Origin of the sequence: Leuconostoc palmae (assembly GCF_019656075.1) — a bacterium.
GTDB lineage: Bacteria > Bacillota > Bacilli > Lactobacillales > Lactobacillaceae > Leuconostoc > Leuconostoc palmae.
In genome coordinates this window covers 1-57,671 of the sequence record NZ_BPKZ01000002.1, presented here as the reverse complement: position 1 = coordinate 57,671, position 57,671 = coordinate 1, and the positions used below count along the sequence as shown (strand labels likewise).

At 34.8% G+C, this 57,671-nt stretch carries 58 protein-coding genes, 1 tRNA gene, 1 pseudogene and 1 other annotated feature (1 of these 61 running past the window's edge); of the genes and pseudogenes, 6 read left to right on the top strand and 54 right to left on the bottom strand.

Going from position 1 to position 57,671, the window contains the following annotated elements; all coding sequences use genetic code 11:
• The 7 genes from K5Q12_RS01765 to xerC all read right to left on the bottom strand — a co-directional run.
• Window positions 1-917: the 5' end (the start) of a helix-hairpin-helix domain-containing protein gene (locus tag K5Q12_RS01765; protein ID WP_220742024.1), read on the bottom strand. Its footprint begins 1,279 nt before the window's first position; 917 of the gene's 2,196 nt are visible here — the first part of the coding sequence; the start codon lies at window positions 915-917; its stop codon lies beyond the left edge, outside the window.
• A 164-nt stretch (window positions 918-1,081) separates the two neighbouring features.
• Window positions 1,082-1,681: a non-canonical purine NTP pyrophosphatase gene (locus K5Q12_RS01760; RefSeq protein WP_220742023.1), complete on the bottom strand. Its 600-nt coding sequence runs from the start codon at window positions 1,679-1,681 to the stop codon at window positions 1,082-1,084.
• Window positions 1,682-1,720: 39 nt separating this feature from the next.
• Window positions 1,721-2,182, bottom strand: a complete 462-nt coding sequence (locus K5Q12_RS07130) for a glutamate ligase domain-containing protein (protein ID WP_246570443.1) — start codon at window positions 2,180-2,182, stop codon at window positions 1,721-1,723.
• 403 nt (window positions 2,183-2,585) lie between these two features.
• On the bottom strand, window positions 2,586-2,837 hold the full coding sequence (locus K5Q12_RS07125) for a hypothetical protein (protein ID WP_246570441.1): 252 nt from the start codon (window positions 2,835-2,837) through the stop codon (window positions 2,586-2,588).
• 49 nt (window positions 2,838-2,886) lie between these two features.
• Window positions 2,887-3,597, bottom strand: coding sequence for a nicotinamide mononucleotide transporter family protein (locus tag K5Q12_RS01750; protein WP_220742022.1), 711 nt, complete (start codon window positions 3,595-3,597; stop codon window positions 2,887-2,889).
• 230 nt (window positions 3,598-3,827) lie between these two features.
• Window positions 3,828-4,706, bottom strand: coding sequence for an aldose 1-epimerase family protein (locus K5Q12_RS01745; protein WP_220742021.1), 879 nt, complete (start codon window positions 4,704-4,706; stop codon window positions 3,828-3,830).
• A gap of 60 nt (window positions 4,707-4,766) precedes the next feature.
• Complete coding sequence (xerC, locus tag K5Q12_RS01740; RefSeq protein WP_220742020.1) at window positions 4,767-5,672, bottom strand: tyrosine recombinase XerC; 906 nt, start codon at window positions 5,670-5,672, stop codon at window positions 4,767-4,769.
• A gap of 148 nt (window positions 5,673-5,820) precedes the next feature.
• Between xerC and K5Q12_RS01735 the strand changes: the two genes are divergently transcribed.
• Complete coding sequence (locus K5Q12_RS01735) at window positions 5,821-6,273, top strand: hypothetical protein (protein WP_220742019.1); 453 nt, start codon at window positions 5,821-5,823, stop codon at window positions 6,271-6,273.
• 31 nt (window positions 6,274-6,304) lie between these two features.
• On the opposite strand, the gene K5Q12_RS01730 is transcribed toward K5Q12_RS01735, so the two are convergent.
• The 17 genes from K5Q12_RS01730 to K5Q12_RS01650 form a co-directional block, all read right to left on the bottom strand.
• On the bottom strand, window positions 6,305-7,648 hold the full coding sequence (locus tag K5Q12_RS01730; RefSeq protein ID WP_220742018.1) for a PFL family protein: 1,344 nt from the start codon (window positions 7,646-7,648) through the stop codon (window positions 6,305-6,307).
• Between the two features lie 45 nt (window positions 7,649-7,693).
• The gene (locus tag K5Q12_RS01725; protein WP_220742017.1) at window positions 7,694-7,966 is read right to left on the bottom strand and encodes an ACT domain-containing protein; all 273 of its coding nucleotides are present in this window, start codon (window positions 7,964-7,966) and stop codon (window positions 7,694-7,696) included.
• 37 nt (window positions 7,967-8,003) lie between these two features.
• Window positions 8,004-9,164 carry a hydroxymethylglutaryl-CoA synthase gene (locus K5Q12_RS01720; RefSeq protein WP_220742016.1) on the bottom strand — a complete coding sequence of 387 codons (1,161 nt, stop codon included), beginning with the start codon at window positions 9,162-9,164 and terminating at the stop codon, window positions 8,004-8,006.
• 55 nt (window positions 9,165-9,219) lie between these two features.
• Window positions 9,220-10,842 carry an ABC-F family ATP-binding cassette domain-containing protein gene (locus K5Q12_RS01715; RefSeq protein WP_220742015.1) on the bottom strand — a complete coding sequence of 541 codons (1,623 nt, stop codon included), beginning with the start codon at window positions 10,840-10,842 and terminating at the stop codon, window positions 9,220-9,222.
• 148 nt (window positions 10,843-10,990) lie between these two features.
• Window positions 10,991-11,416, bottom strand: coding sequence for a hypothetical protein (locus tag K5Q12_RS01710; protein ID WP_220742014.1), 426 nt, complete (start codon window positions 11,414-11,416; stop codon window positions 10,991-10,993).
• A 44-nt stretch (window positions 11,417-11,460) separates the two neighbouring features.
• Complete coding sequence (locus tag K5Q12_RS01705; RefSeq protein WP_220742013.1) at window positions 11,461-12,195, bottom strand: RsmE family RNA methyltransferase; 735 nt, start codon at window positions 12,193-12,195, stop codon at window positions 11,461-11,463.
• Window positions 12,195-13,076: a 50S ribosomal protein L11 methyltransferase gene (gene prmA / locus K5Q12_RS01700; RefSeq protein ID WP_220742012.1), complete on the bottom strand. Its 882-nt coding sequence runs from the start codon at window positions 13,074-13,076 to the stop codon at window positions 12,195-12,197. Before prmA ends, K5Q12_RS01705 begins: the two co-directional genes overlap by 1 nt.
• Window positions 13,077-13,078: 2 nt before the next feature.
• Window positions 13,079-14,146, bottom strand: a complete 1,068-nt coding sequence (locus K5Q12_RS01695; RefSeq protein ID WP_220742011.1) for a zinc-binding alcohol dehydrogenase family protein — start codon at window positions 14,144-14,146, stop codon at window positions 13,079-13,081.
• 30 nt (window positions 14,147-14,176) lie between these two features.
• Window positions 14,177-16,030: a translation elongation factor 4 gene (lepA, locus tag K5Q12_RS01690; RefSeq protein ID WP_220742010.1), complete on the bottom strand. Its 1,854-nt coding sequence runs from the start codon at window positions 16,028-16,030 to the stop codon at window positions 14,177-14,179.
• Window positions 16,031-16,161: 131 nt separating this feature from the next.
• Window positions 16,162-18,222, bottom strand: coding sequence for a glycine--tRNA ligase subunit beta (glyS, locus tag K5Q12_RS01685; protein WP_220742009.1), 2,061 nt, complete (start codon window positions 18,220-18,222; stop codon window positions 16,162-16,164).
• Between the two features lie 2 nt (window positions 18,223-18,224).
• Window positions 18,225-19,169, bottom strand: coding sequence for a glycine--tRNA ligase subunit alpha (gene glyQ / locus K5Q12_RS01680; RefSeq protein ID WP_220742008.1), 945 nt, complete (start codon window positions 19,167-19,169; stop codon window positions 18,225-18,227).
• A 327-nt stretch (window positions 19,170-19,496) separates the two neighbouring features.
• Window positions 19,497-20,042, bottom strand: coding sequence for a ribosome recycling factor (gene frr / locus K5Q12_RS01675; RefSeq protein WP_220742007.1), 546 nt, complete (start codon window positions 20,040-20,042; stop codon window positions 19,497-19,499).
• A complete protein-coding gene (gene pyrH, locus K5Q12_RS01670) occupies window positions 20,042-20,767 on the bottom strand; it encodes a UMP kinase (RefSeq protein ID WP_220742006.1) in 726 nt (241 codons plus the stop codon). Before pyrH ends, frr begins: the two co-directional genes overlap by 1 nt.
• 89 nt (window positions 20,768-20,856) lie before the next feature.
• Window positions 20,857-21,732 (bottom strand): translation elongation factor Ts, encoded by an 876-nt coding sequence (tsf, locus tag K5Q12_RS01665; protein WP_220742005.1) that lies wholly within the window; start codon window positions 21,730-21,732, stop codon window positions 20,857-20,859.
• Window positions 21,733-21,861: 129 nt separating this feature from the next.
• Window positions 21,862-22,638: a 30S ribosomal protein S2 gene (gene rpsB / locus K5Q12_RS01660; protein WP_220742004.1), complete on the bottom strand. Its 777-nt coding sequence runs from the start codon at window positions 22,636-22,638 to the stop codon at window positions 21,862-21,864.
• Window positions 22,639-22,781: 143 nt separating this feature from the next.
• Window positions 22,782-23,069, bottom strand: coding sequence for a GIY-YIG nuclease family protein (locus K5Q12_RS01655; protein WP_220742003.1), 288 nt, complete (start codon window positions 23,067-23,069; stop codon window positions 22,782-22,784).
• The gene (locus tag K5Q12_RS01650) at window positions 23,063-23,821 is read right to left on the bottom strand and encodes a tRNA1(Val) (adenine(37)-N6)-methyltransferase (protein ID WP_220742002.1); all 759 of its coding nucleotides are present in this window, start codon (window positions 23,819-23,821) and stop codon (window positions 23,063-23,065) included. The genes K5Q12_RS01655 and K5Q12_RS01650 overlap by 7 nt, the downstream gene beginning before the upstream one ends.
• 59 nt (window positions 23,822-23,880) lie before the next feature.
• On the opposite strand from K5Q12_RS01650, the gene K5Q12_RS01645 reads away from it, so the two are divergent.
• Window positions 23,881-24,516, top strand: coding sequence for a lysophospholipid acyltransferase family protein (locus K5Q12_RS01645; RefSeq protein ID WP_220742001.1), 636 nt, complete (start codon window positions 23,881-23,883; stop codon window positions 24,514-24,516).
• Between the two features lie 10 nt (window positions 24,517-24,526).
• Here K5Q12_RS01645 and K5Q12_RS01640 read toward each other — a convergent pair whose 3' ends face one another.
• Entirely contained in the window at window positions 24,527-24,760 is a 234-nt protein-coding gene (locus tag K5Q12_RS01640; protein WP_220742000.1) for a YneF family protein, read from the bottom strand.
• Between the two features lie 192 nt (window positions 24,761-24,952).
• Here K5Q12_RS01640 and lexA point away from each other — a divergent pair, with 192 nt between their 5' ends.
• A complete protein-coding gene (gene lexA / locus K5Q12_RS01635) occupies window positions 24,953-25,588 on the top strand; it encodes a transcriptional repressor LexA (protein ID WP_220741999.1) in 636 nt (211 codons plus the stop codon).
• 31 nt (window positions 25,589-25,619) lie between these two features.
• On the opposite strand, the gene pyrE is transcribed toward lexA, so the two are convergent.
• The 20 genes from pyrE to K5Q12_RS01535 all read right to left on the bottom strand — a co-directional run bounded on the left by pyrE (window position 25,620) and on the right by K5Q12_RS01535 (window position 48,302).
• Window positions 25,620-26,252, bottom strand: a complete 633-nt coding sequence (pyrE, locus tag K5Q12_RS01630; RefSeq protein ID WP_220741998.1) for an orotate phosphoribosyltransferase — start codon at window positions 26,250-26,252, stop codon at window positions 25,620-25,622.
• Window positions 26,249-26,956: an orotidine-5'-phosphate decarboxylase gene (gene pyrF / locus K5Q12_RS01625; RefSeq protein WP_220741997.1), complete on the bottom strand. Its 708-nt coding sequence runs from the start codon at window positions 26,954-26,956 to the stop codon at window positions 26,249-26,251. The genes pyrE and pyrF overlap by 4 nt, the downstream gene beginning before the upstream one ends.
• 27 nt (window positions 26,957-26,983) lie before the next feature.
• A complete protein-coding gene (locus K5Q12_RS01620) occupies window positions 26,984-27,901 on the bottom strand; it encodes a dihydroorotate dehydrogenase (RefSeq protein ID WP_220741996.1) in 918 nt (305 codons plus the stop codon).
• A gap of 52 nt (window positions 27,902-27,953) precedes the next feature.
• A complete protein-coding gene (gene carB, locus K5Q12_RS01615; RefSeq protein ID WP_220741995.1) occupies window positions 27,954-31,133 on the bottom strand; it encodes a carbamoyl-phosphate synthase large subunit in 3,180 nt (1,059 codons plus the stop codon).
• Window positions 31,126-32,214, bottom strand: coding sequence for a carbamoyl phosphate synthase small subunit (locus K5Q12_RS01610; RefSeq protein WP_220741994.1), 1,089 nt, complete (start codon window positions 32,212-32,214; stop codon window positions 31,126-31,128). Before K5Q12_RS01610 ends, carB begins: the two co-directional genes overlap by 8 nt.
• Before the next feature lie 30 nt (window positions 32,215-32,244).
• On the bottom strand, window positions 32,245-33,522 hold the full coding sequence (gene pyrC / locus K5Q12_RS01605; protein ID WP_220741993.1) for a dihydroorotase: 1,278 nt from the start codon (window positions 33,520-33,522) through the stop codon (window positions 32,245-32,247).
• Between the two features lies 1 nt (window position 33,523).
• A complete protein-coding gene (locus K5Q12_RS01600) occupies window positions 33,524-34,423 on the bottom strand; it encodes an aspartate carbamoyltransferase catalytic subunit (protein ID WP_220741992.1) in 900 nt (299 codons plus the stop codon).
• A 191-nt stretch (window positions 34,424-34,614) separates the two neighbouring features.
• Window positions 34,615-35,247, bottom strand: coding sequence for a signal peptidase I (gene lepB / locus K5Q12_RS01595; RefSeq protein WP_220741991.1), 633 nt, complete (start codon window positions 35,245-35,247; stop codon window positions 34,615-34,617).
• A gap of 39 nt (window positions 35,248-35,286) precedes the next feature.
• On the bottom strand, window positions 35,287-35,640 hold the full coding sequence (locus tag K5Q12_RS01590) for a YlbF family regulator (RefSeq protein ID WP_220741990.1): 354 nt from the start codon (window positions 35,638-35,640) through the stop codon (window positions 35,287-35,289).
• A gap of 42 nt (window positions 35,641-35,682) precedes the next feature.
• A complete protein-coding gene (locus K5Q12_RS01585; RefSeq protein ID WP_220741989.1) occupies window positions 35,683-37,758 on the bottom strand; it encodes a PBP1A family penicillin-binding protein in 2,076 nt (691 codons plus the stop codon).
• 3 nt (window positions 37,759-37,761) lie between these two features.
• Entirely contained in the window at window positions 37,762-38,232 is a 471-nt protein-coding gene (locus tag K5Q12_RS01580; protein ID WP_220741988.1) for an arginine repressor, read from the bottom strand.
• A 49-nt stretch (window positions 38,233-38,281) separates the two neighbouring features.
• Window positions 38,282-39,979, bottom strand: coding sequence for an arginine--tRNA ligase (argS, locus tag K5Q12_RS01575; RefSeq protein ID WP_220741987.1), 1,698 nt, complete (start codon window positions 39,977-39,979; stop codon window positions 38,282-38,284).
• 221 nt (window positions 39,980-40,200) lie between these two features.
• Window positions 40,201-40,470: a hypothetical protein gene (locus tag K5Q12_RS01570; RefSeq protein ID WP_220741986.1), complete on the bottom strand. Its 270-nt coding sequence runs from the start codon at window positions 40,468-40,470 to the stop codon at window positions 40,201-40,203.
• A 91-nt stretch (window positions 40,471-40,561) separates the two neighbouring features.
• Complete coding sequence (coaBC, locus tag K5Q12_RS01565) at window positions 40,562-41,764, bottom strand: bifunctional phosphopantothenoylcysteine decarboxylase/phosphopantothenate--cysteine ligase CoaBC (RefSeq protein ID WP_220741985.1); 1,203 nt, start codon at window positions 41,762-41,764, stop codon at window positions 40,562-40,564.
• Window positions 41,765-41,823: 59 nt separating this feature from the next.
• Window positions 41,824-42,642 carry an SPFH domain-containing protein gene (locus K5Q12_RS01560; protein WP_220741984.1) on the bottom strand — a complete coding sequence of 273 codons (819 nt, stop codon included), beginning with the start codon at window positions 42,640-42,642 and terminating at the stop codon, window positions 41,824-41,826.
• A gap of 23 nt (window positions 42,643-42,665) precedes the next feature.
• Window positions 42,666-43,019, bottom strand: coding sequence for a toxin-antitoxin system HicB family antitoxin (locus K5Q12_RS01555; protein ID WP_220741983.1), 354 nt, complete (start codon window positions 43,017-43,019; stop codon window positions 42,666-42,668).
• A 92-nt stretch (window positions 43,020-43,111) separates the two neighbouring features.
• The gene (gene murE, locus K5Q12_RS01550) at window positions 43,112-44,605 is read right to left on the bottom strand and encodes a UDP-N-acetylmuramyl-tripeptide synthetase (RefSeq protein ID WP_220741982.1); all 1,494 of its coding nucleotides are present in this window, start codon (window positions 44,603-44,605) and stop codon (window positions 43,112-43,114) included.
• A gap of 79 nt (window positions 44,606-44,684) precedes the next feature.
• A complete protein-coding gene (locus tag K5Q12_RS01545) occupies window positions 44,685-45,785 on the bottom strand; it encodes a tRNA dihydrouridine synthase (RefSeq protein WP_220741981.1) in 1,101 nt (366 codons plus the stop codon).
• An 84-nt stretch (window positions 45,786-45,869) separates the two neighbouring features.
• On the bottom strand, window positions 45,870-47,186 hold the full coding sequence (locus K5Q12_RS01540) for a bifunctional folylpolyglutamate synthase/dihydrofolate synthase (RefSeq protein ID WP_220741980.1): 1,317 nt from the start codon (window positions 47,184-47,186) through the stop codon (window positions 45,870-45,872).
• 174 nt (window positions 47,187-47,360) lie between these two features.
• Window positions 47,361-48,302 carry an NAD(P)-dependent oxidoreductase gene (locus K5Q12_RS01535; protein WP_220741979.1) on the bottom strand — a complete coding sequence of 314 codons (942 nt, stop codon included), beginning with the start codon at window positions 48,300-48,302 and terminating at the stop codon, window positions 47,361-47,363.
• A 454-nt stretch (window positions 48,303-48,756) separates the two neighbouring features.
• Here K5Q12_RS01535 and K5Q12_RS01530 point away from each other — a divergent pair, with 454 nt between their 5' ends.
• Both K5Q12_RS01530 and K5Q12_RS01525 read left to right on the top strand, forming a co-directional pair.
• A complete protein-coding gene (locus K5Q12_RS01530; RefSeq protein ID WP_373306131.1) occupies window positions 48,757-49,845 on the top strand; it encodes a PTS sugar transporter subunit IIC in 1,089 nt (362 codons plus the stop codon).
• A 57-nt stretch (window positions 49,846-49,902) separates the two neighbouring features.
• On the top strand, window positions 49,903-50,943 hold the full coding sequence (locus K5Q12_RS01525) for a branched-chain amino acid aminotransferase (protein WP_220741977.1): 1,041 nt from the start codon (window positions 49,903-49,905) through the stop codon (window positions 50,941-50,943).
• Window positions 50,944-50,983: 40 nt separating this feature from the next.
• Here K5Q12_RS01525 and K5Q12_RS01520 read toward each other — a convergent pair whose 3' ends face one another.
• The 9 genes and pseudogenes from K5Q12_RS01520 to K5Q12_RS01480 form a co-directional block, all read right to left on the bottom strand.
• Entirely contained in the window at window positions 50,984-51,499 is a 516-nt protein-coding gene (locus K5Q12_RS01520; RefSeq protein ID WP_220741976.1) for a YutD family protein, read from the bottom strand.
• 20 nt (window positions 51,500-51,519) lie between these two features.
• Window positions 51,520-52,863 carry a bifunctional metallophosphatase/5'-nucleotidase gene (locus K5Q12_RS01515; RefSeq protein ID WP_220741975.1) on the bottom strand — a complete coding sequence of 448 codons (1,344 nt, stop codon included), beginning with the start codon at window positions 52,861-52,863 and terminating at the stop codon, window positions 51,520-51,522.
• Window positions 52,864-52,880: 17 nt separating this feature from the next.
• Window positions 52,881-53,498, bottom strand: a pseudogene (locus K5Q12_RS01510) (metallophosphoesterase family protein).
• A 47-nt stretch (window positions 53,499-53,545) separates the two neighbouring features.
• On the bottom strand, window positions 53,546-54,004 hold the full coding sequence (locus K5Q12_RS01505; RefSeq protein ID WP_220741974.1) for a hypothetical protein: 459 nt from the start codon (window positions 54,002-54,004) through the stop codon (window positions 53,546-53,548).
• 3 nt (window positions 54,005-54,007) lie between these two features.
• Window positions 54,008-55,102 carry an aminopeptidase P family protein gene (locus tag K5Q12_RS01500; RefSeq protein ID WP_220741973.1) on the bottom strand — a complete coding sequence of 365 codons (1,095 nt, stop codon included), beginning with the start codon at window positions 55,100-55,102 and terminating at the stop codon, window positions 54,008-54,010.
• Window positions 55,103-55,220: 118 nt separating this feature from the next.
• Window positions 55,221-55,535 carry a 50S ribosomal protein L27 gene (gene rpmA / locus K5Q12_RS01495; protein ID WP_281418930.1) on the bottom strand — a complete coding sequence of 105 codons (315 nt, stop codon included), beginning with the start codon at window positions 55,533-55,535 and terminating at the stop codon, window positions 55,221-55,223.
• 27 nt (window positions 55,536-55,562) lie between these two features.
• Window positions 55,563-55,862, bottom strand: a complete 300-nt coding sequence (gene rplU / locus K5Q12_RS01490) for a 50S ribosomal protein L21 (RefSeq protein ID WP_220741971.1) — start codon at window positions 55,860-55,862, stop codon at window positions 55,563-55,565.
• Window positions 55,863-55,873: 11 nt separating this feature from the next.
• Window positions 55,874-55,957 (bottom strand) — a sequence feature (ribosomal protein L21 leader region).
• Between the two features lie 53 nt (window positions 55,958-56,010).
• On the bottom strand, window positions 56,011-56,589 hold the full coding sequence (locus K5Q12_RS01485) for a TetR/AcrR family transcriptional regulator (RefSeq protein ID WP_220741970.1): 579 nt from the start codon (window positions 56,587-56,589) through the stop codon (window positions 56,011-56,013).
• 32 nt (window positions 56,590-56,621) lie between these two features.
• A complete protein-coding gene (locus K5Q12_RS01480) occupies window positions 56,622-57,140 on the bottom strand; it encodes a molecular chaperone (RefSeq protein ID WP_220741969.1) in 519 nt (172 codons plus the stop codon).
• Between the two features lie 114 nt (window positions 57,141-57,254).
• Between K5Q12_RS01480 and K5Q12_RS01475 the strand changes: the two genes are divergently transcribed.
• Window positions 57,255-57,328 (top strand) — tRNA-Arg (locus K5Q12_RS01475).
• Window positions 57,329-57,671 lie beyond the last annotated feature (343 nt).

The window sequence follows — 57,671 nt, the reverse complement described above, 5'->3', positions numbered from 1 at the left end:
TGAGCAGATTCCGTTAAACGTTGTCTAATTTCTCTCTCAATAGCGGGTCTTATGAACCTCTTATATGATTCTTTGATTGCTAACTTCAATAGGTCAAACCCTTCACCATATGCTTCTCTACCAGCTAGTTCCTGCGATTGTATAAAATGATAAATTCGTGACTCTGGAAACTCTATTTTGATAGATAAGATATCATCTTTTTCACCACGATTAAGCGCTAAAATTCTATGTTTATTATTCTGTAAGCTTTTAATTGTCTCTTGGTACCCATAATATTGGGCGTAAACGCCATTCGTGTCTTTTTCTTGACCATTCTTCTTAATTGATGAAACTAAAATACCATCTTTAAGCATTCTAGTTCTTAACCATTGCCGATAAATTGCCTTTTCGCCTATGAACTCAGCTAAAATTTCTATTACGCCTTTAATTACATCTTCGCGTGTTGTTAAATTTTTTGATATATATTGTTGAACGGATATATCATTATTCATATGTTTTAAAATATAGTCCGCTAGTGGTTGCAACCCATTTTCTCTAGCAATTGTCGCTTTAGTTTGCCTTTTCTTCTTAAAAGGTAGGTATAAGTCTTCAACATCTTGTAAATTAGACGCTTTTTCAATCGCATAACTAAGGTCTGGGGTTAACTTTAACTGATTTTGAATAGTTGTTAAAACATATTTCTTTCGTTCCAGCAGTTCAACCACTTTCTTGGATTCGATTTCAATGTTATGAATGATAACCTCATCTAAATTTCCAGTAGCTTCCTTCCTATACCGAGCAATGAATGGAATGGTTCCACCTTCTGAAAGTAATTTCAAAGTTGCTTTTACACTATTTAAATTCAACTCTAAAGTTTTTGATACTTGTACAGCAACATTCTTTTCTGACAGTAAGCTATTTGTGCTGTGTTTTTCCATGATTAGTTATTCTCCAAAGCAAATTTTATTTATGATATCAATAAAAAACGCCGCTTATTCAAAAGAATAGGCGGCGGGTAGGTAGATAGATACTACCCAGTTGGTCAATTTTAATTATAACATATATTTATATATTATACAAATATATGTTTGGCATTAATTTTTTAAATCCTATAACCGAGTAGTTCTAATAAACTTTGAGCTGCTCGACCGCGATGTGAATAAATTATACGTTCATTCATAGGCATCTCGGCAAAAGTTTTTTTATTTTCAGCTTCAAATATTTTATCGAATCCATCCGAATATTTGCCTCTTGGACTTTTAGTAATTAATTTACCGCCTCTTCCTTTGGCTACGTAAACCTTGTTAGAAGGCGAGATTAGTACAAACAATGCTTCCAAGTATGCACTGCGATCCATACCTGGTTTATATAAGTTTAATAAGTAGTTATTTTCTTCATCTATTGAATGTAATTTTAATCTTTTAAGTTCTCTAGCTGTAGTCAGACCAAAACGATCTGGAAATGCACTAAAATAGGCGCCTGTATCATCCGCTAAAATATATTCATTGTCTAAACTGTTTTTTATATATGTTGCTTTTTGAATAGCATTTTTCAACTGATCGTTTATACTCTCTTCTGGGAACTGTTTTTCATTTAAAATATCGCGATAATTAATAACATCAACTCCAAATTCTTTAAATACTGCTTTTATTTCTTCTGTTTTAGCTGAGTTATTTGATGCTACAACGATTCTATTAATCATTACTTTCTCCTAACAAATTAAGTGTATAAAAAGAACCGGCTATAACAATATATTGTTCAGTAGAACGATTTTTTTTAGCAAATGCCATAGCTTTCTCAGAGCTGATTTTGACAACAGGAATAGTATCCGACTTTTTTTAATAACCGTTATTAACTCATCACTTGAGAGTGCCCTAAAATTATTTGGTTTTACAGCAATAATCAACTCAAAATGAGGTAATAATATTTCTATCATTTCATTGTAATTTTTATCTGACAAAATACCTAAAATTAAAATAGGTTTAACCTTTAAATGCCACGTTTTTAAGGTATCAATGAGTGCTTGCACCGCAGAAATATTATGTGCACCGTCACGAATAATCATATTATCTTGATCTACATCTAAACGACCAATCATTTTAGCGTTATTCAATCCTTTCTCTATTGCACAATTACGAAAGTTAATGTTAAGTTTTTTCTCCAAAACAGACATAACCTGCCAAACCAACGCAACATTTTCCACCTGATATTTTCCCAATAATTTTAAATTATATACGGTTTGATTAATACTGAGTTTAAGTCTTACTTGATTACTATGCAAGATTTTAATTGCTGGTTGTTCAGAAAACCAAATTGCCTTTCTTTTTTTTGAAACTTCCTTTAAAATCGTAGTAACTACAGGTGAATGCTATCTTTGTGAAAGCAATTACTAATGATTGCGAAATTACATGTGTCGCATCATTTCGTCCACCGAGTCCAGCCTCCATAATTACAAACTGTATTTTCAAAGATCTAAAAATTAACAAAGACACAATAGTCCACACTTCGAAATAAGAAAGATTATTCACGTCTAATTTATGATCAACTAAAACATTTTCCAAAATGTTAAAAGATTCCTGCCAATTTTTTTACTCACAAAATGACCATTAATCCAAATTTGCTCTCTGTACTGCTGGACTAGAAAAATGTCCAACTGAGAAACCATATGCAAGAATAATCTCTCTCAACATAGCCCCAGTAGATCCTTTCCCATTAGTTCCCGCTATTTGTATTATTTTAAAACTTTTTTCTGGATGATTTAACCAAGTTAATATTTCTGATAAAAAGCGTATTCTATTTGGCTCAAACAATCGCCATGCTTTGTCTAAACTTGATTGAATTTCTTCATATGTCCTCATTTATTGTCTCACTTATGAATATCTGACGTTTTCAATATCTAGAACTTTACTATCGTTCTTCTTGATTACGATTGTCGCGCCAAACAGGATAGGCAACAGCGCTGTTAATAATATAGTAAATATATTTCCCTACGTTTGCAAAATTCCCCTGAGTAATAGCTTTTACAAGTTGAACAAGATTATAAAAAATCCAAAACAACCACTGATCTTGAATTTTTAATACATTTAATAAATTTGGAATAAGAGATAATCCGAATACAGCACTTGATAACCAATATAATGGCGTGAATCTTTGAAATGCAAAATAATTTAACATTAAACTTATCACTAGTGCACTTACAATAATAAGTGGTAATATCATCTTGAAATCGCTGATTTTATGAACTTTTTGTCTATCGAAACGTGCCCAAAATTTTATTGAAGCTGCATTAACAATAAAAGAAATTGGATATGTTAATATAGCACCCTTGTTACCTAATAAAAAATCAATTACGCCTGATAAGGCAGTATTAAATGTTCCTAATATATTACCATATTTATTCAATCTTGCTGTTAAACGTGTCGATAATATCGATAAACTCGATGACACAACAGAAATAATACCAAATGGTACATATTTAGCCCATGAATAATTTGAAAATAATGATATTTTTATTAAACTGTCAGAAATATATCCTGAAAAATATGCAGTTAAAATTACTATCAATACACCGATAATGTCAAATAGGCGCGATTGATTTAAAACTTTTAAAAAAACCATTGCAAGATCCCTCCAAACTTTTGTAATTATTAATCAACAACTTAGACCTAATATCTAGATAACTCCTAGTTGTGTCAGTGACTTTTTGCGTAACTATTTTAATTCTGAGTTAAACATAACATATTATTAGTTACTTTATTCACATGATTATTTATTTTATTAAACCTAAAAATTGCTTCCAAAACATTTGCATTTTGGAAGCAATTATTTCTGATAAGTATAGCTGTAAATTAAAAAAACTTTAGACTATATGTGCCATTGAATGTATCGCCAGCAGCCAAAACATTCACACCAAATTTCTCTTTAAAGTTCCCTGTGGAGTCAACCGTATCAGCAATTCCCCACCATGGCTCAAGTGCAATAAATGGTGCTTCTTTACCTGCTGGTGTCCAAATACCTAAGAACTGAGCATTATCAACTGTCATTTGCAAACCGTGCTGATTAGCTAAGCGGGCAAGTAAGAATGATGTTTTTTGACGTTCTAATTTTAAAATGATTGCATCATCGTGATAGTCTTCCTGACGCAATCTCAGTGGGATACTTGCATTGAATGGTGTGGGCGTATTGGGATTAGAGTATGGACCAGTTAGACGAATTCTATCATACATATTTTCTGGTTCAATCGATACATAATAATCTGAAAATTTACCACCATCCAAAGGTAAATTAAATGCTGGATGCCCACCAACACTAAAGAAAAGCGACTCTTCTGTATCAGTATTCGTCACAATATAAGCAATTTTCAATTCATTATCATCAGTTAATTCATAACTAATATCAAATTGAAATTTAAATGGATAAATACGCCTAGTAGAGTCTGTATCGTGAATTCTGAAAAGCGCAGTTTTTTCGGAATGCTCTATAACCTCAAAAGTAGTATTACGTGCGAATCCATGTTGATTCATAAAGTATGTTTCACCATCCACTTTAAACTGATCACCACGTAATCTACCAACGATCGGAAATAAGTTGGATGCATGCCTACCCCAATATTTGGGATCTCCAATCCAAATATATTCCAATTCTGCTTGCTTATGCCAAACGCTTGTTAATTCAGCGCCTTCTTCATTTATTTCAATTTTTAAGTTTTTATTTTCTAGTTTTATCATAATAGTTTTATTTTACCAAATTTTTACTCAAAGTGTGTTATTTGTTAAGCGTTTAAACAATTATTTTTGTGCTCTTGGAAAAAAATCTCGATAATTTTTTTGTAAGTTTTCTCTCGTAACATGTGTATACATTTGTGTCGTTGATAAGTTAACGTGTCCTAATAACTCTTGAACTGTCCGCATGTCTGCTCCGTGATTAAGTAAATGAGTAGCAAATGTATGTCGCAGCATGTGTGGATGTATTTTACCAGTCAATGTTGTTTTCTTGATTACTTCATTTAAGATATAAGTAATTCCCGCAGATGTTATTGGTCTCCCTAAATGATTAACAAATACATATTCATGATCAACATGATTTTTAAGTAAATTTGATCTCAACTCATTGATGTATTGATACAGTGAGTTTTGAGCATACTGACCAAAAGGAACATATCTATCCTTATTACCTTTCCCATGGATCAAAACCAGCCGTTGCTTAAAGTCAATTTGATTTAACTTAAGATTGGATATTTCAGCAACTCTGGCCCCAGTAGCATAGAGAAATTCAACTAAAGCAGCATTACGCTGCCATAACTTATTTGAATGATCATACGCACTATCAAATAGCGCAACCATCTCTGTTTCATAGAAAAATTCAGGCAAATGATTTTGATGTTTTCTAAGCGAGACATTACTGAAAGGATTGTCGGTAGCATATCTATTGGTGATTAAGAACTGATAAAACATTCTAAGACTACTAATTTTTCTTGCAATAGAAGTTCTAGCTAGTTTGCGATCATATAATTCATTTAAATAGACACGTACTTCTAAACCATCAATTTGATTAAAGCCAGTGAATCCACCATTATTGTTTAAAAAATATTCAAATTCGTCTATATCTGACAAATATGCTTTTATTGTTAGTTTCGAATACTGCCGTTCAGAATCAAGATAATCAATATATAGTTGTTTTACATTAACTGCCATATGTCTATTATACGCATTCTAGGTATCTTATAAAGCTTAAGAACCGTTAAATTTAGTTATAATCAGTCAAAATTTAACATAATTTGAGTTGTTTGGTTTATGATAATATTAGGGTGTAGTAAATATTTTATTATAGAGGAGTGATAATATGAAAATTCCTATAGAGTCACCTTTTGAAAATTTAGAAAAAAATATTCAAACGACCAAAAAAGTTATAATAAATGCGATTGAAGAGTTTCGTGAAAATATTATTAACAATCGTGATAAAAGAAACCAACGTCATAAGCAGTCAACCAATCATTCAGATGTGCGTGACTTAGCAATTGTGCCATACGAATCTAAGGCTAAAGCTGTAGATTATGAAAGTTTTGTCTATGCTATGTCATCTGCATTAGCTGAAAGCCAAGAAGTAAAAAAGCAAAAATATACCCTTACACATTATTTGAGATCATTCATTTACTATCCAATTTATGCTTTTGTGGCTACAATTATTATTGTTTTGGTTATATATATTAGTATTCTTTTCATTCAAGTAAGCAATAATAACCAACAACCCATTGAAACCCCAAAACATTCTACAAAAGTTATTAATCACAATTAAAAAAGCCTGTGCCTCAATAGCACAGGCTTTTTTAATTTTTAAATGAATGTATTGGAGCGGGAATATGGCCACCTCGATTAATAAAATCAGCACTTGATTTTTTAACTACAGGCATTACGGGTGCTGTTCCAAGTAAGCCACCATAGTCTACCATATCACCCACCTTAGTATTATTAGTGGGTAAGACACGTACAGCAGTTGTTTTATTATTTTGCACACCGATTGCTGCTTCATCTGCTATCATAGCAGCAATCGTTGTTGCATCAGTGTCACCAGGAACAGCAATCATATCTAATCCAACTGAGCAAACAGATGTCATTGCCTCCAACTTTGCTAAAGAAAGAATGCCAGCATTTACTGCGTCAATCATCCCGGCATCTTCTGACACTGGAATAAATGCTCCAGACAAACCACCAACACGTTGTGATGCCATTACACCACCTTTTTTAACTGCATCATTTAATAACATAAGTGCTGCAGTAGTACCATGGGTTCCAACCATTTCAAGCCCAATTTCTTCTAATACTTCAGCAACAGAGTCTCCACGTGCAGGCGTAGGTGCTAAACTCAGGTCAACAATCCCAAATTCAATGCCTAATCTTTCTGCAGCTAATGCTCCGACCATTTGACCCACTCGTGTAATTTTAAACGCAGTCTTTTTAACTGTTTCAGCAACGATGTGAATTGGTTCATGCTTAACCTTTTCAAGGGCACGCTTGACAACCCCTGGACCGGAAACCCCAACATTGATGACAACATCAGCCTCCGAAACACCATGAAAAGCACCAGCCATAAACGGATTGTCTTCAACCGCATTAGCAAATACGACCAATTTAGCATTTGCCGTATCAGATTTATCTGTAATAGCTTTAATTGTTTCTCCCATTAATTTAACAGCATCTAAATTAATTCCAGCTTTAGAAGAACCAATGTTAATACTTGACATGACTAGGTCAGTTTCTGTTAAAGCTCGTGGAATTGAATTTATCAATGCTAGGTCACCATGTGAGAACCCTTTCTGCACAAGTGCTGAATAGCCACCAATAAAATCAACCCCAACTTTCTTGGCAGCATCGTCCAACGCATGAGCATAGTATAGCATTTCATCGGAAGTTGCATTCCCTGCAATTAGTGCAATAGGGGTTACACTAATCCGCTTATTTGTAATGGGAATACCAAATTCACGTTCTATCTGTTCAGCAACAGATACTAAATTCTCGGCATAGTGTGTAATTTTATTATAAATATTTTTTGCTGTATCTTGTGGGGTGCCACCAATAGTATCAAGCAAAGAAATACCCATAGTTATTGTTCGAATATCAAGATGTTCTTCAGAAACCATATTAATAGTTTCGGTTATTTGAGAGGTTTCCATAGTCAATAAATTCCTTACTTCAATATCATAATTATATAAACTGCGTTACACACGACTCATCGCGTCAAAAATTTCTTCACGTTGCATATGTATTTCAACATGTAACTTCTGACCCAAAGCAGATAAATCATCTTGTAATTTATTATATTCTTCATCCAATTTTTCTAAGTTGATTAACATACTCATTGTAAAAATATTTGACATAATGGTTTGGGATACATCTAAGATATTAATTTGGTGCTCGGCTAATGTGGCTGATACACCAGCAATAATACCTGGTTGATCTTTCCCTATAACTGTTACTACTGCTTTTGACATGTTATTTTTCCTTTAAAATTTATTTTTAAATCTTATTTTATCTGTAGATACGTTGGCCTTTTTCCCAACCAAAAAACTGTACTAGTTGGCTAGTGTTATCAGCATATGATTGTTTATCAATGTTTGAACAATAGAGATGGGATTTAAACATTAATTCATAATCAGTCACTGATAATTGTTGCCTAGAATCAAGTATTTCTCGAACATCATTAATCGGTAAATAATTTTCAAAACCCTCTTGAAGTGTCACTGAAAATAATTCCGCTTCTGCCCCAGATCCATAACTAAAAATAGCAAGTTCATCTTTCGATTTTAAGTCAGATTGATTGTTTATTAAAGATAATAAACTGAGATACACTGATCCAGTATAGATATTACCAACTTGGCGACTATATAGTTGACTGGTGTATAACCTGTTAAGTAGTTTTTTCTGATTGATATCTGTTGCTTCAACAAGTATTTGATCAAGTGCCTTTTTCCCCATTTTTGTATAAGGCAAATGAAATGCAAAACCAGATAAATTATTTAATGTCTTGTTAGTATTTAGTTTATATTGCTGCCATAATGTAACAAACATCTTTTTATAAACATCTGTTGATAAATGTCCGTCAACTAACGCTTCGGATCTATCAAGTGGTCGCCAAAAGTCAGCAATATCTTGAGACATAAAAACTGAATCATCATTAATCGACAATATTTTTGGATTACTAGATATAATCATTGCAATTGCGCCACCGCCTTGTGTCACTTCACCTGGTGTGTTTAAACCATAGCGCGCAATATCAGCTGCAATCACAAGTACCTTTTTATCAGGATGTGATAGAACATAATCTTTAGCTTGCATAATGCCATACGTTCCCGCATAGCAGGCTTGTTTTAATTCAATTGTCCTAGTGTATGGTGATAATCCAAGTAATCTTTGAACATATATTGCAGCTGACTTAGAATTATCAATTCCTGACTCAGTCGCAAAAATAACTGTATCAATTTCTTCAATGTTTTCCTGATCAACAATTTTTTTAGCTGCATTAGTCCCCATCGTAACAATATCTTCATAGTTTGGAATGACCGCCTGCTTATCTTGTCCAATACCAATAGTATATTTTTCTGGTTCATCACCTCTTGCTTTAGCTAAATCAACTAAGTCTAAGTAAAACCGAGGTGTATAGAATGCTATTTTATCAATCCCAACTAACATTAATTTTAACTCCTATAGTTAATAGTTAAAAAAGCGCCCCGAGACGCTTTTTTAATTAGTACAGTGCATTGACTTTTTCCTGAATGCTATCCGTTGTAATAAACTCATCATATGTTGTATCAACACGATCAACTACGCCTTTAGCAGAGACTTCAATCACATGATTAGCAGTTGTTGCTAAGAATTCGTGATCATGAGAAGTCATAATAATACCACCCTTAAAATTGACCACAGCGTCATTTAATGATTGAATCGATTCTAAATCCAAGTGATTAGTAGGATCATCCATTAACAATACATTTGCTTTGAGTAGCATCATCTTTGCTAATGTAATACGCACCTTTTCACCACCAGATAAAACCTTAATTTCTTTAAGTGAATCATCACCACGGAAAAGCATTTGACCAAGCATGCCACGTAAGCTCGTGTTGTCTTTCTGCTCTTCTTCAGCAAACTCGCGTAGCCAATCTAAAATAGTTTTATCTTGATCATCAAAATTATCATTTAAATCTTTTGCAATGTAAGATTGAGAAGTAGTCACTCCCCATGTAACAGTACCAGTATCAGGTAACATGGTGCCTGATATAATTTGCATTAATGTTGTTGTTGCTAAATCAGACCGAGATAAAACAGCTATTTTATCTCCTGGTCTGCCAATAAATGAAATATTATCTAATACTTTTTCACCATCAATTGTCTTAGAAACATTTTCAACTCGGACCATATCATTTCCCATGTCACGATTAATAGGAAAATTAATAAATGGATATTTTCTTGAAGATGGTTTAATATCATCAAGCGTAATTTTGTCTAATTGCTTCTTTCGAGCCGTCGCTTGTTTAGATTTAGATGCATTAGCAGAAAAACGTGCAACGAACTCTTGTAGTTGTTTAATTTGCTCCTCTTTCTTAGCATTCTGCTGTGACGCTAATCTTTGAGCTAATTCTGATGATTCACGCCAAAAATCATAATTTCCGACAAATGGTGTTATCTTACCAAAATCAACATCTAATATATTGGTTGATACAGCATTTAAAAAATGACGATCATGGGAAACAACAATCACTAAGTTTGGAAAGTCTGCTAAAAAGTCTTCTAACCAATTGATTGTCTTCACATCTAATCCGTTAGTGGGCTCATCGAGAACCAAAATATCAGGGTTTCCAAATAGTGCTTGAGCTAACAAAACTTTCACCTTATCATTTTCAGTCAATTCGCTCATTAATGTATTTTGCATATCATCAGGAATACCCAGTTTGCTCAACAATTGTCCTGCTTCAACTTCTGCATTCCAACCATCAAGTTCCTCAAATTCGGCACCCAAATCCGCTACACGAACACCATCCTCATCATTAAAATCAGGTTTGGCATATATAGCATCCATCTCAGTTTTAACTTCGTAAAGACGTTTATGACCTTGAATCACAGTGTCCAAAACAGTAAATTGATCAAACGCAAAGTGATCCTGCTGTAATGATGACATGCGTTCACCGTCACCAATAGAGATGTTCCCTTCAGTTGGTTGTAACTCTCCTTGTAATAACTTCAAAAAAGTTGACTTCCCAGCACCGTTTGCACCAATAATGCCATAGGTATTGCCAGGTGTGAGTTTTAAATTAACGTCTTGATAGAGCTTTGGTCCAGAAAAACTGAAGCTCATTTCTGATACTGTGATCAATTAAAGTTCCTCCAAAATAAATAAAAAATGTATTTTTAGTGATTATTTTGTCTAAATACTAGACAAAATAGTTATTATAACTATACCAGAAAAGTAAAGTTGATTAGTAATTTTAATCTAAACAATAACTCAAATTTTAAGATTTGAGTTATTGTTTAGACGCTAAACTAACATTTTCATGGTCTATACTGTCGAGATCTTGAAAACCACTTTCAATGGGAATCAGATTCTCATCAGGATCATCGCTAGTATCACCAAAAAATGTAAATAGGCTAAGTGTTAAATATAATAATGCCAAGTAATAACCATAAGATGATGAGACTAACTCAAAAAAGAATGTGGTGAATATTGCAAAAATGATTGGTAATCCAAGTAAAATGAATGGTGAATATCCTTTTTTTCGAGTCTCAAATCCTAAATACAATGCATATATACTATTTAACAGCAAATAAATAACAATAATTTTCCATACATCATTTAAACTGACAATGTTCAAAATCCATGGCAGAACAATCGCTATAAACAAAATAATTGCAATTTGGATACAATAGTCCTTTTTTAAAATTAATTTCATAATAATTGCCTTTCAAACGAGCATACTTTAATTTTTATCTTATTTTAACTTAATTCACATAATGTACTAATTGCTGATAGCGCATACAAAGGAGCTGTTTCAGCCCTTAAAATTCTAGGACCCAAGCCTGCAGCTATATAACCATTTGATTCTAGTATTTCTAATTCTTCAGTAGTCAGCCCACCTTCTGGACCAAAAACTAAAACAAGATGTTTTAAATCTTGATCAGTGATTTGAGTAACAAACGCCAATTTTTCACCAGCCTTAGCCGATTCTTCCCAAGCAACTATGCCAGTATCTTTCTTCATGTTACAAACTGTCTGCCAATTCACAAATTCAATACTTGGAATCATTAATCGATGTGACTGCTCAGCTGCTGACTTAGCAATCTTTTCAAACCGAGCTTGCTTTTTAGCCAGTTGCTTATGCCAATCAACTACTGTTCTTTTCATATCGGCCATAATAATATGATTGACCCCTAATTCTGTTGCTTTTTGAATAAGCCAATCTGATCGATCATTTTTTAAAGGTGATACAACGATTGTTACTTCGATAGGTAATTCAGAATTAGTGTTAATTTTTGAGACAACTTTAATACTAATAATATCGTTGGATACACTGTCAACCTCTCCTACAAAAACTGATTGGTTACTATCGACAAATTCAGCCTTTGAACCAATTCTAGCTCTCATTACCTTCCCAAAATGTTTAAAAATATCTTGATCTGAAGTTAATATGATTTTGTCATCAATCAGTCGATTTAAAAAATAACGTTGCATTATTTTATTTCCTTTAATTTTGCTATGTAACTGTGCCACTTTCCCATTTGAGATTTTTGAACAATATAATAGCCATTTTTTTCTAATTCCTCAGTAATATGCGATTCAATATCATCATATATGCCAGAAACCAGAAAATATCCTGATTTTTTTAAAAGGGGTATAGTTTGAGGGATTAACCTTTCGATAACATCAGCTAGAATGTTAGCCACAATTAAATCAACTGGTTTGATATCTACCTGTTCAAGTAAATCACTGACCATTAATTCTATGTTTCCTGCACTAGAATTTAATTTAATATTTTCTTTAGCAACTTCTACAGACATTTCATCTATATCTGTTGCCAAAATGTTCTGTACACCTAAATGCTTTGCAGCAACAGCTAGTACCCCGGATCCTGTACCAACGTCAATCATAGATTCTCCACCGCGAACAACAGTTTCTAAAGCTTGTATCATCAACTTGGTTGTTTCGTGAGTCCCTGTACCAAAAGCTAATTGTGGATCCATAATAATTGGATATTCATCTTTTTGCTCAGGATTAAATGATTCCCATGAGGGTACTACCGTAAAGTGACGCGTAATACGTTGTGAATGGTAGTATGTTTTCCAATTATTATCCCAATCAGTCTGAGACGTTACATTGGTATATATATTGGCAGGGGATGCATCTATATCAAACGTTTCAAGTTGATTAAGGTTTTTATTTACTTGATTAAAAATATTTTTAAATTGTTCGTCTTGAGGGTAATAAGCTATAACTGTTAGCGTAGTGGTGCTTTCTTCAATTTGAACCCCATCCGCTCCGGCTGTCAAAAGAATTTCCGTCACTGCTTCAACAGCTGCATAATTTGTTTCAATACTAATAGATTGCCATTTCATTATTAATCCTCATAGTCAATCACTACTTTTCCAATATTGTGCCCATCTTCAATCATTTTTGTAGCTTGAATAACATTATCAGCGGATAATCCTTTTAATGTTTTTGTAACTGTCGATTGAATGACTCCCAAGTCAATTAGTTCTGCAATGTTATTTAACGCTTTTCCCTGACTTTGCATATTAATTTCAAAATTACCTTTGGCAAACATAAACACCCAATTAAATTGCGCACCGATGTTTTTTAAGGGGCCTATATCTATTGGCACCTTTGTGTCAACAATCGATGTAATTCTACCGAAGGGTTTAATTATTCGTGCTGCAAAATCAAAATAAGCACTTGTATCATGCAAAATAGCCACATAATCAACGGATTCATGCTGAATGTTTTTTAGTTGCTTTTCTAAATTTTGATGATAGTCTAAAATGTAATCTGCTCCAAGATTTTTTACCCATGAGACAGATCTGGCTTGAGAAGCTGTTGTTACTACCGTCATCCCCATATATTTAGCCAATTGAATCAAAATAGATCCCACACCACCAGCTCCATTAATAATGAGAATTGTTTTTTTCTCTGCAATATTAGATCTCACTTCAAGGTTAAAAGCTTCATTCATGATTTCAAATGCAGTTATTGAAGTGAGCGGCATAGCAGCTATTTCATGATTTTTTAATGACAAAGGTGCATGACCAACGAGGCTTGCTTTCACTGTTTGATATTCACTCAAAGCGCCATTTGTTATTTGTTGTCCTGCGTAAAAAACTTTATCTCCGATACTAAAAGTGTCAACATCTTGTCCAATATCTTCAACGTAACCAACAGCATCAAATCCTAGTATGCGAAATTCTCCAGGATTATGATAATTAAGTCTCATCTTAATATCAACTGGGTTAATGGCGCTAGCTACTACTTTGACTAATATTTCGCCTTTTTTTGGTTTTGGTTTTAGCACATTTTTTTCAAAAAAAACATTAGGCGAACTAATTGGTAAAGCATGATCAAATCCCACGCTTTTCATCCTGATATAATTGTTAAACGGCCATAACTGCTTTATTTTATCTAAAATCGGCATAAGCTAGTCTCCCCATCAGTTTAACGGCAATCAATTGCCTCGTGCATATTGTACATCATCATCTGTTTTTAATACAGCCATAAAGGCTTCTTGCGGAACATCTACCGTCCCTACAGACTTCATTCGAGCTTTTCCACGTTTTTGCTTATCAAGTAATTTAGCTCTTCTATCAGGATCTCCTGTATGAATTTTAGCTGTTACATCCTTACGATATGCTTTAATATTTGTACGAGCAAGTATTTTTGCGCCAATTGCAGCTTGAACTGGAATCTCAAAATTTTGTCTTGGAATAATCTCTTTTAACTTTGATGTAATCACTCGACCTCTTTCAGCGGCAAAATCGCGATGAACAATAAAACTTAGGGCATCAACTTTTTCCGAATTCAACAATATGTCAATTTTCACTAAATCAGATTGCCGGTAACCAGAAATTTCATAATCAAGTGAAGCATAACCTCGCGTACTTGATTTTAGTTTATCAAAGAAATTAAAAATAATTTCGGAAAGTGGTATTTTATATTTAACATTCACACGGTTTTCGTCAAGGTACTCCATTGTATCAAATTCACCACGTTTTCTTTGGGCTAACTCCATTACTGCACCTACATACTCATTTGGCACCATAATTTGTGCATCAACATAAGGTTCTTCAATAAACTTAATTTTTGAAGGTTCAGGCATTTCAGAAGGATTTTCGATTTCAGTCATATCCCCTTCATTAGTTGTAACATGGTAGGTCACTGAAGGTGCTGTCGTTACTAGATCTAAATTAAATTCTCGTTCTAATCTTTCTTGGATTACATCCATATGTAACAGACCTAAAAAGCCTACACGATAACCAAAGCCGAGTGCTTGTGAAGTTTCAGGTTCAAAAGTTAGTGCTGCATCGTTTAATTGTAATTTTTCTAAAGCATCCCTTAGATCCGCATATTTTGCATTATCAGATGGATACAGACCTGAATAAACCATTGGTGTCATCTGCTTATAGCCACCCAATGGCTCACTTGCTGGGTTATTAACTAAGGTAATTGTATCTCCAGAATGTGTTGTATGGATATCTTTAATAGAAGCAGTGAGATAACCTACATCTCCTGCCATCAGATAGTCTCTTTTTTGAGCTGTTGGAGACATCACACCAACTTCGTTAACCTCATATTCGGCACCAGTATTCATCATCCTAACTTTATCACCTGGCTTGACTATTCCTTCTCGAACACGCATATTAACAACCACACCACGATAAGGATCATAAGCTGAATCAAAAATTAATGCCCGTAATGGTGCTGTTAGGCTACCTGTTGGTGCAGGCAATTGCGTAACAATTTTTTCCAGCAATTCTGGTATACCAATACCCTTTTTTGCAGAGGCCAATACTGCTTCAGAGGCATCGATACCAATTACATCTTCAATCTCCGCCCTAACTTTTTCAGCATCAGCTGCAGGTAAATCAATTTTGTTGATAACCGGTAATATATCTAAATCATTATCCAATGCTAAATAGACGTTTGCTAAAGTCTGAGCTTCAACACCTTGTGCTGCATCAACTACTAAAATCGCCCCTTCAGCAGCTGCCAAAGATCTTGAAACTTCATATGAAAAGTCAACATGCCCTGGTGTATCGATCAAATGGAATATATAAGTTTCACCATCTTGTGCGTCATAATGTACTTCAACTGCATTTAACTTTATGGTAATACCACGTTCTCTCTCAAGATCCATTGTATCAAGTAATTGGTTTTGCATATCACGTTCAGCTACCGTATGTGTTTGTTCCAGAATACGATCAGCTATGGTTGATTTCCCATGGTCAATATGTGCCACAATTGAAAAATTCCTAATATGCTTTTGGCGTTCTTCAAGTGCTGCTAAATTAATTTCTGTCATCTTTATCTTTAGCACACAACTGTGCTTTCCTTAACTATTCTATCTCTTTCATTTTATCATGAATATTATTAAAAAAGTGGTACTGAAAATGTGTAAAAACAACATTTTGGGTTCCACTTTTAATAAAAATCCTATTTGATTACAATTAATTCTAAATCACCTAACTGTTCAATTAGATTATTAATTTGATTGAGTTGTGCATAGCGATTCAATCTAACATCCACATTTTCATCATTAACCATTGTTGTATCAAAATATTCTGTGATAGGATCTTGTAACGTTGCCAAAGATTCATATAACACATCTGTTCCTTCAGAAATCGCCATAGAATCTTCCAGTGTTTCAACTGCTTTATACAGCTTTGATTCACTAGCATTTTCAAATAAATCAGGGTTAATACTTTGTGTCACAGGCTCTTTTTTTGCTAGGCGAGCTACTCTAGTCAGTGATTCTATTATTGATCGGAAATCTTTATCATTTTGATGTTCACTCAAAGTAGCTATTCTATCAAAAATATGCAAAATATTGACCTTACCAGCATTTGCAGAACCAGCCGCAATAATATCCTGTCGCATACCAGCATCGACAGCTAATTTACGCACACGATCTAAAATAAATGTCAAAATGTCGCTTACATTAGCTTCATTTGCCACTTTGCCTGATTGTTCAATAAATTGTGATATTAATGGCTTTAAATCCAGATTCCATCCTTTAGCCTTTATTGTTCTGACTACACCCGTAGCTGCTCGCCTTAATCCATATGGGTCATTAGAACCTGAAGGGATTAGACCAGCCGAGAAAAATGTTACGATAGTGTCTATCTTATCAGCAATAGCCAATACTGCACCTATATCACTGGTGGCTGTTTCACTAATCGCCGATTTAGGCATATAGTGTTCTTTGATTGCAAGTGCAACTTGCTGGTTTTCACCAAATTTTTGAGCATAATGTTCGCCCATAATTCCTTGTAATTCATCAAATTCGCCAACCATGCCTGTCATCAGATCAAACTTGTAAATTTCTGATGCTCTTTGAAGATTTTCTTGTGCAACAGAACTAAATTTGAGTGTCTTAGCGATGTTGTTGCTCAAATGACCAACACGTAGCATGTGTTCTTCAACAGTACCTATTTTTTCATGAAAAATTAAAGATTTAATTTTAGTCATGTAATCTTCTATAGATTTTTGTTGATCTTCTCTGTAGAAAAATTCTGCATCTTCAAGTCGAGCAACCAAAACTTTTTCATTACCAGCGACAACATTTGTAATATTATTTTCATCACCATTTCTAACAGATAAAAAGTGTGGTAGTAGTTCTCCTGATTGATTAGTTACAAAGAAAAAACGTTGATGTTCTCGCATCGAAGTTATCAAAACTTCGTCAGGTATCTCTAAGTATTTTTCATCAAAATCACCTGCAAAAGCTGTTGGCCATTCAACAATATTGTTAACTTCTTCAAGTAATTCTTGTGCTGGTTGGTTGTCTAATGTAAGTACCCAATCATTATCTAATGCTATGTTTTTAAGTTGAGAAACTATCTTTTCTTTTCTCTCTAATGCATCAGCAATAACATATGCATTACTTAATGTTGTTTGATACTCATCAGCATTTTCTATTTCAATATGATCCGTTGATAAGAACCGGTGTCCTCTCGTAATACGACCACTCGAAACATCCAAAATATTAAATTCAATTATCTTAGAATCTAATAAAGCAACTATCCATCTAATTGGTCTAACATATAAAAAGGAATGGTTAGCCCATTTCATGTAGGTAGTGAATTTCATTTTTTTAATGACTTCTTCACCAATTTTTTCGAGGATTATGTTAGCATCCACGCCGGGAGTACGTTTTGTTAACCAAACGTAACCATCACGTTCTTCAAAATCAGATGTATCGGCTTGTTGTCCACGAGCAAATCCTTGAGCTGCTTTTGACCACTCACCATTAGCATCTTTAGCACGTTCAATTGATGGTCCACGTTTTTCTTCAGAAAGTGATTTTGATGAATCAGCAACACCTATTAACTGTACGGCTAATCTACGTGGCGTAGAGTATGGTTTAACACTCTCTACTTCTAATCGATGATCATTCAAAAAATGTTGTGTAAGTTCAACAAGCTGAGACTCAGCACTTGTAACAAGATGGGCTGGAATTTCTTCTAAACCTATTTCTAATAAAAATGTTGACATCGTTACTTGTCCTCCTTTGATGCATACTTACCATTCTTACCTATATACTTTTCACGTAATGTCGCATCTTTAAGCAATGGGAATTTAAGCTTAGCTCTTTCTTCAATAAAAACTTTGGATACTCGTCGCGCCATTGTTCGAATACGATGTAAAAATCCTGCTCTTTCAGTCACAGATACACTACCACTTGCATCTAGCAAATTGAAAACATGTGATGACTTTAAGATATAATCATAGGCGGGATGTACCAGTCCTAAATCAAGTAGTCGGGTTGCCTCTGATTCAAATTCATCAAAATGGCGTAACAACATTGATTGGTCTGAATCTTCAAAAGCATATTTTGAATGTTCATATTCTGGTTCTTTAAAAATGTCACCATATAAAACACCATTTCCCCATTCAAGATCGTAAACCGTAGGTACGTCTTGAATGTACGATGCTAATCTTTCTAATCCATATGTTACCTCTGCAGTTACAGAATCTACTTCTATACCACCAACTTGTTGAAAATAAGTAAACTGTGTTACTTCCATGCCGTCAAGCCAGACTTCCCATCCGATTCCAGCAGCACCCATTGACGGATTTTCCCAATTATCTTCTACAAAACGAATATCATGTTCGAGTAGCTTGATTCCTAAAGCCTCTAAAGAACCCAAATATAATTCTTGTATATTATCAGGACTGGGCTTCATAACTACCTGAAATTGATGATGTTGGAATAGTCTATTTGGATTATCACCATAACGCCCATCTGCAGGACGACGAGATGGCTGCACATATGCAGCATTCCATGGTTCTGGTCCGTTAGCACGTAAGAAAGTATACGGAGACTGTGTCCCAGCTCCAACTTCATTATCGTAGGCTTGCATTAAATTTGCCCCTTGCTTTGCCCAATACTGCTGCAAAGTTAGGATAATATCTTGTAAGGATAATTTTTCATTTAGCATATTGATTGCTCCATTTTACTATTTGATAGTTTAAATTTATGACAAATAAAAAGCGCAAGCTCCCAATGTCAAAATAATTTGACATCAGGACGCTTGCGCGCGGTTCCACCTGATTTCCTGAAAGGATTGCTTTCAGACACTCGAAATGTCTACGCCCTCAATCACCGCCACATGACTTCTACGTTTGTAAACACCAATGTTTATATTATGCATGGAATTATGCCAAACGTCAAGACTAAGTGTAGATAATATTACTCAAAATCAGAAAAATCGAAAATAATGTTTAAAATTTCGTTTTTTTAAGCTTTAAATTATAGTTAACTTACATCAAATATTTAATAATTCTTTTTCTTTATCCGCTGCAATCGCATCGATTGCTTTAATGTTATCATCCGTTAACTTCTGAATATCATTCTCAGCTTTACGAACGTCATCTTCTGGCATTTCTTTATCTTTTTTAACAGAATCCATAGCATCACGTCTCACATTTCTAACAGAAACTTTTGCTTTTTCAGCTTCTGCTTTGACCTGCTTCGCTAAATCTTTTCGCCCTTCCTCAGTCATTTGAGGAATAGCCAATCTCACAATATTCCCGTCTGATGATGGATTGAGTCCCAAATCTGACATATTGATTGCTCTAATGATTTCCTCAAGAACTGACTTATCAAAAGGTGTAATTAAAAGGATACGCGCCTCAGGCACTGAAATAGAAGCAACTTGGTTTAATGGTGTCATAGCACCATAATACTCAACCTCAATACGATCTAATATACGAGGATTTGCCCTTCCTGTCCGGATACTTCCCAATTCACGCTGCAATGCCTCTTGAGCACCATGCATACGATTTTTTGTGTCAGTTAATTCAAATGTCATTATTTTTCTCCTGTTACAGTGGTTCCGATATTTTCTCCGAGAACAACGCGCTTTAAGTTACCTTTTGTATTTAAATTAAATACGACAAGTGGCATATTATTATCCATAGATAATGAACTAGCTGTCGAATCCATCACCTTAAGACCTTTTTTCAAGATCTCTAAATGAGTTAGCTCATTATACTTTACCGCTGATACATTTTTATTGGGATCAGAATCATAAATACCATCAACACCGTTTTTACCCATAAGAATAGCATCGGCATTAATCTCATTGGCTCTTAAAGCCGCAGTTGTATCAGTTGAGAAATATGGTGATCCAGTACCAGCAGCAAAAATAACAATTCTACCTTTTTCTAGATGGCGAATTGCGCGTCCTCTGATATAAGGCTCTGCAATTTGTTGCATTGTAATTGCAGTTTGCACACGAGTATCAACGCCAACACGCTCTAAAGCATCTTGCAATACTAACGCATTCATTGTTGTCCCCAACATTCCCGTATAATCAGCTCTCGAACGTTCCATCCCAACTTTTGATGCAGGTTCTCCACGCCACAAGTTACCACCCCCAACAACTATGGCAATTTGTGTACCCAAATCATGCACTTCTTTTAGATCTTTCGCTATTTCAGACACAGTATCTAAATCAATTCCCTGTCCCTTATCACCAGCTAATGCTTCACCAGAAAGTTTCATCAAAACGCGTTTGTACTTAATATCTGTCATGGTTTACCTCTTTTTTTATCTCTTCAATTATAGCAAAATATTGCCACAAAAAAAGTACGTCATTTTAGATAACGCACTCTTATGTAAGATTAACCTAATTGCTTTGCAACTTCTTCTGCCAAATCAGTTACTTTCTTTTCAAGTCCATCTCCTACTTGATAACGGACAAATGACTTGACAGATCCGTTTTGTGAAGTAATAAATTGTTCAACGGTTTGGTCCCCATTTTTAACAAACGGTTGATCCAATAGTGAAATTTCGGCCAAGAACTTTTTAATACGTCCTTCTACCATCTTTTCTTTAATATTATCAGGCTTACCAGCTAAGTCTTCAGATGCTAATTGTACTGCCTTTTCTTTTTCTACAACTTCTGAAGGCACATCAGCATCAGAAACGTATTGTGGTGCAATAGCTGCAATATGCATGGCAATATCTTTTGCAGCTTCTTCTGAAGCACCATCAACAACAACAAGTGCAGAAATAGATCCTGCTAAATGAGAATATGCGCCAAAGTTTTCCGAATCTGCCTTTTCAACCACAGCAAAGCGACGCAAAGTAATTTTTTCACCCGTAATTTGAGTTGTACCAATGATTTTATCGTTCAAAGTTTGACCAGCTTCTACTTCCAAAGCTAAAGCTGCTTCAACATTGGCAGGTGAAAATTCAACAATAGTATTAGCAACAGCCTTTAACAAATCGTTGAACTCAGCATTTCCAGCAACGAAGTCAGTTTCTGAATTTAATTCAATTATTGCTGCCTTATTACCCTTAACAGCCACATATGTCATACCTTCAGCTGCAATACGGTCTCCCTTTTTAGCAGCTTTTGCCATACCTTTTTCACGAAGCAAATCAATTGCTTTTTCTAAGTCACCTTCAGCTTCAACCAAAGCTTTCTTTGCATCCATCATACCAACAGATGTTTTGTCACGTAATTCTTTTACTTGTGCTGCAGTAATTGCCATTATAGCGCTCCTCTAAATATTTATAACATGATTATATCATGATTTTCAAAGTTTCAAACAAATAAAAATGCCATTTTTGCATCCCAAACAGGTCCGCAAGGAACGGCATTTATTGTAAAAATATTAATATTAGTTATTGCCTTCTTCAACAATGTTAGCAATTTCTTCAATTGATTCTGTATTTTCATCACCAGCAACAAAAGCATCTTCTGGTGCTGAATCTTGTCCTTGACGTCCTTCGATTACAGCATCCGCCATCTTAGCAGTAATCAAACGAACGGCACGAATAGCATCGTCATTTGCAGGGATTTTTACATCAACAACTTCAGGATTAGCATTAGTATCAATCATTGCTACAACCGGAATGTTCAACATGTTAGCTTCTTTAACAGCGATTTCTTCTTTCTTAGGATCAACAACAAACAATACATCTGGCAAACCAGGCATATCCTTGATACCACCCAAGAACTTGTTCAACTTTTCGCGTTGCTTGTTTAACAAAACAACTTCTTTTTTAGGTAATTGTTCGAATGTACCGTCTTCGGCCATTGCTTCCAAATCCTTCAAACGTTGGATACGTGTCTTGATTGTGTTCCAGTTAGTCAAAGTACCACCCAACCAACGGTGATTGATGAAGTATTGTCCAGCACGTGCAGCTTCTTCAGCAATGGCATCTGAAGCTTGCTTCTTTGTACCAACAAACAAGAAGTTAGCACCATCAGTTGACGCATTACGCATAAAGTTATATGCTTCATCAACTAACTTAACTGTTTTTTGCAAATCGATGATATGAATACCATTACGTTCTGTAAAGATAAATTCATCCATCTTTGGGTCCCAACGACGTGTTTGATGACCGAAGTGTACTCCTGCTTCGAGGAGTTCTTTCATTGAAATAACTGCCATGACATGGCCTCCTAGGTTTTTCCGCCGACAAATTCGACATTTATAATGACATTGCTGCACCTATATAAACTCGTTTGCCGTGTGTATTTGTTGTTATTCACAACATAAATTATTATACTTGAATCAATTACTAAATGCAATAATTATTGCCATATTAGCTCTGATACACCTTTTTCTTTTAAAAACTTTTCTTTCTGACTTCTTTTTAAATGTTTAAAAGCATATTCAGCTTGCAACGCTAATTTTTTTGATTCAAAGGCTTCTGAATATATTAAACTTAACGGGTGCCTAGCATTTACACGAGTGAATTTAGCACCTTTTTTCGCTTGATGTGTTTTAAAACGTTTAGCAACATTATCTGTAAAACCGCCATAAAAATAAGAATCTGCAGTATATATAACATAAAAATAATAAGTTTTACTATTTACCATGATTCTCCATAAAGAATATTTTTAACTTCACTTGTATAATCGTTTTTTTCATTATATGCAATAATTGGTGGTAAAATACGAACTCCTCCAGGACGTCCTGATTTTATAGCTTCTATTAATACCATATTTGCCTCTTTATGCACTTTTCCATAAACAAATTGAATTCTTTTAATCATTAATTTTCGAGAAGCAAATGCAGCAAATATGTCTGATAATCTATCTGGTCGGTGAACCATATAAAATTTTCCGTTATTCTTTAAAAGTTTATTGGCCACTTGTGCCAATCCAGGTAAATCAATCGTTAATTCATGTCTAGCTAGTTGATAATGCTCATCTTGATTTGTTTTTGTCGTATCATTTAATTCAAAATATGGTGGATTAGAAAGTACAGTCTCAATTGATCCAGGCTTTATTTTATCAAAAATATTTTTCATATCAGAAGTTATAACATGTATTTTGTCTGATAAACCATTTAATTCAATACTTCTTTTTGACATTTCTGCTAGTTCATGCTGAATTTCAACTAAAATAACTTGCCCAACCGTTTTAGGAGAATAGAATAATCCTACCGCACCTGTTCCTGCACCCAAATCAACCGTTTGTCCTTTCCCCTTACCTTTAACATCGGCAAAATGAGCTAATAAAATCGCATCTAAAGAATATGAAAACATATCAGGATTTTGAATAATACGAATATTTTGAGAGGGTAATTTGTCAACGCGTTCACCTGGATTAAGAATTATTTTTGTCATTATGCTTTTCTCGCTTTATCGTGTAAAATATATAAGATAGTTTATGAGGTGAAATAGTAATGAAATTTTATGATTTTCTGCGATATATTGCAGTAGGTATTATTTGGAGTATTAACGGTCGTATAAAATATATGAATCGTGATAGAATTCCCAAAGAGGATAACTATATTTTGGTAGGTCCTCATCGAACTTGGTGGGATCCAGTGTGGTATGCAGTTGCTGCCTATCCAAAACATTTTATATTTATGGCCAAAATAGAACTATTTAAATTTGCTCCGCTTGCTTGGTTAATAAAATCGGCTGGTGCTTTTCCAGTAGATAGAGAAAATGTTGGTCCAAGTGTTATTAAAGTACCCGTCAAAGAACTAAAATCTGGAAAACGTTCTTTAATCATGTTTCCGTCAGGTTCACGCCATAGTGATGATTTAAAGTCTGGTTCGTTAATTATTGCTAAGATGTCAGGTAAAATGATTGTTCCTGCAGTATATCAAGGACCCGTTTCTTTTAAGCAATTGTTCAAGCGAAATAACACAATTATCAATTTTGGCAATCCAATTGTTGTTGATCGAAAAGATAGATTAGATAAAGAAAACATTACCAAATATACACAAAAGATACAAGATGCATTTGATCAATTAGATAGAGAAATTAATCCTGATTGGCACTACATTGACCCAAAGCGTGAAAAAAAATAAGCCTATAGGCTTATTTTTTTTGTGCTTGTTCGCTTTGTTGTTTCATTTGGGCCATCATTTGATTCAATTTTTTTTGTGATGGCTTTTGTCCCATAGACATCATCATCGATTTCATCATTTCCTCAGAAATTGGTGGGTTTTTGGCCAAATAACTTTTCATTGAGTTTCTTGCTAAGAAAAATCCTGCAACCAAACCGATAATAACACCAACAACCAAAACTAAAATTCCAAGTCCTAAATTCATATTTAAAGCCCCTTAATAAAATATCTAGATTTAATTATATCATAAAGAACACATAGGTTCTTACTATTGTTTTTTATAGTAAGATGAAACATATAAGTTCTTATTTTTTAATAAAAAACGAACAAACGTTTGATTAATCATCTTATCTCAGATATAATAATGGTAAATTAGTAATTAATAAGGAACCCCATCATGGCAATTCAAGAAAGTAAACAAATTCAAGTTTTAAGATGTATTTATGAAGCGCAAATTCATAATGGTTATCCTCCAACTGTTCGAGAAGTTGGTGAAGCAGTAGGCCTATCTTCTTCTTCAACAATTCATGGACACATTGAACGACTAGTAAAAAAAGGCTATTTATTAAAAGACACTTCTAAGCCACGCGCTAGAGCGATCGAATTAACAGACTCAGGATTAGAAGTTTTAGGTGTTGCAATTACCCCAGGACGAATACCTGTTCTTGGTCATGTCACTGCTGGCACTCCTATTTTGGCTGTTGAGGAAGAAGCAATAGAATTTTTCCCGATTCCAGATAATTTAATGCAATTTGATGGGGACATGTTTATGCTAAATGTTCATGGAAATTCAATGGTGAACATAGGTATCCTTGATGGCGACAAAGTCATTGTTCGAAAACAAGACAACGCTGATAATGGCGATGTTGTTGTTGCAATGAATGAGGATAATGAAGCGACTGTTAAAAGGTTTTTCAGAGAGGCCAATCATTTTCGTCTACAACCAGAAAATGATTCTATGTCCCCAATTATATTAAAAAGTGTTACAATATTGGGCAAAGTTATTGGTCTCTATAGAGATGCTATATATTAAAAAGAAGCGCAAATGGTGTTTGCGCTTCTTTTTAATTCATCCAACTTGTAGGATTTTTTTGCCATTCTTCTAAAGTAGCAATTTGTGTTTCACTCAAGTAACCTGCTGAAACAGCTATTTTTATTAATTGAGAATATGATGTCAAAGATTGAAATGTTAAGCCCTGATTTTTGAAATTTTGAGCCCCTTCAGGAAGTTCGTAAGAAAAAATTGATACCACGCCAAGTACAGTTGCTCCTTCATTTTGTATTGCTTTAACAGCTCCCAGAACAGAGCCACCAGTTGAAATCAGATCATCAATTAGCACAACTTTTTTGCCAGTAACATCTGCACCTTCACTCTGCCTTCCGGCGCCATGATCTTTAGGTTGAGATCGTACATAAATCATTGGCTTCTTCATATCTTGCGCTACCCAAGCAGCATGTGGTATGCCAGCTGTTGCAACGCCACCAATAATTTCAACGTCCGGATAATTCTCCCCAATTAATTGGCTAAGACCTTTATAAATTCTTTCTCTTACTTCTGGAAATCCAATTGTCATCCTATTGTCAGTATAAATAGGACTTTTAATGCCAGAAGCCCAAGTAAATGGAGATTCTGGCGAGAATTTTACAGCACCTATCTCAAGTAAATTTTTAGCAACTGCTTCAGAATAATCTATCATTGTACGTCTCCTTCTTGCCATTCTCTCAAAACACGTTGATAAGCTTGCAATGGATCTACGGCCTGAGTAATTGATCTACCAACAACCAAGCCAGAAGAATCATTTTCTCTTGCTTTTCGAGGTGTCATAACTCGCCTTTGATCACTAACATCATCGCCTAATAATCGAATACCTGGTGTTATACGTAAGAAACTTTCTTCGGTAGCCATCTTGATCATCGCAGCTTCATTTGCAGAACTAATTGTGCCATTAACACCTACTTGATAAGCAATTTTAGCTAAATGTTTGACACTATCGTTCATTGATACTTGCGTAAGCTGAGTTTTTTGCATTTCTTGTTCAGAAAATGATGTTAGCTGTGTAACCGCTAACAGTTTTAACTGCTTACTTTTATTTTGAACCGCTGCTTCAAGCATTCGTTTACCACCTGAAGCATGGAGCGTCAAATATTGGACATCCAATTTATTAATACTAGACACTGATTTAGCAACCGTATTAGGAATATCATATAATTTTAAATCTAGAAAAATATTGTATCCGGCGTCTCTGAGTTGTTTTACAAAATATGGTCCTTCTGAATAAAATAATTCCATACCGACCTTCAACGCTGGCTTTTTCTCCAACAGATTAAAAGGTTTCAAAAAAGAATTAACTGACTCTGCATCTGGAAAATCAAGTGCAATAAATATGTTGTTATCTTGCATAATTTGAACTTTCTTTAACTATTTGGACTACTTATTATAACTATTTGTAACATCGGTTATTCTATTAAATCCGTACTTATCTAAAGCGGTTGGCAATTGATCAATAAGTTCAGACATCAATTGATGATTTTGTGATAAACCTGTTCCAACTTGTACGGCACTAGCACCAGCCATTAATAATTCTAAAACATCGTCTGTAGTGTTTATGCCACCAACTCCTATAATAGGAATATTAACAGTTTGCGCAGTTTCGTAAACGAACCTAACAGCTATTGGGTGAACAGCTGTCCCTGACATTCCACCAATCCCTCTCGCTAATTTTGGTTGTCGTTTATCTAAGTCAAAACTCATACCAACAACTGTGTTAATTAAGACAATACCGTCCGCACCAGCTGCTTCAACTGCTTTCACGATAGGTTTAATATCTGTTACGTTCGGCGACATTTTAGCGTAGATTGGTAAATCAGTGACATCACGTATAGCCTGAATAACTTGAGCTGCTGATTCTGCTTCGACACCGAAAGCCATACCACCACGATCTACATTCGGACAGGATAAATTAACTTCAATTGCTGTGACATAACCTGTTTTTGTCAATCTTTTTGTTAGTTCAACATACTCATCGACTGACTCGCCAGCTATAGATGAAAGCACTGGCAAGTCTTTATATTTTTGATGAATTGCAGGCAATATTTCCGAAGTTACATAATCAATGCCTGGATTAGCAAGTCCAACTGAATTTAAGATACCACTCGGTGTATCAACAATCCACGGTTGCGGATTTCCTGCACGTTCATCTAAAGTAACTGTTTTGGTTACTAAAGCCCCCGCATTTTCAATTTTATATCCCTTATCTTCAAGACCATAATAAACTGCCCCTGAAGCGTTCATTATAGGATTTTTTAAATCAAGACCTGGTAATTTAACTGCTAACCGATTTTCCATATTGTACACTTTCCTTTTTGACTTTGCCTATTAAAAAGCTTATTGACAATGACTATTTCATTTCATTAACAGCAAAACTTCTACTTTCTAACACATCTAGAAATGCGTTAACAGTATCAAGCGCTGTAAATAGCGGTACAGCATTTTCAATTGCGGCGTTTCTAATTAACTTCCCATCTGACTCTGCACGATCATCTGCTTGAGTTGTATTGATCACAACTTGTAGTTTTTGGTCACGCAAAGCCATAACAGAGTTATTTTTAGATTCAGAAATTTTGTCAAGAATTGTGACTGGTATATCTTGTTCAGCGAAAATTGCGCCCGTTCCAGCCGTTGCAAAAATGCCAAAACCTAAATCATAAAAACGTTTTGCCAAGTCAGTCACTTCTGACTTATCATCATCAGCGACTGTAAACAGTACATTACCATATTTAGGAACCTTAATATTTGAAGCCACAAAGGCTTTATACAAAGCTTTTGGTAAAGTAGTATCAGATCCCATTACCTCACCCGTGGACTTCATTTCTGGTCCTAACAGGGAATCAACATCTGGTAACTTTGTAAATGAAAATATTGGTGCCTTAACGTGAACCATATCATCACTTGGAACTAACCCAGTCGTAAATCCCATCTCTGCTAATTTTTCACCTAACATCACACGAGTTGCCAGTTGAGCTAATGGTAAATGAGTCACCTTTGATATGAATGGCACAGTTCTAGAGGCTCTAGGATTAACTTCAATAACATAAGCTGTATTATCATGAATAACAAATTGTACATTCATTAATCCAATTGTGTTCATAGATTTTGCTAAATTAATGGCAGCATTTGTCATCTCATCTTGAACTTTTTGAGATAAATATTGTGGCGGATAAACTGACATGGAATCTCCAGAATGGACCCCTGCTCTCTCAATATGTTCCATAATTCCTGGAATCACGGCTGTTTCACCATCTGATAATACATCTACTTCAGCTTCTTGTCCTACTAGATAAGAATCAATGAGTACCGGATGATCATTCGAGACTTTAACCGCACGTTGCATATAGTCTTCTAATTCAATATCAGAAGATACAATTTCCATAGCTCTTCCACCAAGTACATAAGATGGTCTAATCAATACTGGGTAGCCAATTGCTCTGGCCGCTTCGACAGCTTCAACTATAGTAGTTGCTGTTTTACCTACTGGTTGTGGCAAAGCTAAGCTTTTAATAACTTGATCGAATGCCTCTCTATCTTCTGCACGGTTAAGATCTTCAACAGTTGTCCCTAAAATATTAACCCCATTTTCGAAAAGAGGCTGTGCTAAATTAATAGCTGTTTGACCACCGAATTGTACAACCACACCCATTGGATGTTCCAAATCAATTACGTTCAGCACGTCTTCGAGAGTTAATGGTTCAAAGTATAATTTATCAGAAATTGAAAAATCAGTTGAAACGGTTTCAGGATTTGAGTTCATGATAATAGCTTCATACCCAGCACGCTGAATTGCCTTTACTGCATGAACTGTTGCGTAGTCAAATTCAACGCCTTGTCCGATTCTAATCGGCCCAGATCCTAATACAATTACTGATTTTTTATCAGACTTAATTGACTCATTTTCTCTTTCGTAACTTGCATAAAAATAAGGTGTTTGTGATTCAAATTCTGCAGCAACAGTATCTACCATTTTATAAACAGGCAATATTTGTGCATCACGTCTAAATTGACGTATTTCTGAAGTCTTTTGTCCCCAAATTTTAGCAACTGTTTCATCAGCAAAACCATTTTTCTTAGCATAAAGCAAGTAGTCCTTGTCACCAATATGCTGTTTCAAGTCATGCTCAATTTCAACAATATGTGATACTTTATCTAAGAAAAACTCATCAATCTTTGTTTTATTATGTATTGTTTCAATACTTATGCCTCTACGTAATAAATCTGCAATCATAAACAGTCTATCATCACGAGCCGGCATTAAAGCATCTAAAAGTTCTTCATTTGTTAAATCATCAAAAGTTAAATCATTTAACCCTGTGGCACCAATTTCAAGAGAACGCACAGCTTTCAACATAGCTTCTTCCATGTTACGACCAATGGCCATAACTTCGCCTGTTGCCTTCATTTGTGTTCCTAATCGTCTATCAGCTGTAGCAAATTTATCAAACGGCCAACGCGGAATTTTAAAAACAACATAGTCTAACGCTGGTTCAAATTCAGCTTTTGTTGTTCCAGTTACTGGATTGATAATTTCATCTAGAGTCAAACCTACAGCAATTTTAGCAGCCATTTTTGCAATAGGATATCCTGTTGCTTTTGATGCCAAAGCAGATGATCGAGAAACTCGTGGATTAACTTCAATAATGTAATACTTGTATGATTTCGGATCTAATGCCATTTGAATATTGACACCACCTTCAATGCCCAAAGCACGAATAATTTTCAAAGCAGCATCTCTCATCATCTGGACCTCACGATCAGACAGTGTCTGAACGGGTGCCGTAACAATTGAGTCACCTGTATGCACACCGACTGGATCAAAGTTCTCCATTGATGCAACAACGAGCGCATTGTCATGAGCATCTCTCATAACCTCAAATTCAATTTCTTTAAATCCTGCAATTGAACGTTCAATCAAAACTTGTGTTACAGGAGATAAATCCAATCCATTCGCAGCAATTGCGGTCAGTTCCTCATGCGTTGTTGCGATGCCACCGCCTGTACCACCTAAAGTATAAGCAGGTCGAACAATCACTGGATAGCCATGTGTATCGGCAAATGAAAGTGCCTCATCTATCGTAGTTGCAATAACAGATTCTGGAATCGGCTCATTTAAACGCTCCATAAGTGCTTTAAACTCTTCTCGGTCTTCAGCCTCTTCAATAGCAGATAATTTAGTACCCAAAAGTTCAATTTGTAACTCATCTAGAATGCCAGCTTCTGACAAATCTTTTGCCATATTTAAACCAGTCTGTCCACCTAAAGTTGGTAAGATAGCATCAGGCCGTTCTTTACGGAGTATTCTTTCAATAAAATCAATTGATAAAGGTTCAATATATACTTTATCAGCAATTTCTGCATCAGTCATAATAGTTGCTGGATTAGAGTTAACTAAAATAACATAATAGCCTTCTTCTTTTAGACTAAGAGCAGCTTGTGTACCCGAATAATCAAATTCTGCTGCCTGCCCTATTACAATTGGTCCTGATCCAATAACCAGTATTTTTTTTATATCGTTACGCTTAGGCATGCTGTGCTGTCTCCTTCTGTGATTGTACAATCATGTTTAAAAAGTCATCAAATATATACTCCGCATCATGCGGACCAGGCGCAGCATCAGGATGAAACTGCACAGAAAATGCATTGTGTCCTTCTAATGCTAATCCTTCGACTGTTAAATCATTAATTTCTTCGTGCGTAACAGATAACCCTGTATTTGCAAGACTTTCGCGTTCAACTGCATAACCATGATTTTGAGAAGTAAAATCTAATCTTTCTCTAGACAAATTTCTAACAGCATGATTAAAACCGCGATGCCCAAATTTCATTTTAAAAGTCTTAGCCCCATTTGCTAAAGCAAATAACTGATGGCCTAAACAAATGCCCATCAACGGTAATGTTTCCTGCAAAGTTTTAATTGTTGGAATTGCATAACTCGCATCTTCAGGATTACCCGGACCATTTGATAACAAAATACCATCAGGATTGGCAGCAAGCACTGTTTCAGCAGATACCGTTGCTGGAAAAACCATTACATTAACGCCACGTTTAGCAAGTGATCGTAAAATAGAATTTTTTAGACCAAAATCTATTAAAGCAATTGAAATGCCATCAGTTGGATTTTGATATTGTGTTTTAGTCGTGGCGCGAGCTACCAAGTCCGTACTAGGTTTGAAATCTGCTAATTCTGCAAATACTTCGTCTGTCACCTGATCAACAAGAGAAGCCTTCATAACACCATTATCGCGTAATTCTTTTGTTAAAGATCGAGTATCAACACCTGTAATTCCTGGCATACCCGTACGTTCTGCCCATTCAGGTAAACTCATCATTTTACGCCAATTACTTGGTCTACGTGCAATTTCATGTACTACAATTGCTGAAGCTGCTGGTCTCAAGCTTTCAAAATCATCACGATTAATACCATAATTTCCGATTAAAGGATAAGTGAAAACAATCATTTCACCTCGATATGATAAGTCAGTAATTGATTCTTGATAACCTGACATACCAGTATTAAAAACCAATTCCGCTATAATACTGGTATCCGCTCCAAATGCTTCTCCTTCATACACTGAACCATTCTCTAGTACTAAATAACGTTTTTTCATATTTTTATCCTTTTATTTAAATTCTCATGATTAGGGTTTTAAGTGATAAACTATCTTACCTTCTACCCAAGTCGCTAATGTGGTACCATATATTTCCCAACCAATAAATGGTGTATTTTTCCCCAGAGATTCAAAATCGTTTACTTTTATTGTCGACTTATGATCAATGTCAAATAGTGCCATATTTGCAATTTGCCCATCTGCAATTTTGGTTGGTGCTTCTAATTGAAACGCATTTATTGGTGCATTAACCATGCGTTGAATTAATGTTTCTAAAGTAATCATACCGCTCTTTACTAAGTGCGTATAAAGCAATTGAAAACTAGTTTCAATACCTGTAATCCCAAATGGTGCTTCCTTGAAGGATACTGACTTTTCTTCGGTGCCATGTGGTGCATGGTCAGTTGCAACCATATCAATCGTGCCATCAATTAGCCCTGCAAGAACAGCCTCTCTATCTTCTTGTGATCTCAAAGGAGGGTTCATCTTAAACAAGGCGTTATCTGAGTGAATATCACTATCCGATAATAAGAGATGATGTGGTGATACTTCAGCAGTTACTTTCACACCTTCCCGTTTTGCAATTCTAACTAACGCTACAGACTCTTTAGTAGATATGTGGGCAACATGGTAATGTACACCTGTTGCTTTAGCAAGAACTAAATCTCTTGCTAATTGTGCACTTTCTGCCAAATCTGTGATCCCAGGCAATCCTAATTTTTCAGCAATTTTACCACTATTCATAACGCCATCATGTAACAAAGAATTATCTTCAAGATGCGCAACTAAAGGCTTATTCACTTGTGCGGCTGCCACCATAGCATGCAACATTGTATCAGCTGTTTGCACACCCTTTCCGTCATTACTAAAAGCAATGGCTCCTTCATTTGACATTGTTCGTATATCAGAAATTTCTTCTGATATTAGATTACTTGAAATTGCACCATATTGTTCTATATTAACGACACCATGTGCTTTATTTAAGACAATTTGTTTTTTTATTCGTTCAGCTGTATCTGGCACCGGATTAAGATTTGGCATTGCTAGAACAGTTGTAAAACCACCTCTGGCAGCAGCCCTTGAGCCAGTAGCAATTGTCTCTTTATATTCAAATCCAGGCTCACGAAAATGAACATGAACATCTACTAAACCTGCTGATAAAAATGCACCATCTGCATCGATAACTTCAACACCTTCAGCAGGAATTATTTTATCGCCTACCTGCTTAATGTATTGCCCATCAATTAAGATATCCTGCTGTTTTAAATGACCATCAGTTAATATTTTGGCATTTGTAATTAATTGCATATTATTCCTCCAACACAAACTTTAAAATTGCCATACGAGCGAACACACCATTTCGCATTTGTTCAAAAATTCTTGATTTTGAAGATTCTACTAATTCATTTGCAATTTCTACATCACGATTGACCGGTGCCGGATGCATCACTATGGCATTATCTTTAAGCTTCTTATATCGACTAAGTGTTAATCCGTATTTTCCATGATATTGTCTACTTGAAAAATACTGATGTTCTGTTTGTGTAATTCGCTCATGTTGTACTCTCAAAAACATTACGACATCCTGTTTATCCAACTCATAATCTATATCAACGAATTGTCCAAACTGCTTAAAATCTTTTGGTTGCCAATTTTCAGGTCCGGAAAAACTAACTTCAACACCTAATTTATTTAAAATTTCTGCATTCGAGCGTGCTACTCTTGAATGTGATAAATCACCAATAATCCTCACTTTTAAGCCATCAAAATGCGAAAATTCTTCGTAGATGGTTACTAAATCTAACAAGCTTTGCGATGGATGCTGCCCACTGCCATCACCTGCATTGACTAGTTGTGGAATTTTCTCTGGATCATTTTCTGAAATAATATTTTCATACCAACTATTCGTCGTATGTCTGACTATGGCTACGTCGATACCAATTGCCTTTAATGTTTTCAACGTATCACTCAAACTCTCGCCTTTTGACATTGAGCTATGTTGCGGATCAATGATAATTTGTTGAAAACCTAACTTATTTTCTGCCATCTGAAAACTGCTATATGTTCTCGTAGAATTTTCAAAAAATAGATTGACAACTGTTTTATCTGATTTTTCATTAGAATTCTTTTGCTTGAGTTTTATTGAGTGTTCAACTAAGCGTATCACATCACTATTTGATAATGAATTTATATTCAGAAAATGACGCATAATTCTCCTTTTTATACAAAAAAACGTGTAAGCCAATTGACTTACACGTTTTAGAAAATTATAGACTGAGTGTGCATTATCTGTAACAACACCTTGTCTAATCGAATCTAAAATCCTTGTAAGCCTCTCTGGACTTAGTTAAAGGGTTTTTCTTTTCTCAATATTATCATTTTTTGCTAATACAAGCAAACTTAATTCTCAAAAAAGTGTTTATTTTGATGATTTATATTTTGCTTGGCAGTATTGTCAGTATTCCAAAAGGGTACAATCACTTTTCCGGTGATGTGGTTTTTATCAATAAACCCGAAGTATCTACCATCGTTAGAAACCGATCGATGATCCCCCATCACAAAATATTCACCTTGAGGGACAGTTTCGTGATTTCTATCTTTTTTCTGCCACATATCTGTTGAAGAAAGTGTTTTCAAAGACCATGAACTGCCAAATGACATTTCTGTTCCTTGTGTACGTTCATCAATACCGATATAATCTTGGTTGACTAATTTACCATTAACATACAAATTAGAATTTTTATAAGAAACTGTGTCACCGGGTATACCTATGATGCGTTTAACATAGTCCTTTTCCCCGCTCTTAATTCTTGGATCTTCATCTCGAGCATCAAAGACAATAACATCCCCTCGCTGATAAGAAGATATTTTACTTAAAATAACGAGTTCCTTATTTTGCAAGTTGGGCATCATTGATGGCCCATTTACGTGTGCAAGTGTAAATAAAAATGTACGGACTAAAACTACCACAATAGCAGCGGTAGCAATAGGTATGATCCATTCTTTTAAAAAGTGAATAAACTTATTTTGCATAATTTTTCTCTTATGATTCTAAAATGAGCATCTTAAAAATTATTGACGAATCTTTGAGTAAGCTTCTGAAACTGGCTTTGTCACAATATCATTAATTTCGGTTAGGACTGTGTTTAATGCTTGTTCTGTAGAAAGTAATGCTGTAATTAAAGTATTCTTTTGAACCTCTGATGCAATAGTATCCCATTCCTTTTCTTGTTCTTCAGATGGTTGTTGCTGAGATTGCATCATCTGTTGAACTGACATTTGTACAGTTTGGAACTGATCAAAAAGTTTTTTTGCTTCATCATCTTTTTGAATGGCATCAAACGCAGATTCCCAATTTAGGTATTGCTCTGTTTGCTTCAAAACTTTTGCCATTTCATTAGCATTATCATAAATATTGACTGTCATTATTATTTCCTCAATTCTTTTTATTTAAGTATAGCAGTTGTTTTAGTTACCACCAAACAATCCTTTTATTGTTTTCCAAGTTTTATCAGCACCATCTACAGCTTTATTAATGCCATTAGAAAAATCTGAAACAATATTGTTAGGCCAATTACTATTATTATCAGTATTTGAAGGATTAGATGGTGTATTTGGATTAGCCACACTGAAGCTAGTTCCTGGTGTGTTAGGTAATATCTGTTCTAATGATGTTTTCACTAAAGGCCCCATTGTTGCTGTCAATCCTAGTGGTAGACTATTATTATTACTTTTATCACTATCAAGTCCCATCCAAGTTGCTTGAACAATATCTTTTGTATAGGCCATTGCCCAAGAATCTTTCGAGGATTGGGCATTCTCTAGGTCATTTGAGTTTTCTGTTGTTCCTGTTTTACCAGCAATTGTAAACCCTGCTGGTGAAGCACCTAGTCCTGTTCCATTCGTATAAGTTCCTAACATCATTCTTGTCATATTGTCAGCAACACGTGAACTCAAAACCCTTGTTTGTTTAGTTTTTGGTTGTGAGCCTATCACTTTACCAGATGCATCAACAATTTTTGTAATAAAGTGTGCATTACTCATAACACCCCCATTAGCAAAAGCAGTATATGCCTGCGCCATTTGCATTGGTGATACTCCTGTAGTTAAACCACCTAAGGCTAAAGCAAGCGATTTATCTTTTTCGGACAATGGCAAACCAAACTTTTTTGTGCTTTCATAGCCAGCATTAACACCAATCTTATTTAGTAAGTATACTGCTGGTACATTATATGAATGTTCAAGAGCTTCATACATTGGTACATCATCAGTCTCGACATTAAGCGCATTATGAACTTCTTTATTACTTGAACCAAACTTTCGTGTAGTATTTGGTAATAATGTTTCAATATTGTACCCTCGCTCTAACGCAGGTGCATAAACAGCAATTGGTTTAATAGCCGAACCTGGCTGCAACTTTGATTGTGTAGCATAGTTAAATCCTCTAAATGTATGATTGGCGCTTCTTGAACCAACAATTGCTCGTACACCACCATTCTTTGCATTTAAAACAATACTTGCTGCTTGAGCATCAGTATTGTAATTAAACATCGCATTGTTTGCAAAATCATCTTGTAAGTTAGTTTGATCTTGTTGATTTAAGGTTGTATAAATTTTATAACCACGATTCATCACATCTGATTCAGTTAGACCATAATCTTTGATTGCTTCACTGATCACTGAATCAAAGTACCATGGATATTTGTAACTATTTCCACCACTATAGGTATCATTCAATGTCATCGGTGCTGCTTGTGCTTCTTTAAATTGAGCTGCCGATAATTTTTTGTTTTCAACCATTGTATTCAGAACAATGTTACGTTTTGAAATGGCAGCCTGTGGGTGATCAATAGGATTATATAATGCTGGACTAGGCAACATAGCCGTTAATGTTGCGGCTTGAGAGGTTGTCAATTCACTCGCATGTACACCAAAATATTTTTGAGCAGCATCTTCTACTCCCCACACACCATTACCAAACCAAGCATTATTCAAATACATAGTTAAGATTTGGTTTTTCGAATAGTCTTGTTCAACTTGCATAGACAAGAAAATTTCTTTTGCTTTTCTCGTGACAGTTTGTTCTTGATTTAAATAGGCATTTTTAACAAGTTGTTGTGTAAGAGTTGATCCACCACCCGCTATAACATTAGATCCCATTAGTTTATTTTTAAAATTAAGTAGCCCCGCACGCACAATACCCTTTACAGAAAAGCCAATTTCATGGTAAAAATTTCTATCTTCACTTGAAATAACAGCATCTCTCATATTTTGAGAAATTTGATTATAAGCTACGTAGGTCCCTTTTTGAGAGTATAATTCACCAGCCTTAGAACCTGAATCATCGTACACAGATGTAGTTTGCGATAAAGTTGCTTGTAAATTTTTTACATGAGCTGTTTTGGCTAAAATAACGCAATAAACACTCAGTATTAGAAAAGCACTGAGAAACAGCACAATTAATAAACGCCAAACTTGCCATCGCTTAGTAAAAGGGCTTATCTTAAGATGTATTTGTTTAACAAAATTTTTTAACCAATTCATATATTAACCTATCAGGGCTGCCCAACGTTTTGTTAATACAGCAGCACTTTCTTCATCAGGGCTTGTAATATAAATTGTATCAAATCCCGCTAAAGTTGCCACAACCTCTGGCAGATTAGCATCATCAATTACACCTGCAACAGCATTCCCACTTGAATCTGTTGTCTTTATAATAGTCATAAATTGGACTTGTTTTACAAAAACAGCATAATCTTTAATTGCCTCATCAACTACATTCGAATTAATCTGTGTCTCTATCGTATCAGACGTATTTTTTAATTGTTGATATCTTAAATTACCATTCACATCTTTCACTCGAACAATGCCCAATGCGCGAATATCACGTGAAATCGTGGTTTGTGTTGTCTCAACATTATAACGCTCCAGTTCCACTAATAAAGCTTCTTGACTTGTAATGGCTCGTTTTTGAATAATATCAAGGATCAATGCTTGCCTTTTTTGTTTAGAAATCATTTAGTTCTCCTCATTTATTAGTAGTTGGGAACAGAAATTTAAACCAATCCTACATTTCTTCAGGTGCTTTAACACCTAGTAAACGCAAACTTTCTGACAAAACAATTGACACTGACTTAACTAATGCAAGTCTCGCATTTAATTGATCATCAACCGTTAAAATTTTTGAATTAGCATAATATTTGTTAAATGCACGAGATAAATTAAGCGCATATTTAGCAATGATACTTGCTTCGCGTTGTTGCCATGACCTTTTTATAATTGAGGGGAATTGATTTAAGGTTGAGATAATATTCCAAGTTGCAATATCATCTAATTGTAGTTCATCAGACGATATTGATACATCTTTCTCAGATTTTCTTAGGATCGATAAAGCGCGAGCATTTGTATATTGGACATATGGTCCCGTATCACCCTCAAAGCGAACAACCTCTTCCAAATTAAAATCGAAATTGTTTGTACGATCATTCATTAAATCATGAAATACAACAGCTCCCGCACCTACTTGTTCTGCAACTAATTCTTTATGTGAAAGAGAAGGATTTTTCTCTTGTATTTGCTTCAATGCTAGGTCATGAGCATCATTTAGTACATCTTTTAATAAGACAACATCGCCTTTTCTAGTAGACATTTTCTTACCATTGAAAGTTATTAACCCAAAAGCAATATGCTCAACATCATCAGCCCAGTCAAATCCCATTAATGACAAAACTGCTTTCATTTGCACAAAATGTTCTCTTTGCTCACCACCAACGACATATAAAGATTTCGCAAAGTTGTAGGTTTCTTTACGATAGACAGCCGCAGCCAAGTCTCTTGTCATGTAAAGGGTAGCACCATCTGTACGTTTAATCATAGCAGGAGTTAAATTAGGATTAACATCTGACAAATCTACAATTTTAGCCCCTTGCGATTCAATCAATATTTCTTTCTTTTCAAGAGTGTCTACAACCTTATCCATTTTATCATTATAAAATGCTTCCCCATTAAATGAATCAAATGTAATATCTAAGCGATCATAAATTTCAGTAAATTCTTTAAGTGACTCTGCTCTAAACCATTCCCATAGCTTCAGTGCTTCTTCATCACCATCTTCTAGTTTTTTAAACCAAGCACGTCCCTCATCATTTAAGGTCTCATTAACCTTTGCTTTTTCGTGGAACTCAACATAATAACGTAAAAGTGTAGCAATGGGGTCAGCTTTTACTTCTTCTTCTGATCCCCATGTTTTATAAGCATAAATTAATTTTCCAAATTGTGTTCCCCAATCACCTAAATGATTAATTTTAACTGGGATATACCCATTTTTTGCAGTAATATTAGCCAAGGCATTCCCTATTACTGTGGAACGCAGATGCCCCATAGACATTGGTTTAGCAATATTAGGTGATGACATATCGATGGTAACCTTTGACTGATTCCCATCTTTATTTGTTCCAAACTCATTTTTTTGTGATAAAATTTCTGTCAATACTGATTGTGATGTTGAGACTTTGTCGAAGAAAAAATTAACATATGGTCCAGTAGCAACGACTTTTTCAAATAGTGTTTGATCTATTTTTGAAACGATATCCTCAGCAATTTGTTGAGGATATTTCCGTAACAATTTAGCTAACGCAAAAGTTGGAAAAGCTATATCACCTAAATCAGATGACTTTGGTGATTCTAATTTTTCTTGAATTTCTTGCGCTGATAAATTTTTAATAACGCCTGATAATGTATTAGTGACTAGTTCATTGTTACTCATGTCTATGATTTCCTTTTTAAATTATCTTCTATTATACAATATTTATTTTGGATAATAAAAAGACTCGTCTCATTTTACAAGAGACGAGTCTTTACCCGCGGTACCACTCTAATAGCTTTCGCCACTCTATATATAAATAAATGACTCCAAGTACGCGCCGTTCTCATTATGGTCCAACTCACATCAACTTGGACTTGCTTAACATAACTCTTTGAACTTCTTTACTCTTCAGTGTCTGCAACAGTATTTTCTGGTACTGGAGCATGCTTAATTACTTCAATCTCATCCATGCGCACAACAGCACGATGATTCATTTCATTTACTGCTGGTTGATCTCCTAAATCATTTTCTGTTATTTCAACCAGTAGTGAATTTTCATATACTTTTTCAACTTGTCCAGTAAAAGGTTTCTCTAAATTACCATAAGGTGGTGCTAATAAAATATCACCAACATGATACTTTGATGCTTTTGTTTCTTCTTCATCTGCCATTGTGGTCAGCGTATTAATTCATATAGTGATTTAAACCAAAAATTAACACTTTCCTCCTGTAATCAATGTATAACATCCAATTTTAACATATTTAATTAGTATTTACAATCTCAGAAATACTATCAATTATTATTCTGGCAATCTTAATCTTGGATTGTTTTGTAACAACTTTTGGTGAGTATTTTTGAGATATGATTGTGACTGAATTATCATCGGAAGAAAAACCAATTTCAGAATTACTAACATCATTGGCAATTATCATGTCCGCATTTTTCTGATTCAACTTATTTTGTCCGTAAGAAACTATATTTTGTGTTTCGGCAGCAAATCCAACAACAATTTGATTTTTATTCTTGATGCTACCAATGGTTTTTAATATATCTGGATTCTGAATTAACGTTAACTGAAGCGGATAATTGTCTTGCTTTTTTATTTTGTGTTCTACGTATGTCATTGGTCTAAAATCTGAAACAGCAGCCGCAGCTATAAAAATATCAGCATGTTTAAATGCAATCATTGACTGATCAAGCATTTCTTGTGTAGACTTTACAAAAATCTTCGTCACACCATATATATCTTCTTTGTCAACTGTTGTAATCAATGTTACATGACATCCAGCTTCCACAGCTGCTCGTGCTAGAGCATATCCCATTTTCCCACTCGAACGATTAGTTAAGTATCTTACTGGATCCAATGCTTCAACTGTACCACCAGCAGTAATCACAATATGTTTACCTTTTAGTTTTCCTAACTTTGCTTGTAATCTAATACTTGCCTCAGCAATGATTTTTTCTGGTTCTTGTAACCTTCCGTTTGCTTCATATCCCTCTGCTAAAAAACCATATTCAGGATCAATAATTAACCAGCCATCATTTTTGATTATATCTAAATTACGCTTTACAGCAGCATTATTTAGCATCGCGTCATTCATTGCTGGAGCAATAATTTTATCAGCTTTTGATGCCATTATCGTTGCCGTTGCAGCATCATCTGCGATACCATTGGCAATCTTTCCTATAATATTTGCTGTTGCAGGAACCACAAATATATAGTCGGCCCAATTTGCCCATTCGATATGTACAACTTCTCGATCATAAGAGCTAAATAAATCAGTTAACACTTCATATCTCGATAAAATTGAAAGCGTTTTACTTGGTATAAATTCTTCAGCTGATTTAGTCATCACCACACGAGTACTTGCACCTTGTTTTATTAACAAACGTACTAGGCTAGCAGACTTATAAGCAGAAACACTTCCAGAGACAACAATCAAAACTTTTTTATTTTTAAACATATTTCTCTTTCTGTACAAGTTTATTCCAAATCAATTGTTTAGCTTTAAAAGTCATAACACTATGCTTGAAAACCTTTTTCTAGCAATTTTCCTTTTATTGGAAGCTGTCCCAAGTTATCAATTTTTTGACTATCTACTACAACTAGATTCGCTGACGATTCTGCTAAGGTTGTAAAGGCATTGATTGATTGATTCTGAAAATATTTATCATCTGCATTAGTAAGCCCAGATTGAACCGTATCTATACGATATCGTTCAGCATCTGCTCGTGTTTTCGTAGCATCAGCTTCTGCTTTAGCTGTTGCCATTAAAGCATCATTTTTTGCCTTTGTTGTTAACTCAATTGAACGTGCCTCTCCCTCAGCTTTTGCAATTGTAGCCACTCTCTCACGATCAGCAGTTAATTGTTTGTCCATTGCTTCTTGAATAGAAATTGATGGACGTAGCTCATCGATATTAATTCTGTCAACATTAATACCGTATGTATTAGTTAAATCACCAATAGCTTCAGCTAATTGAACGTTAATTTTAGTAGTGGAACCAAGTGCCTCATTCAATTCCATACGCCCAATAATATCTCTTAAATGTCCACGAACTAGTTGCGCCATAGATTCAACTGAATCCGTATTTTCATACATATACTTTATCGCATCAGTGACATGATAATTTAATGTAACACTTGCTTTTATATCAGCATTATCTGCCGTTATAACTGAGTAATCTGGTAATCTTAGTGGTCTCATAGCTAGACTCACTTTTCTGATTCTTTGAAAGAAAGGAATATAGAAATGCAATCCAGCCTCTTTTCGGTTACTATACTTGCCAAGCGTTTCTACTAATCCAACATTATTTTGAGGTACAATTTTAAAAAACAACATTATTTCTCCATTTTATTCTTATTTTACGATTTTAATTCTCTTAATGTTAAGACATTTCCATTTGCTTCAATAATGACATATTTTTTTTGAACATTAATCTTCTGAGCATTTTCAATCAAAAAGCGATAATAAATACCCGATATTTTAACCAGCTGACTATCTAAGTCAAAGTTTTCACCGGAAACGACATTCCCAACAAACTGTCGATCTTCAAAAGTTTTGGGATGTATACATTCTTCTAAAAGTTTTGTTAAATAATTATTTAACGAACGTCCTTCTTGAATAGCATGTCTTGCTAGTTCTTCATGTAATTCAGGATTTATTCTTAATGGAATATTCCCTGATTTTTTGTGTAGTTTATCACTATTTTTTGTCATATCTATATGATATCATATAGAGAAATTTTAATCGACAAAAAAACTTACACCAACCCCAGCTTAGGATAAATGTAAGTTTTATAATTACTGAATTAAATATACTGTTGTGCAAAATTTTTAACAACTTGATAATCGCCAATATAAGGTTCATCAATACCATTTACCTTTTGGTAAGGATCTTCACCTTTTCCGGCAACAATCACTATATCTTCATCATTAGCAAGTGATAAGGCTTTATTGATTGCACTTATTCTATTCATATCAAAATAGATTGCTAACTTTTCATTACTAATATGTTCAGCAATTTCATGTGCAATCGCTTGTGGTGATTCAAATTGTGGATCATCTGCTGTTAGAAAAACAACATCAGCAAACTCCGACACAACTTTTCCAAAGTCGGCTCGTCTAGAAACGCCTTTATTTCCTGGTGCTCCAACAACAACAATGACTTTCCCAGAGGGGTACTGATTTTGTGCAAAACTCAAAAGTGCTTTCATTGATGCATAATTATGTGCATAATCAACAAACGCCACTCCATGTCCGTGAATCGGTAAGCTCAACATGCGTCCTGGTATAAAAACTTGATCAAGGCCTTTCACCATATCTTCATGCTGTGCACCAGCCATAGCAGACATAATTAGCGCAGCCAAAGCGTTTGACTCATTAAAATCACCTGGTAGATTTAGGCGATACTCACCATTCATTTCAGTAAATCTGCTATCTTTCACTATAAACTTACTTTCATGAATTGCGCTTTTTTTAGAAGTGAAAGTAAATTCACCTCCTTTGTCAAATTGGCTATATGTATAAATTTCATTATGATTTTTACTGGCATAACGACTAATCTTCATGAATTGATCACTTTCAGCATTAATGATAACTTGATCTGAATTATCAAAAAGCATGAGTTTATGTGCTAAGTAATCCTCAAAATTAGGGTGTTCATTTGGACCAATATGATCTGGAGATATATTCAAAAAAGCACCTACTTGATAGCGTAATCCATAAACACGTTGTTTAAGATAAGCTTGGGAACTCACCTCCATAATTAAATGTGTCATCCCATTATCAACTGCTCTTCTCATATCTTTGAACAACTCATATGATTCTGGAGTAGTCAAATCAGATTTTTTCTTATCTTCTAGATTATTGCCTGTAATACGATCTACTGTTGAAAACAACGCTGTTTTTTGATTAGTCATATGCTGCAATATGTTAAATACCATATAAGCAGCAGTAGTTTTTCCTTTTGTTCCAGTAAAAGCGCCTATCCACAAACTATCTTGTGGGTAATCAAAAAAAGCCATAGATAATACTGACAATGCTTTTTGCTCATCAGAAACTATCCATTGTGGCATTTCAATTGGCAACAATTTCTGAGTTACCAGAGCTGTCACATTGCCCAACAGCCCCTCCAGATACTTTGCTTTAAAAGCGCCTTTTACGACAAAAAGAGTATTATTTTCAACTTCTCTTGTGTCATAATGTAGAAAATCAAATGTTATTTCTTGATCTATATTCGGATTAGATACTAACAAATTATGATGTTTTAATAGTTCTGTTACTGATTTACTGGTTAATTTCATGAATTCATTATACAAAAAAAGCTTGGTGTAAAACAAGCTGATTAAACTAAATCACTTGTATAACCAAGATTTTAGAATTTTATTTTGATTTTTTTACCGACATTTCAGCATATACTGCTTCATTATCTCGATAAATATGTTGATCTTCAGCAACATTTTGATAAACTCTAGTAAGTTCTCGATCTAGTATCGTACGCACTTCTTCAGTGGTATGTGTTTCCATCAAAAGCTGTCTCAAACTAGATGCATGTGCAAAACCACGTAAATAAATTTTGAAATATCGCTTTAAGGCTTCAAAATGTTTAGGTGTTCCAGCACTATTAACTTCATCAAAAAGATTCAACTGTAAGCGTAATAACTCTATTGATTCTTCCAATGTATGTTGTGTAGGCTCCTGTTCAAACGCATATGGATTTTCAAAGATACCACGTCCAATCATAATACCGTCAATGCCTGGATGTTGTCTAACTAGTTCAAGTCCTTGCTTACGATTTTTGATATCTCCGTTAATTTGAATGAGGGTACTTGGCGCAATATTATCCCGTAAAGCTAAAATTTCATCAATATACTCTACATGAGCAGGTGCTTTTGACATTTCCTTACGTGATCGCAAATGAACTGTCAATACAGCAACATTTTGTTTTAGGATAACAGGCAACCACTCGCGAAATTCTTCTGCTTTATGGAATCCCAACCGAGTTTTAACAGAAACAGGTAAATTAGATTTTTTGGCAGCTACAATTATCTGCTCAGCCAAATCAGCATGTCTAATTAAGTCAGACCCTGCACTATTTTTAATAACTGTTGCATCTGGACAGCCCATATTGATATCGACAGCCTGATAACCCATTTCTGGCAACAACATTGATGCACCTGCAATATCTTCAGGTTTTGATCCCCATATTTGAGCTACAGGAAATGTTTCTCCTTTAGCAACAGCTAATCTACCTTGTACCGAAAACTTAGCTTTAGGGTGAACCATGGAACTAGCATTCGTAAATTCCGTATAGTAAACATCTGGTGCGGCTGCTTTTTCAACAACTCGTCTAAATATTGTATCTGTTACGGCTTCCATTGGAGCCAAGCTAAAAAATGGCAATTTTATATTTGATTGATTACTAGACTGTGCTTTAGTGACAATGTCATCCCAAAAAGTAGTAGCTTGTGTTTGAGGTGCCATGATTATTCTCCTTGTGAAATGTAAGTGAGTACAATCATAACACATTTTAACCCTGTCTGTCAGTTATCCGGCCTTGAAAACACACTATATTCTACCTTCTTTTTGTATCGCGCTTAATGTATAAAAAGATCCTGTAACGACAATGAGTGCTTGTGAAGATTCACGTACTCTCATCGCCAATGAAATAGCTGCAGATGCATCACTAGCTATTTCAACATCGACATGTGGATAATTCGCAATGATCTCTGCCGCTAATTCTTCAGCTGGAAGTGCACGTGTTTTATTATTTGGTGTTACAGTAATCACACGTTGTACAGTGGGCATGATAATGTCAAGCATTTCATGGTAATCTTTGTCTTTTAAAACCCCTAAAACAAGCGTTGGTTTAATTTTCAGGTGCCACGAATTCAATGCAGAAACAAGCGCATTAATACCATCAACATTATGAGCCGCATCAAACAATATATTTGAGTCACTATGATAATTCATTCGCCCTAACATATTAACATTAGATAATCCTAGTTGTGTTTTTTCGGTTGAAAAATGATAACCCATACCTAAAAGAGCGGCTTTTATCTGTAATACAATGCTGAAGTTGTTTACCTGAAAAGCGCCAGCCATATTTAAGAAGTATCCACTTTTACCGTTAATAATTAAGTCAAGCCCATTTGGCATTGTATTAGCGATGATAATTTGATCAGGGGTATGATCAAACCACTTTGCCCCCACTTGTTCAGTTCTTTCTTTCAATACACGCCGCACAGTAATATCTTGCCCAGCATAATCAATAACTAAAGTATTTTTCTTGATAATTGCTGCTTCATTTTTAGCAATTTCGACTAAATTATGACCAATTGCATTTTCATGATCAATACTTGTTTTTGTAAACACACTAATCATCGGCATTTCAATTGCATTCGTAGCATCTCTAAGTCCACCTAACCCGGCTTCAAATAAAACAAAATCAACTTTTTTATCCGCAAAATAAAGTAACGAAATTAAGGTGAAGTATTCGAAATAGGTTAAATCACTTGCTGCTTTTTGATGCACTTTTAATACACTAACCACGCTATCATACTGAACTAAAAAATCACGAGGAGATATAAATTCATCATTTATGCCAATTTGTTCTCTTGAAGATAAAATAAATGGACTCGAAAAGTGCCCACATACATAATCATTAGCTTTTAAAATAGCTGTCATCATAGCAACTGTCGAGCTTTTACCATTGGTTCCAGTTATATGAATAATTTTCAATTGCTGATCAGGGTTTCCTAACCATCCTAATATTTCTTTTAAAAAAGGTACACGTGTGTCATCTAATTTATGCCACCTTTTATCAAGACCTTTAATCACATTCTTGTATCTCAATAAGACACGTTTGTCTATTGACTTCTCCACAACAAAGCCCCCATTGTTTTATCTGAGTTTTATTTTAACACAGAACATTATTCAAATGATTACTTGAGCGTATTGATGAAAAAAATAGCATTCAAAGTACTATTTAATTATAGTTAATATGACAATACTACGTTTAAAAACAACTCGTTGTAACTTTCAAATAACTAAATGATCTTAATATCCCTTATCTAAATCAACTACATTACATTTAAAACTCTTATTTCCTACAAATCCTGGTACATTTTTTTCGAAAAGTCTAAACAGTCCCCCTATTCTACCTGCATTAACATTTTCTCCCCAACTTGTATGTTGAGTTAATAAAATTTGTAGTCTTTCAAATAAAACATGATTTTTAGGTAATGGTTCAGGTGTTGTCACATCTAATGCTGCATATTTAACACGAGAATCATCAATGGCAGTAAGTAATACCTCCTGATTAAGTGTTGTTCCTCTACCAATATTAATAAATAGAAATAATTGATTAACTTGTTCAAAAAAACGACTGTCAAAAAAATTTTGCGTTTCAGCTGTTCCCGGTAATCCATCCACAACAATTTTAACTTTAGCTAAAGCTTCTTGATAATTATTAATTGAATAAATTTCATCAAATTCTTCAACTGGTCTACCTGAAGTATTAACACCATAAACAACACCACCAAATGACTTGATATGAGACGCAATTTGCCTACCAATTCGACCAGTACCAAAAACCAAAACTGGCAATTCATTAATCAAATATTGATTTGTAAAAGGTTCCCAATGTTGTCTTGTTGCATAAATATTTAACCCTCGAGCAAAATATAAAATATAGCCAATTACCGTTTGAGCAATTGGGATTGCCTTTAAACCACTTGCATTTGTTACTGTAATACCACGTTTTTTTAATAGTTCTAATGGCAAATAGTCTACTCCTGCTGATTGTGCTTGAATCCATTTTAATTTAGAACTAGGATTGTTCAGCATTTTATCACCAATTATATTATCCCATGCATAACTGATAACGATTTCCGGAATTTGATTATTTGTCACAGTATCAGGTGTAACAACATCAATACCATATCGCGATAAAAATTGACGATTTTTAAATGTTAAAGCTTTCACTGCTAAAAGTAACATATTCCTAATCTCCTTTTATGAATTTATGCAACTTTATTTCTATATAAATTAATTATATTATATCAAATTCAATTAATTTAAAATTAGAGTATTGACATTTTTTAATCATAGCGTCATAATAAAAAACATCAAATAAAAGGAACAAGAAAAATGTGTAGTCACAGCACAAACAATTTCACAAGCATTATTAAGATCAACGTCGTCATTATTATGTGACTTCTCGCTGGTCTATTTTTGCTACCAGTCGAGAAGTCATCCTCTCGACTGGCGTGAGAAGAATGTTGTTGTATGACTTCATTTTTTAAAAGGCGCTAGTTAAAACTAGCGCCTTTTTCTTTTGTTTTTTAATACATAGCCTTATCCAATCGTCTTGGAAATAGGCATTTACTTTCGGGAGGAATTTATTATGGATGTATCAGCAACAACAAATGGGCCAAAAAAGGCTGAAAGTGATATGACACTTTTAGACAAAAAAACACAACCTCGCACAGCTCGTGAAATGGTATTTGATATTTCAACAGGCATTTCAAATGCCATATTAGCTGTCTTAGGTATGGGATTATTGATGTCATCAATTGGTAATCTCTTTCATTACACACCACTCATCCAAGCAGGGTTGATGGGACAAAAAATGCTCGCTCCAGCGCTTGGCGTCGGTATTGCTATCATGATGCGCGCCAACATTTTAACAACTGGTGCCGCTTTAATTGCTGCTACAGTTGGATCAAATGCCGTTTATTTCACATCAGCAGTTTCGCCAGCAACACATACAGCAACTGGTTGGGTTGCTAACCAAGCAGCAGGATCACTTATAATGACTTCTGGTCAACCTGTTTCAGCTGTTTTAGCAGCACTAGCTGCTGTATTTGTTGGTAATTGGCTTACAGGAAAAACACCATTAGACATGATGTTAGTTCCTTTATCTGCAACATTAGCAGGAACATTTTTTGGACTTGCAACGGCTTCAGTTACTACACCATTTTTAAACTGGGTTTCTGAATCGTTAGCTTCAACAATGAAAGTAAATCCTTTTCTAGGCGCATTTGTCGTTTCTTTTGTTTGGTTTTTATTCCTAATGACACCTGCTTCATCAGCAGCACTTGCAATTGCTGTTATGCTTGATCCACTGTCAGGAGGCGCTGCGTTAATTGGTACCACCTCTGGATTTGTCGTCTACACTGCAATGGGTTGGAAACAAAATGATCTTGGTGCTAATTTTGCGCAAACAATTGTTACACCAAAAGTTCAATTCCCTAATCTTCTTAAAAGTCCATTACTATTATTTGGTCCAGCTGTAGTTGCTGGATTATCGGCCATGATGGCTGTCGGTGTTTTCAACTTGAAAGTACCTTTCGCAATTGCCGGATTAGGATTAAACGGATTTATCGCACCAATTGCTCTAGCATCAACAAACCCTCGAGGTTTATTAATTGTTGCTGTATTTGGTATAGTAGTTCCTGTAGTTGCTTGCTTGGCAATGTATTTCTTACTTAAAAAAACAGGTAAAACAAAGCCAAATGACTTACATTTAGATGTTGTTTAATTTTAATTTCAGAGTTATAGTATATTTATCATAATTTTATAAGAAAGAGGCAGAGTTATGTCACAAGAGAAAGCACAACCTTCAGATTTTAATTGGGAAGAACTAGGTTTTGAATATTACGATCTACCTTATCGTTTTAGAGCCTACTATAAAGATGGTAAATGGAGTGAAGGCGGTCTCGAAACAGATTCGAACTTACCAGTCAACGAAGCTGCAACAGGTCTTCATTACGGTCAAAATATTTTTGAAGGTCTAAAAGTATACCGTCGTAAGGATGGTGGTGCTAACCTCTTCCGCCCTGATCGCAACGCTAAAAGATTACAAAATTCAGCTGCACGTTTAATGATGGCTCCAGTACCAGAAGAACTTTTCTTACGTGGTCTCAAAGAAGTCACAAAAGCAAACCAAGACTTTATCCCCCCTTATGGTACTGGTGCAACACTTTACCTTCGCCCATTTGAATTTGGAGGTGGCCCAGTAGTGGGAGTACATCCAGCTGACAACTATGTCTTTGAAGTATACGCTACACCAGTCGGTGCATATTACAAAGGTGGTTTGACACCAACTGCTTACGTTACAAATCAATATGATCGTGCTGCCCACGGTGGTACTGGTGCAGCTAAAGCAGGTGGAAACTACGGTGCTTCAATGCTTGCTGGAGATGAAGCACATGCTGCTGGCTATTCTGATGTTGTTTATCTTGATCCAAGATTACATGAGAATATTGAAGAACTTGGTTCAGCTAACTTTTTTGGTATTACTAAGGACGGTCGCTTCTTAACACCCAAATCTCCTTCAATCTTACCATCAGTTACAAAGTATTCTTTGCTTGCTGTTGCTGAAGAACTAGGCCTTCAAGCTGAAGAAACAACAATTTCTATTAATGATCTTGACCAATTTGCAGAAGCTGGTGCAATGGGTACCGCAGCCGTAATTTCTCCAGTTGGTTCAATCACTCATCTTGGTAACAAACATGTCTTCTACTCAGAAACAGAAGTAGGTCCTTGGACTCAAAAGCTATACGATCGATTAACAGCAATTCAATATGGTGATGAAAAGGGTCCTGAAGGTTGGTCTGTTGACGTTCCTCTATCCTAACCCTAACAAAAAAGCATTGATATAAATATCAATGCTTTTTTTATTTTTGTTTAATTACAAATGATCTTTTTTTAGATTGTTTCTGATTAGATGAATTAACTTTCCCTTTACCTTTGAATTGTGATGTAACTGATTTAGATCTTTGATTTTTTTTTCGTCCTCTAGTATCACTTTTTTCTTTTTTCTCCTGAGCCACGGCTCTTGGATTGACATTTTCTAATACAAAGTATGGTGCTCCAAAATTAACGTACTCATATAAATAATCTTGTAAGGCCATTATTTTATTTTCAAAAGCTACCTTCTTACTATTTTGATAAAAACCTTTTAATCGTAACTGGTCAGCAGAAATATCACCTACAATATAATCATATTGCGCTAACAATGGTGTATATCTAACAGCTAGTTTCTCAACATCGAAAGCATCCTTAAAATTATCTACTAGTTCCAGAGTTAGCCCGTCAATTTCTATTTCATCTCCACGTCGAATAATCTGGTAAGCATTTTTTCGTTCCTCTTGTTGTGCCAGTGTTTTTACTTTTAGCAGTTCACGATCCATTAAGTTACTCCTTAATTATTTTACTGGTATTTTTGTTTATAGTAGTTTGCCATTAATTCTCTTAGTAAGATGTTAAGTTCAATTTTGACTGGCGCGTCCTGAATAGTAGGAAAAAACGGCACCCATTTGTAGTGGTCTAAAGTGGCTATTTGATATCTTTTTTGTAATTCTAACTTTTCACCGTGATAAAAAATTTGCCCATGTCTATCCCGATCAATACCATCAAAACGTATATACCCAAATATCTTACCACGAAATCCACTACCCTTTAATGGCAAATTTGACAGTCGCTCTCGTTGTTCATCAATTTCATTAAATAACATAGTAACTTCTTCACCGCTAAGTGTCATAACCATTGGATTAATTGAATGTGGCATACTCTCTAACAAATCATAAGGCGTCAAAATCCCCTGAGGTAAGTCATCAACAAACATACCAGTAGAAATCATCGCTGCTGGTACATCGAAATATTTTTTCAACGCTCTCATACCATCATATAACTGTTCATCTGGCGTTAAAAGTTTAGGTAATCTGGTCACTATTTGCCTAGTTAACATGTGCTTACCAACTTTTTGCCAACGATGCATCAGTTCATAATCACCAAATTGTTCATCTATTTCATACACTGGTTTAGTTTTGGCGCTTTTTTCAAATATTTTATGATTAGTTACTTTCAATGTAATATCGCCAATATTTTCACCATATCGTCCAGCTGCTGCTAATAAGGTCCCATTAACATACTTTCCTTGTTCAAGTAAATGGTGTGTGTGCGCGCCCATTATCACATCAATATCATAATTTTTAGCAATATGTTCGTCAGTTGGTAGTCCTAAATGAGATAATAATACTACAATATCGGATTTTTCTTGAATTTCAGGTAACAGTTTATTCAGTGTCTGATCAACATTTTGGGGTTGCCAACCAAGTGATGGATACGTTAAATCATACGGTGCTGTCATACCTAAAATTGCAATGTTCGTGCCCAACTTAGTTGTCAATATTTTATACGGATCAGCCCACTTAGGTTGAGTTGCTTTAGGCAGTTCGAATAGATTAGCTAAAAGAACATCAAAATTAGCGTCATCATACAGATGATTCATGGATTGATGTGATAAGACTAACCCTTCATTATTCCCAATTGTGACTGCATCATATCCAGCACCATTCATTAATTGGACATTGCTTTTACCCAGTGTTGCCTCAGTTAGAGGATTTAACCTGTCAATTGCATCTCCAACATCGAAAGTGAAGCTTTCTTGATACTTTTTCTGATATTTTTTTAAAAATCTCAAAATTCTTGGCCAATGTTCAAAATGAGAATGTAAATCATTGGTATGTAAAAAATGAATAATCTCTGTAGCCATCTAATTCCTTTCTATAGTCACTGATTTTTCAAATAAATCATATGTTTAGCTCTAATGATTTGAATCACCTCATTTTGGCTTAAAGGGGCGCCAAATAGATTTGTTGTATTTAAAAATTGGTCAATATCTTTTGAATCAATTCCCACATTAATGTTCTCTTTTTGAGGTACACTGTGATCATGAATATGACCATGTAGGTTAATCTGATTTTTTGTTTTGCCAAAAATCATTGGATAATGAGTTAAAAATATTTCATGATGATCAAATTTTAATCGTAGACCAACTTCATGAACTTCAAATTTAACTCTTCCGTTTTCAAGTGTATAATTATTTTTAATCAAAAATTTTAGAAATTCACTCGAATCATGGTTTCCTTTAATGATAATTAAATTACCATTAAGTTTCTTCAATATACGTAATGTATTCTGCATACTAATGATTGGTAGTTTAGTAAACTAATGACTAATATCTCCCAAATGATATACTGTATCACTTTGTTTCACCTTATTATTCCAGTTATTCATAATTGTTTGATTCATGTCGTCAACAAAAATAAATTGATTTCTAGGAGAAAAATCTTGATTAACCAATAATGCATCATGAAAGAAATGCGTATCTGCCGTGTAAAAATTCATTTATTATCCATCCTTTCTACAACAATTGTTGGTACGAAAAAACGCCGCTATTGCGACGCTGAATTGCTATAACTTGACAATAAATCGTTAAAATTTTGCAGATTAGAAGGAAATGCATTTAATCCCCAAATAATTTGTTCACGTTGTCCTGGCAATTTAAATCGCACACCCCATTCATCATTCAAACTTTTATCCGAATATGATGGACCGGGATATTCTGTCATCCATGTATCAATGTATGCTAAAATTTGAGGAGCCAAATCATCCCATCTAGTGCTTAGATCAACCCATTCTTCATTATAATGCCATTGAAAAGGTTCTCCTGATTGATTATAATGTGGATTAAAAAAATCGTAATCCAAATCATTTATATTTTTAGGAGACTTACTGTTCTTATCTAACTGTAAAAAGGCATGTCCTTCATGACGCTTGGCATATATATATTCAAAACCTTTTACCATATTTCCTCGGTAAAAAACCAAGAAATCCAGTCTTTTTTCACTCATTAATTAACCTTCAATTATAATCAAATTTTTAGTAATACCATCCGTCAAATTTTCATAACCATCATTTGTAACAATAATGTCATCTTCAATTCTAACGCCACCTTCACCTGATAGATAAACACCAGGTTCAATTGTTAATAAATGTCCAGCCTGCATTTCATCACTCGATTGTGAACTCAAAACTGGCCCTTCGTGAATATCAAGGCCAACACCATGTCCTGTCGAATGATTAAATTGTTGTCCATAGCCATGATTCGTAATATAATTACGAGCAACTCTATCTATTTCACTTCCAGAAATGCCTGGTTTAACAATAGCTATTGCGTTTTCGTTGGCTTGTTTGACAACATTATATACTTCTTTTAATTTGTCATTAATACTGCCAACAGCAATAGTACGAGTCACATCCGATGTATATCCATCAACATAGTACCCAAAGTCAATTGTTACGAGTTCACCTGATTTTATCACTTTTTCAGTAGCCTCACCGTGTGGCAGTGCTGATCGATATCCAGAGGCAACGATGGTATCAAAAGAAGCTTTTTCCGCACCATAAACTTTTTGTAATCTATCTAATTCATTTGCAACTTGTCGTTCTGTCATACCAACTTTAATGAATGATAACAAGTCATTGAATGCCAAAACTGATGCTTTAGCAGCACGGCGTAAAGCATCTAATTCAACTTCGTCTTTGACTTCTCGTAAAGCCTCAATAGCACCAGGTAAAGCGTCAAAATCAATATCTGCTGGCAAAAGTTGATCAATTAAATCATATACATTGTAAGGTATACTAGCTTCAAATGCTAATCTAGTAATCTTAAATTCTATAATAGCTTCTATTGCAGCCTCATAATATGCTCGTGTCACAAAAAAACTAACATTCTTGGGCAACCTATCTTTGTAATCTTCTTCATAACGGGCATCCGTAATTAATCTAACTTGCTCTTGCCCAACGACAAGAACACCTTCACCTGTTCCACCATCAAACCCTGTCAAATATTTTGTATTCGCACCTTGGTAAACAATCATACCATCCAAATCTAATTTCTTTAGTAATTTTTGCAATTTACTGATACGCGCTTCAAAATATTTATTCATCTTTAAGTATATCCTTCTTTTATAATTAACATTATTATATCACACCGTTTAATTGATCAAACTATTCTTACCTATACAAAAAAACATGATGAATAAATTCATCATGTTTCCCAGTTACTTACTTTGCAGCAAGAATTTCATTGTATTGTTCACGTGTATAAACTGAAACTTGGCGCTTTTCACGACCTTTACGTTCGAACTTAACAACGCCATCTGTTAATGCAAATAATGTATCATCTCCACCTTTTTTAACGTTCACACCTGGATAAATATGTGTACCACGTTGGCGATAAATGATTGAACCAGCTGTCAAAGCTTGACCGTCAGCAACCTTAGTTCCCAAACGACGTCCGGCTGAGTCACGACCGTTGGCTGAAGATCCGCCACCTTTGTGGTGAGCGAACATTTGTAAGTTTTCTTGATTCATCAACATAAGTCTATTCTCCTTTACAAGTGATGATTACGCGATTGAATCAATCTTCACGCGTGTATATGGTTGGCGGTGACCTTGCTTAGAATGCATATTCTTCTTGGCCTTATACTTGAAAGTAACAACTTTCTTTTGCTTGCCTTGCTTTTCAACAGTTCCTGCAACCTTAGCACCTTCAACAAAAGGTGCACCAACTTTTCCGTCTACCAGGACAACTTGGTCAAAAATTACTTTTTCACCTTCAGCTGCGTCCAACTTTTCAACGAAAATTGTGTCACCTTCAGCGACTTTATATTGCTTGCCGCCTGTTACAATAATTGCGTATGCCATTATTGAATTCTCCTTATACTTAGACTCACCATCCCAGGCGGGCCGGCCCTTGTCCGACACGTACTTCAACCTGTTCTGAGTGGTTGTAGCTTTGCTAACAACTATCCAATCATATCAAATTTACATTTTAAAGTCAATGATGATTATATCATTTGACATCATTAGAAAAATCAAACAAACTCAAGGCATTTTTAGAAATCCCGGTGGTATTTAATCTTAATATTTCTTCAAATTGGCTAATGAGCATCCCCTGATCTATATCCATATTATTATCTAGCCAAACAGCAACTAATGACCAAAATCCTCCCATCAGTGCTTCAAATTGAAAAATAATTTTCTGCTGAATGGATTCATCTTCAATTAAATCTACTTTCGTTTTCATAAAAGAACGCATTCTAGCCTTCACATTTACTAAAAACAAAACATCTGTATTAAAATTCAATACAGCATTGTAAAATGCTGCTTGTCCACTAATAATTCTTATAATTTTTGAAATATGAATTTTATCTTGTATTGCAGTTGATATTTCAAACAATAGACTGTTGTTTACTTCAGATATTAAGTGTTCTTTATTTTGGAAATATTTATAGAACGTCCCTTTAGTAACTGCAGCCCTTTCAAGTAGCGTAGTAATAGAAAAATCGGGTTGTATTGTTAACAGAGCAATTGTTGTGTCTTCAATTCTTTTCTTTGTTCTAATAACACGTGCATCTTCTTTTCTAGACATAATTTCCTCAATAAAAAAACACAATACTACGCTTACTCTTCGTTTTTGATGCCTATTTTGTATAAATCAGCTTCAATATTCAGGTCTTTTTTCATTTGTGTCACAATGTCATCACGCTGTGCTGAACTTTTGTTAATTGCGTTCACTGACATTTCTATGATTGTGTCAAAACGATCGTGAAAGCGTGAAGCAACACTACCATCAATATTATAGTGCCCTTTTTTTGCCGATTGTACAATCGTAACTATGCCTTGTGATCCATAAAAAGCCTGACGTAAACTTTGAGAATCGACATTACTCAAATTTTGGCTGTTGTGGTTAATTATCGTATCAGCTGATTTTTCAATAGCAGTCATTGTTTGATTTTTAGTATAATCAAACTTGCTTAATGTCTGTACAAAATTTTGAATATCATGTTTCGATTGTTTAACATGTTGATAATCTTCCCTCGGCATTGCTACCCCTGCGTACTTTGGTTGTTGATTAAATGAAATTAAAGCAACTAACAAAGCAATGAATAGTACACCTAAAGCAATAAACGCTTTTCTCATACGTTTCCTCTTTACAATAATTTTAACTATAGTATACTATGAAATACTTGTTAAAAAAATAGTTGTTACTATATTTGATTTTTATAAAAAATATGGTATGATATATCTTGCATTGCGTTGGTAGCTCAGCTGGATAGAGCAGCCGGTTTCTACCCGGCAGGTCGAGGGTTCGACTCCCCCTCAACGCATATTGACCGTTTTATCAGGATGACTGATAAAACGGTTTTTTGTTGCTTAAACGTTGGTGTGTAAGGTTTTTGAGCTATTTAAAGTTTTCGCTGGTTTTCATCAGTTTTTACTATTTTATCGCCAGAGTGCTACATTAGTGCTATAAATTTAGACAACAAAAAATACCCAACCAGATTATCCTGCTCTTATACTAAAAAAATGGACTATTTTTATTCAGTCCGTAAAATGAAAGCATAGGAGTATTTTTATATCAATTCGTTATTCGCAAGATTTCAAAGATTCATTGGTTAAACTTCACCAAGAAGGCCGTTCACTTAAATCATTAGCAGAAGAATTTGGTCC

Excerpts from the sequence above, each read along its gene's own strand:
- murE (WP_220741982.1), bottom strand. The coding sequence starts at position 44,605 with ATGAAATTAACCAGTAAATCAGTAACAGAACTATTAAAACATCATAAT.
- K5Q12_RS01585 (WP_220741989.1), bottom strand. The coding sequence starts at position 37,758 with ATGAATTGGTTAAAAAATTTTGTTAAACAAATACATCTTAAGATAAGC.
- rpmA (WP_281418930.1), bottom strand. The coding sequence starts at position 55,535 with ATGTTGATGAATCAAGAAAACTTACAAATGTTCGCTCACCACAAAGGT.
- K5Q12_RS01530 (WP_373306131.1), top strand. The coding sequence starts at position 48,757 with ATGACACTTTTAGACAAAAAAACACAACCTCGCACAGCTCGTGAAATG.
- K5Q12_RS01570 (WP_220741986.1), bottom strand. The coding sequence starts at position 40,470 with ATGGCAGATGAAGAAGAAACAAAAGCATCAAAGTATCATGTTGGTGAT.
- lexA (WP_220741999.1), top strand. The coding sequence starts at position 24,953 with ATGGCAATTCAAGAAAGTAAACAAATTCAAGTTTTAAGATGTATTTAT.
- lepA (WP_220742010.1), bottom strand. The coding sequence starts at position 16,030 with ATGACAGAAATTAATTTAGCAGCACTTGAAGAACGCCAAAAGCATATT.
- K5Q12_RS01560 (WP_220741984.1), bottom strand. The coding sequence starts at position 42,642 with ATGTTGTTTTTTAAAATTGTACCTCAAAATAATGTTGGATTAGTAGAA.
- rpsB (WP_220742004.1), bottom strand. The coding sequence starts at position 22,638 with ATGGCAGTTATTTCAATGAAAGAACTCCTCGAAGCAGGAGTACACTTC.
- pyrH (WP_220742006.1), bottom strand. The coding sequence starts at position 20,767 with ATGACAGATATTAAGTACAAACGCGTTTTGATGAAACTTTCTGGTGAA.
- xerC (WP_220742020.1), bottom strand. The coding sequence starts at position 5,672 with ATGGCAGTTAATGTAAAACAACTATATATTGATTATCTTGATTCTGAA.
- prmA (WP_220742012.1), bottom strand. The coding sequence starts at position 13,076 with ATGAAATGGCAATCTATTAGTATTGAAACAAATTATGCAGCTGTTGAA.
- K5Q12_RS01730 (WP_220742018.1), bottom strand. The coding sequence starts at position 7,648 with ATGGAAACCTCTCAAATAACCGAAACTATTAATATGGTTTCTGAAGAA.
- K5Q12_RS01590 (WP_220741990.1), bottom strand. The coding sequence starts at position 35,640 with ATGACAGTCAATATTTATGATAATGCTAATGAAATGGCAAAAGTTTTG.
- K5Q12_RS01655 (WP_220742003.1), bottom strand. The coding sequence starts at position 23,069 with ATGGTAAATAGTAAAACTTATTATTTTTATGTTATATATACTGCAGAT.
- K5Q12_RS01650 (WP_220742002.1), bottom strand. The coding sequence starts at position 23,821 with ATGACAAAAATAATTCTTAATCCAGGTGAACGCGTTGACAAATTACCC.
- K5Q12_RS01720 (WP_220742016.1), bottom strand. The coding sequence starts at position 9,164 with ATGTTAGTTGGGATTGATAAAATAGCATTCTATACACCTCGGTTTTAC.
- K5Q12_RS01735 (WP_220742019.1), top strand. The coding sequence starts at position 5,821 with ATGAAAATTCCTATAGAGTCACCTTTTGAAAATTTAGAAAAAAATATT.
- K5Q12_RS01695 (WP_220742011.1), bottom strand. The coding sequence starts at position 14,146 with ATGCCGATTTTAGATAAAATAAAGCAGTTATGGCCGTTTAACAATTAT.
- K5Q12_RS01600 (WP_220741992.1), bottom strand. The coding sequence starts at position 34,423 with ATGCGTCATTTTCTGAATATAAATTCATTATCAAATAGTGATGTGATA.
- K5Q12_RS01610 (WP_220741994.1), bottom strand. The coding sequence starts at position 32,214 with ATGAAAAAACGTTATTTAGTACTAGAGAATGGTTCAGTGTATGAAGGA.
- pyrC (WP_220741993.1), bottom strand. The coding sequence starts at position 33,522 with ATGCAATTAATTACAAATGCCAAAATATTAACTGATGGTCATTTAAAA.
- K5Q12_RS01545 (WP_220741981.1), bottom strand. The coding sequence starts at position 45,785 with ATGGCACCTCAAACACAAGCTACTACTTTTTGGGATGACATTGTCACT.
- K5Q12_RS01525 (WP_220741977.1), top strand. The coding sequence starts at position 49,903 with ATGTCACAAGAGAAAGCACAACCTTCAGATTTTAATTGGGAAGAACTA.
- argS (WP_220741987.1), bottom strand. The coding sequence starts at position 39,979 with ATGAGTAACAATGAACTAGTCACTAATACATTATCAGGCGTTATTAAA.
- K5Q12_RS01645 (WP_220742001.1), top strand. The coding sequence starts at position 23,881 with ATGAAATTTTATGATTTTCTGCGATATATTGCAGTAGGTATTATTTGG.
- pyrF (WP_220741997.1), bottom strand. The coding sequence starts at position 26,956 with ATGCAAGATAACAACATATTTATTGCACTTGATTTTCCAGATGCAGAG.
- carB (WP_220741995.1), bottom strand. The coding sequence starts at position 31,133 with ATGCCTAAGCGTAACGATATAAAAAAAATACTGGTTATTGGATCAGGA.
- frr (WP_220742007.1), bottom strand. The coding sequence starts at position 20,042 with ATGACATTTGAATTAACTGACACAAAAAATCGTATGCATGGTGCTCAA.
- lepB (WP_220741991.1), bottom strand. The coding sequence starts at position 35,247 with ATGCAAAATAAGTTTATTCACTTTTTAAAAGAATGGATCATACCTATT.
- K5Q12_RS07125 (WP_246570441.1), bottom strand. The coding sequence starts at position 2,837 with ATGAGGACATATGAAGAAATTCAATCAAGTTTAGACAAAGCATGGCGA.
- K5Q12_RS01710 (WP_220742014.1), bottom strand. The coding sequence starts at position 11,416 with ATGAAATTAATTTTAAAAAAGGACTATTGTATCCAAATTGCAATTATT.
- K5Q12_RS01745 (WP_220742021.1), bottom strand. The coding sequence starts at position 4,706 with ATGATAAAACTAGAAAATAAAAACTTAAAAATTGAAATAAATGAAGAA.
- K5Q12_RS01725 (WP_220742017.1), bottom strand. The coding sequence starts at position 7,966 with ATGTCAAAAGCAGTAGTAACAGTTATAGGGAAAGATCAACCAGGTATT.
- K5Q12_RS01535 (WP_220741979.1), bottom strand. The coding sequence starts at position 48,302 with ATGTTACTTTTAGCAGTGAAAGCTTTAACATTTAAAAATCGTCAATTT.
- coaBC (WP_220741985.1), bottom strand. The coding sequence starts at position 41,764 with ATGTTTAAAAATAAAAAAGTTTTGATTGTTGTCTCTGGAAGTGTTTCT.
- K5Q12_RS01580 (WP_220741988.1), bottom strand. The coding sequence starts at position 38,232 with ATGATTTCTAAACAAAAAAGGCAAGCATTGATCCTTGATATTATTCAA.
- K5Q12_RS01760 (WP_220742023.1), bottom strand. The coding sequence starts at position 1,681 with ATGATTAATAGAATCGTTGTAGCATCAAATAACTCAGCTAAAACAGAA.
- K5Q12_RS01500 (WP_220741973.1), bottom strand. The coding sequence starts at position 55,102 with ATGAATAAATATTTTGAAGCGCGTATCAGTAAATTGCAAAAATTACTA.
- K5Q12_RS01555 (WP_220741983.1), bottom strand. The coding sequence starts at position 43,019 with ATGACAAAAAATAGTGATAAACTACACAAAAAATCAGGGAATATTCCA.
- K5Q12_RS01705 (WP_220742013.1), bottom strand. The coding sequence starts at position 12,195 with ATGCAACGTTATTTTTTAAATCGACTGATTGATGACAAAATCATATTA.
- K5Q12_RS01750 (WP_220742022.1), bottom strand. The coding sequence starts at position 3,597 with ATGGTTTTTTTAAAAGTTTTAAATCAATCGCGCCTATTTGACATTATC.
- glyS (WP_220742009.1), bottom strand. The coding sequence starts at position 18,222 with ATGTCAACATTTTTATTAGAAATAGGTTTAGAAGAAATTCCAGCCCAT.
- K5Q12_RS01520 (WP_220741976.1), bottom strand. The coding sequence starts at position 51,499 with ATGGATCGTGAACTGCTAAAAGTAAAAACACTGGCACAACAAGAGGAA.
- K5Q12_RS01620 (WP_220741996.1), bottom strand. The coding sequence starts at position 27,901 with ATGGAAAATCGGTTAGCAGTTAAATTACCAGGTCTTGATTTAAAAAAT.
- K5Q12_RS01505 (WP_220741974.1), bottom strand. The coding sequence starts at position 54,004 with ATGAGTGAAAAAAGACTGGATTTCTTGGTTTTTTACCGAGGAAATATG.
- pyrE (WP_220741998.1), bottom strand. The coding sequence starts at position 26,252 with ATGATAGATTATTCTGAAGCAGTTGCTAAAAATTTACTTGAGATAGGT.
- tsf (WP_220742005.1), bottom strand. The coding sequence starts at position 21,732 with ATGGCAATTACTGCAGCACAAGTAAAAGAATTACGTGACAAAACATCT.
- K5Q12_RS01480 (WP_220741969.1), bottom strand. The coding sequence starts at position 57,140 with ATGAGAAAAGCGTTTATTGCTTTAGGTGTACTATTCATTGCTTTGTTA.
- glyQ (WP_220742008.1), bottom strand. The coding sequence starts at position 19,169 with ATGCTAAATGAAAAATTATCCTTACAAGATATTATCCTAACTTTGCAG.
- K5Q12_RS01485 (WP_220741970.1), bottom strand. The coding sequence starts at position 56,589 with ATGTCTAGAAAAGAAGATGCACGTGTTATTAGAACAAAGAAAAGAATT.
- K5Q12_RS01515 (WP_220741975.1), bottom strand. The coding sequence starts at position 52,863 with ATGGCTACAGAGATTATTCATTTTTTACATACCAATGATTTACATTCT.
- rplU (WP_220741971.1), bottom strand. The coding sequence starts at position 55,862 with ATGGCATACGCAATTATTGTAACAGGCGGCAAGCAATATAAAGTCGCT.
- K5Q12_RS01640 (WP_220742000.1), bottom strand. The coding sequence starts at position 24,760 with ATGAATTTAGGACTTGGAATTTTAGTTTTGGTTGTTGGTGTTATTATC.